This is a genomic window from Maritimibacter dapengensis (assembly GCF_019218265.1).
Taxonomy (GTDB): domain Bacteria; phylum Pseudomonadota; class Alphaproteobacteria; order Rhodobacterales; family Rhodobacteraceae; genus Maritimibacter; species Maritimibacter dapengensis.
The window spans coordinates 164,298-219,415 of record NZ_JAHUZE010000001.1 but is presented as its reverse complement, the minus strand read 5'-3'; the positions used below and the strand labels follow the sequence as shown (position 1 = coordinate 219,415).

The 55,118-nt window shown below is 63.3% G+C and carries 59 protein-coding genes and 1 riboswitch (2 of these 60 cut by a window edge); of the genes, 37 read left to right on the top strand and 22 right to left on the bottom strand.

The window, feature by feature from the left end; translation table 11 throughout:
• The 5 genes from KJP28_RS01175 to KJP28_RS01155 form a co-directional block, all read left to right on the top strand.
• Positions 1–426, top strand: partial view of a c-type cytochrome gene (locus KJP28_RS01175; protein WP_218390401.1) — the 3' portion only. The gene continues 126 nt to the left of window position 1, outside the view; the window shows 426 of its 552 coding nt (coding positions 127–552); its start codon lies beyond the left edge, outside the window; its stop codon occupies positions 424–426.
• A gap of 168 nt (positions 427–594) precedes the next feature.
• The gene (locus tag KJP28_RS01170) at positions 595–2,505 is read left to right on the top strand and encodes an extracellular solute-binding protein (protein ID WP_218390400.1); all 1,911 of its coding nucleotides are present in this window, start codon (positions 595–597) and stop codon (positions 2,503–2,505) included.
• A 15-nt stretch (positions 2,506–2,520) separates the two neighbouring features.
• Complete coding sequence (locus KJP28_RS01165) at positions 2,521–3,615, top strand: microcin C ABC transporter permease YejB (RefSeq protein WP_218390399.1); 1,095 nt, start codon at positions 2,521–2,523, stop codon at positions 3,613–3,615.
• Position 3,616: 1 nt separating this feature from the next.
• Positions 3,617–4,801 (top strand): ABC transporter permease, encoded by a 1,185-nt coding sequence (locus KJP28_RS01160; protein WP_255552141.1) that lies wholly within the window; start codon positions 3,617–3,619, stop codon positions 4,799–4,801.
• The gene (locus tag KJP28_RS01155; protein WP_218390398.1) at positions 4,798–6,405 is read left to right on the top strand and encodes an ABC transporter ATP-binding protein; all 1,608 of its coding nucleotides are present in this window, start codon (positions 4,798–4,800) and stop codon (positions 6,403–6,405) included. Before KJP28_RS01160 ends, KJP28_RS01155 begins: the two co-directional genes overlap by 4 nt.
• A 21-nt stretch (positions 6,406–6,426) precedes the next feature.
• On the opposite strand, the gene KJP28_RS01150 is transcribed toward KJP28_RS01155, so the two are convergent.
• Together KJP28_RS01150 and KJP28_RS01145 are read right to left on the bottom strand one after the other, a co-directional pair.
• Entirely contained in the window at positions 6,427–8,094 is a 1,668-nt protein-coding gene (locus KJP28_RS01150) for a D-alanyl-D-alanine carboxypeptidase family protein (RefSeq protein WP_255552140.1), read from the bottom strand.
• A gap of 193 nt (positions 8,095–8,287) precedes the next feature.
• Entirely contained in the window at positions 8,288–8,989 is a 702-nt protein-coding gene (locus tag KJP28_RS01145) for an HAD family hydrolase (protein ID WP_218390397.1), read from the bottom strand.
• A gap of 118 nt (positions 8,990–9,107) precedes the next feature.
• Between KJP28_RS01145 and clpS the strand changes: the two genes are divergently transcribed.
• The 7 genes from clpS to recR all read left to right on the top strand — a co-directional run bounded on the left by clpS (position 9,108) and on the right by recR (position 15,109).
• Positions 9,108–9,431: an ATP-dependent Clp protease adapter ClpS gene (clpS, locus tag KJP28_RS01140; protein WP_218391658.1), complete on the top strand. Its 324-nt coding sequence runs from the start codon at positions 9,108–9,110 to the stop codon at positions 9,429–9,431.
• A 6-nt stretch (positions 9,432–9,437) separates the two neighbouring features.
• Positions 9,438–10,406 (top strand): class I SAM-dependent methyltransferase, encoded by a 969-nt coding sequence (locus KJP28_RS01135; protein WP_218390396.1) that lies wholly within the window; start codon positions 9,438–9,440, stop codon positions 10,404–10,406.
• Between the two features lie 39 nt (positions 10,407–10,445).
• The gene (locus KJP28_RS01130; protein WP_218390395.1) at positions 10,446–11,294 is read left to right on the top strand and encodes an SDR family NAD(P)-dependent oxidoreductase; all 849 of its coding nucleotides are present in this window, start codon (positions 10,446–10,448) and stop codon (positions 11,292–11,294) included.
• Between the two features lie 103 nt (positions 11,295–11,397).
• On the top strand, positions 11,398–12,288 hold the full coding sequence (hemF, locus tag KJP28_RS01125; protein ID WP_218390394.1) for an oxygen-dependent coproporphyrinogen oxidase: 891 nt from the start codon (positions 11,398–11,400) through the stop codon (positions 12,286–12,288).
• 69 nt (positions 12,289–12,357) lie between these two features.
• The gene (locus tag KJP28_RS01120; RefSeq protein WP_218390393.1) at positions 12,358–14,094 is read left to right on the top strand and encodes a DNA polymerase III subunit gamma/tau; all 1,737 of its coding nucleotides are present in this window, start codon (positions 12,358–12,360) and stop codon (positions 14,092–14,094) included.
• A 63-nt stretch (positions 14,095–14,157) separates the two neighbouring features.
• The gene (locus tag KJP28_RS01115) at positions 14,158–14,505 is read left to right on the top strand and encodes a YbaB/EbfC family nucleoid-associated protein (RefSeq protein ID WP_218390392.1); all 348 of its coding nucleotides are present in this window, start codon (positions 14,158–14,160) and stop codon (positions 14,503–14,505) included.
• Positions 14,506–14,512: 7 nt separating this feature from the next.
• Positions 14,513–15,109 (top strand): recombination mediator RecR, encoded by a 597-nt coding sequence (gene recR / locus KJP28_RS01110; protein WP_218390391.1) that lies wholly within the window; start codon positions 14,513–14,515, stop codon positions 15,107–15,109.
• 3 nt (positions 15,110–15,112) lie between these two features.
• Here recR and dapB read toward each other — a convergent pair whose 3' ends face one another.
• Positions 15,113–15,922 carry a 4-hydroxy-tetrahydrodipicolinate reductase gene (gene dapB / locus KJP28_RS01105; RefSeq protein ID WP_218391657.1) on the bottom strand — a complete coding sequence of 270 codons (810 nt, stop codon included), beginning with the start codon at positions 15,920–15,922 and terminating at the stop codon, positions 15,113–15,115.
• Between the two features lie 72 nt (positions 15,923–15,994).
• Here dapB and rbfA point away from each other — a divergent pair, with 72 nt between their 5' ends.
• Positions 15,995–16,402, top strand: coding sequence for a 30S ribosome-binding factor RbfA (rbfA, locus tag KJP28_RS01100; RefSeq protein WP_218390390.1), 408 nt, complete (start codon positions 15,995–15,997; stop codon positions 16,400–16,402).
• Complete coding sequence (gene truB / locus KJP28_RS01095) at positions 16,402–17,307, top strand: tRNA pseudouridine(55) synthase TruB (protein WP_218390389.1); 906 nt, start codon at positions 16,402–16,404, stop codon at positions 17,305–17,307. The genes rbfA and truB overlap by 1 nt, the downstream gene beginning before the upstream one ends.
• Here the strand turns inward: truB and deoA are convergent.
• Positions 17,297–18,601: a thymidine phosphorylase gene (gene deoA / locus KJP28_RS01090; protein ID WP_218390388.1), complete on the bottom strand. Its 1,305-nt coding sequence runs from the start codon at positions 18,599–18,601 to the stop codon at positions 17,297–17,299. The two genes, truB and deoA, sit on opposite strands and share 11 nt — an antisense overlap.
• An 87-nt stretch (positions 18,602–18,688) precedes the next feature.
• Between deoA and KJP28_RS01085 the strand changes: the two genes are divergently transcribed.
• Entirely contained in the window at positions 18,689–19,195 is a 507-nt protein-coding gene (locus KJP28_RS01085; RefSeq protein WP_218390387.1) for a DUF1643 domain-containing protein, read from the top strand.
• Between the two features lie 154 nt (positions 19,196–19,349).
• Here KJP28_RS01085 and KJP28_RS01080 read toward each other — a convergent pair whose 3' ends face one another.
• Together KJP28_RS01080 and KJP28_RS19870 are read right to left on the bottom strand one after the other, a co-directional pair.
• A complete protein-coding gene (locus KJP28_RS01080; protein WP_218390386.1) occupies positions 19,350–19,586 on the bottom strand; it encodes a hypothetical protein in 237 nt (78 codons plus the stop codon).
• Between the two features lie 100 nt (positions 19,587–19,686).
• A complete protein-coding gene (locus KJP28_RS19870) occupies positions 19,687–19,821 on the bottom strand; it encodes a hypothetical protein (protein WP_255552139.1) in 135 nt (44 codons plus the stop codon).
• Positions 19,822–19,955: 134 nt separating this feature from the next.
• On the opposite strand from KJP28_RS19870, the gene KJP28_RS01075 reads away from it, so the two are divergent.
• The 3 genes from KJP28_RS01075 to KJP28_RS01065 all read left to right on the top strand — a co-directional run bounded on the left by KJP28_RS01075 (position 19,956) and on the right by KJP28_RS01065 (position 21,303).
• A complete protein-coding gene (locus KJP28_RS01075; RefSeq protein ID WP_218390385.1) occupies positions 19,956–20,405 on the top strand; it encodes a DUF5665 domain-containing protein in 450 nt (149 codons plus the stop codon).
• 138 nt (positions 20,406–20,543) lie between these two features.
• Complete coding sequence (rpsO, locus tag KJP28_RS01070) at positions 20,544–20,813, top strand: 30S ribosomal protein S15 (RefSeq protein ID WP_218390384.1); 270 nt, start codon at positions 20,544–20,546, stop codon at positions 20,811–20,813.
• 109 nt (positions 20,814–20,922) lie between these two features.
• Entirely contained in the window at positions 20,923–21,303 is a 381-nt protein-coding gene (locus KJP28_RS01065; RefSeq protein ID WP_218390383.1) for a hypothetical protein, read from the top strand.
• Here KJP28_RS01065 and KJP28_RS01060 read toward each other — a convergent pair.
• Positions 21,300–21,830 (bottom strand): cytochrome b, encoded by a 531-nt coding sequence (locus KJP28_RS01060; protein ID WP_218390382.1) that lies wholly within the window; start codon positions 21,828–21,830, stop codon positions 21,300–21,302. The two genes, KJP28_RS01065 and KJP28_RS01060, sit on opposite strands and share 4 nt — an antisense overlap.
• Positions 21,827–22,390, bottom strand: a complete 564-nt coding sequence (locus tag KJP28_RS01055; RefSeq protein ID WP_218390381.1) for a YceI family protein — start codon at positions 22,388–22,390, stop codon at positions 21,827–21,829. Before KJP28_RS01055 ends, KJP28_RS01060 begins: the two co-directional genes overlap by 4 nt.
• Before the next feature lie 254 nt (positions 22,391–22,644).
• On the opposite strand from KJP28_RS01055, the gene pnp reads away from it, so the two are divergent.
• Entirely contained in the window at positions 22,645–24,792 is a 2,148-nt protein-coding gene (gene pnp, locus KJP28_RS01050) for a polyribonucleotide nucleotidyltransferase (RefSeq protein WP_218390380.1), read from the top strand.
• A gap of 78 nt (positions 24,793–24,870) precedes the next feature.
• Here pnp and KJP28_RS01045 read toward each other — a convergent pair whose 3' ends face one another.
• The 3 genes from KJP28_RS01045 to KJP28_RS01035 are packed head-to-tail and all read right to left on the bottom strand — an operon-like array spanning position 24,871 to position 26,662.
• A complete protein-coding gene (locus KJP28_RS01045) occupies positions 24,871–25,608 on the bottom strand; it encodes a metallophosphoesterase (RefSeq protein ID WP_218390379.1) in 738 nt (245 codons plus the stop codon).
• An 8-nt stretch (positions 25,609–25,616) separates the two neighbouring features.
• Positions 25,617–25,952 (bottom strand): AzlD domain-containing protein, encoded by a 336-nt coding sequence (locus tag KJP28_RS01040; protein WP_218390378.1) that lies wholly within the window; start codon positions 25,950–25,952, stop codon positions 25,617–25,619.
• The gene (locus KJP28_RS01035; protein ID WP_218390377.1) at positions 25,949–26,662 is read right to left on the bottom strand and encodes an AzlC family ABC transporter permease; all 714 of its coding nucleotides are present in this window, start codon (positions 26,660–26,662) and stop codon (positions 25,949–25,951) included. The genes KJP28_RS01040 and KJP28_RS01035 overlap by 4 nt, the downstream gene beginning before the upstream one ends.
• A 106-nt stretch (positions 26,663–26,768) precedes the next feature.
• Here KJP28_RS01035 and mobA point away from each other — a divergent pair, with 106 nt between their 5' ends.
• The 3 genes from mobA (at position 26,769) to serA (ending at position 30,558) form a co-directional block, all read left to right on the top strand.
• Positions 26,769–27,374, top strand: coding sequence for a molybdenum cofactor guanylyltransferase MobA (gene mobA / locus KJP28_RS01030; RefSeq protein WP_218390376.1), 606 nt, complete (start codon positions 26,769–26,771; stop codon positions 27,372–27,374).
• A gap of 315 nt (positions 27,375–27,689) precedes the next feature.
• A complete protein-coding gene (locus KJP28_RS01025; protein WP_218390375.1) occupies positions 27,690–28,844 on the top strand; it encodes a phosphoserine transaminase in 1,155 nt (384 codons plus the stop codon).
• 121 nt (positions 28,845–28,965) lie between these two features.
• Positions 28,966–30,558: a phosphoglycerate dehydrogenase gene (serA, locus tag KJP28_RS01020; RefSeq protein WP_218390374.1), complete on the top strand. Its 1,593-nt coding sequence runs from the start codon at positions 28,966–28,968 to the stop codon at positions 30,556–30,558.
• A 65-nt stretch (positions 30,559–30,623) separates the two neighbouring features.
• Here the strand turns inward: serA and KJP28_RS01015 are convergent, their stop codons facing one another.
• The 3 genes from KJP28_RS01015 to KJP28_RS01005 are packed head-to-tail and all read right to left on the bottom strand — an operon-like array spanning position 30,624 to position 32,511.
• Positions 30,624–30,788: a hypothetical protein gene (locus tag KJP28_RS01015; RefSeq protein ID WP_218390373.1), complete on the bottom strand. Its 165-nt coding sequence runs from the start codon at positions 30,786–30,788 to the stop codon at positions 30,624–30,626.
• 60 nt (positions 30,789–30,848) lie between these two features.
• Positions 30,849–31,835: an NAD(P)H-quinone oxidoreductase gene (locus KJP28_RS01010; protein WP_218390372.1), complete on the bottom strand. Its 987-nt coding sequence runs from the start codon at positions 31,833–31,835 to the stop codon at positions 30,849–30,851.
• Between the two features lies 1 nt (position 31,836).
• Positions 31,837–32,511: a COQ9 family protein gene (locus KJP28_RS01005; protein ID WP_218390371.1), complete on the bottom strand. Its 675-nt coding sequence runs from the start codon at positions 32,509–32,511 to the stop codon at positions 31,837–31,839.
• Between the two features lie 124 nt (positions 32,512–32,635).
• Between KJP28_RS01005 and rpsU the strand changes: the two genes are divergently transcribed.
• Positions 32,636–32,842 (top strand): 30S ribosomal protein S21, encoded by a 207-nt coding sequence (rpsU, locus tag KJP28_RS01000; RefSeq protein WP_007818122.1) that lies wholly within the window; start codon positions 32,636–32,638, stop codon positions 32,840–32,842.
• 29 nt (positions 32,843–32,871) lie between these two features.
• Here rpsU and KJP28_RS00995 read toward each other — a convergent pair whose 3' ends face one another.
• On the bottom strand, positions 32,872–33,870 hold the full coding sequence (locus KJP28_RS00995) for an alpha/beta fold hydrolase (protein ID WP_218390370.1): 999 nt from the start codon (positions 33,868–33,870) through the stop codon (positions 32,872–32,874).
• Between the two features lie 137 nt (positions 33,871–34,007).
• Here KJP28_RS00995 and KJP28_RS00990 point away from each other — a divergent pair, with 137 nt between their 5' ends.
• Positions 34,008–34,364 carry an ArsR/SmtB family transcription factor gene (locus KJP28_RS00990; RefSeq protein ID WP_218390369.1) on the top strand — a complete coding sequence of 119 codons (357 nt, stop codon included), beginning with the start codon at positions 34,008–34,010 and terminating at the stop codon, positions 34,362–34,364.
• A 4-nt stretch (positions 34,365–34,368) separates the two neighbouring features.
• Complete coding sequence (locus KJP28_RS00985) at positions 34,369–34,842, top strand: SRPBCC domain-containing protein (RefSeq protein ID WP_218390368.1); 474 nt, start codon at positions 34,369–34,371, stop codon at positions 34,840–34,842.
• Positions 34,843–34,867: 25 nt separating this feature from the next.
• On the opposite strand, the gene KJP28_RS00980 is transcribed toward KJP28_RS00985, so the two are convergent.
• Genes KJP28_RS00980 through KJP28_RS00970 form a run of 3 tightly spaced genes read right to left on the bottom strand, consistent with a single transcriptional unit; the run spans position 34,868 to position 36,833 of the window.
• Positions 34,868–35,782, bottom strand: a complete 915-nt coding sequence (locus KJP28_RS00980; RefSeq protein WP_218390367.1) for an ornithine cyclodeaminase family protein — start codon at positions 35,780–35,782, stop codon at positions 34,868–34,870.
• The gene (locus KJP28_RS00975; protein WP_218390366.1) at positions 35,779–36,417 is read right to left on the bottom strand and encodes an HAD family hydrolase; all 639 of its coding nucleotides are present in this window, start codon (positions 36,415–36,417) and stop codon (positions 35,779–35,781) included. The genes KJP28_RS00980 and KJP28_RS00975 overlap by 4 nt, the downstream gene beginning before the upstream one ends.
• A gap of 35 nt (positions 36,418–36,452) precedes the next feature.
• A complete protein-coding gene (locus KJP28_RS00970) occupies positions 36,453–36,833 on the bottom strand; it encodes a response regulator (RefSeq protein ID WP_418887913.1) in 381 nt (126 codons plus the stop codon).
• Between the two features lie 168 nt (positions 36,834–37,001).
• Between KJP28_RS00970 and KJP28_RS00965 the strand changes: the two genes are divergently transcribed.
• Genes KJP28_RS00965 through KJP28_RS00950 form a run of 4 tightly spaced genes read left to right on the top strand, consistent with a single transcriptional unit; the run spans position 37,002 to position 40,466 of the window.
• The gene (locus KJP28_RS00965) at positions 37,002–37,376 is read left to right on the top strand and encodes a DUF1636 family protein (protein ID WP_218390364.1); all 375 of its coding nucleotides are present in this window, start codon (positions 37,002–37,004) and stop codon (positions 37,374–37,376) included.
• A complete protein-coding gene (locus tag KJP28_RS00960) occupies positions 37,373–38,326 on the top strand; it encodes a threonine-phosphate decarboxylase (RefSeq protein ID WP_218390363.1) in 954 nt (317 codons plus the stop codon). The genes KJP28_RS00965 and KJP28_RS00960 overlap by 4 nt, the downstream gene beginning before the upstream one ends.
• On the top strand, positions 38,323–39,234 hold the full coding sequence (gene cbiB / locus KJP28_RS00955) for an adenosylcobinamide-phosphate synthase CbiB (RefSeq protein WP_218390362.1): 912 nt from the start codon (positions 38,323–38,325) through the stop codon (positions 39,232–39,234). Before KJP28_RS00960 ends, cbiB begins: the two co-directional genes overlap by 4 nt.
• A gap of 44 nt (positions 39,235–39,278) precedes the next feature.
• Complete coding sequence (locus KJP28_RS00950) at positions 39,279–40,466, top strand: lytic murein transglycosylase (protein ID WP_218390361.1); 1,188 nt, start codon at positions 39,279–39,281, stop codon at positions 40,464–40,466.
• A gap of 23 nt (positions 40,467–40,489) precedes the next feature.
• Here the strand turns inward: KJP28_RS00950 and KJP28_RS00945 are convergent, their stop codons facing one another.
• Entirely contained in the window at positions 40,490–40,981 is a 492-nt protein-coding gene (locus tag KJP28_RS00945; RefSeq protein ID WP_218390360.1) for a YbjN domain-containing protein, read from the bottom strand.
• Positions 40,982–41,040: 59 nt separating this feature from the next.
• On the bottom strand, positions 41,041–44,496 hold the full coding sequence (smc, locus tag KJP28_RS00940) for a chromosome segregation protein SMC (protein ID WP_218390359.1): 3,456 nt from the start codon (positions 44,494–44,496) through the stop codon (positions 41,041–41,043).
• Between the two features lie 153 nt (positions 44,497–44,649).
• Here smc and KJP28_RS00935 point away from each other — a divergent pair, with 153 nt between their 5' ends.
• From KJP28_RS00935 to KJP28_RS20075, 6 genes are all read left to right on the top strand, one after another.
• On the top strand, positions 44,650–45,021 hold the full coding sequence (locus tag KJP28_RS00935; protein WP_218390358.1) for a YybH family protein: 372 nt from the start codon (positions 44,650–44,652) through the stop codon (positions 45,019–45,021).
• A gap of 46 nt (positions 45,022–45,067) precedes the next feature.
• Positions 45,068–45,284, top strand: a riboswitch (cobalamin riboswitch).
• A gap of 37 nt (positions 45,285–45,321) precedes the next feature.
• Positions 45,322–45,990 (top strand): energy-coupling factor ABC transporter permease, encoded by a 669-nt coding sequence (locus KJP28_RS00930; RefSeq protein ID WP_218390357.1) that lies wholly within the window; start codon positions 45,322–45,324, stop codon positions 45,988–45,990.
• Between the two features lie 69 nt (positions 45,991–46,059).
• Entirely contained in the window at positions 46,060–47,133 is a 1,074-nt protein-coding gene (gene cobW / locus KJP28_RS00925) for a cobalamin biosynthesis protein CobW (RefSeq protein WP_218390356.1), read from the top strand.
• Positions 47,130–47,582 (top strand): GNAT family N-acetyltransferase, encoded by a 453-nt coding sequence (locus tag KJP28_RS00920; protein WP_218390355.1) that lies wholly within the window; start codon positions 47,130–47,132, stop codon positions 47,580–47,582. Before cobW ends, KJP28_RS00920 begins: the two co-directional genes overlap by 4 nt.
• A complete protein-coding gene (gene cobN / locus KJP28_RS00915; RefSeq protein WP_218390354.1) occupies positions 47,582–51,289 on the top strand; it encodes a cobaltochelatase subunit CobN in 3,708 nt (1,235 codons plus the stop codon). The genes KJP28_RS00920 and cobN overlap by 1 nt, the downstream gene beginning before the upstream one ends.
• Positions 51,290–51,296: 7 nt before the next feature.
• A complete protein-coding gene (locus KJP28_RS20075) occupies positions 51,297–52,202 on the top strand; it encodes a GNAT family N-acetyltransferase (RefSeq protein WP_218390353.1) in 906 nt (301 codons plus the stop codon).
• Here KJP28_RS20075 and KJP28_RS00905 read toward each other — a convergent pair.
• Positions 52,199–52,495: a hypothetical protein gene (locus KJP28_RS00905; protein WP_218390352.1), complete on the bottom strand. Its 297-nt coding sequence runs from the start codon at positions 52,493–52,495 to the stop codon at positions 52,199–52,201. The two genes, KJP28_RS20075 and KJP28_RS00905, sit on opposite strands and share 4 nt — an antisense overlap.
• Positions 52,496–52,643: 148 nt before the next feature.
• On the opposite strand from KJP28_RS00905, the gene KJP28_RS00900 reads away from it, so the two are divergent.
• Together KJP28_RS00900 and cobO are read left to right on the top strand one after the other, a co-directional pair.
• A complete protein-coding gene (locus KJP28_RS00900) occupies positions 52,644–53,849 on the top strand; it encodes a TsoY family (seleno)protein (RefSeq protein WP_218390351.1) in 1,206 nt (401 codons plus the stop codon).
• Positions 53,850–53,949: 100 nt separating this feature from the next.
• On the top strand, positions 53,950–54,570 hold the full coding sequence (gene cobO, locus KJP28_RS00895; protein WP_218390350.1) for a cob(I)yrinic acid a,c-diamide adenosyltransferase: 621 nt from the start codon (positions 53,950–53,952) through the stop codon (positions 54,568–54,570).
• A gap of 348 nt (positions 54,571–54,918) precedes the next feature.
• On the opposite strand, the gene KJP28_RS00890 is transcribed toward cobO, so the two are convergent.
• Positions 54,919–55,118: the 3' portion of a thiamine pyrophosphate-binding protein gene (locus KJP28_RS00890; RefSeq protein ID WP_218390349.1), read on the bottom strand. Its footprint extends 1,438 nt past the window's final position; the window shows 200 of its 1,638 coding nt (coding positions 1,439–1,638); its start codon lies off the right edge, out of view; its stop codon occupies positions 54,919–54,921.

Genomic DNA, 55,118 nt, shown 5'->3' with positions numbered 1-55,118 from the left:
GATCACGGCGAAGAAGCCGATGCGCATGGCGCCTCGAAAGGCTACGTGATCGCTTCGCTCGAGGGCGACGCTGGTGGCGAAGAAGAGGAAGCGGTCGAAGTGAGCTTCGAAGAAGTCTTTGCCTCCGCCGATGCCGGTGCTGGCGAACGCGTCTTCAACAAGTGCAAGGCCTGCCACAAGCTGGACGGCTCCAACGGCACCGGCCCGCACCTTGACGGTGTTGTCGGACGCGCGGTCGCCGCAGTCGATGGCTTCGGATATTCCGACGCGATGGCGGCGCATGGCGGCGACTGGACGCCGGAAGAGCTGAACGCATTTCTTGAAAACCCGCGTTCCGACATCGAAGGCACCAAGATGTCCTTTGCCGGGCTCAAGGATGTCGAAGACCGGGCGAACCTGATCGCCTATCTCGCCGAAAATTCGTAACTCGGCACGACGACGACAAGATCGGGCCGCTTCGCATCCGCGAGGCGGCCTTTTTCGTGAGTTATGTATAGGTCCTGCAATCCACCTCACGAATTCTCGCCTTGAATGTGGGCGTGGCGCGGCCTTACGCTGTTCCAAACAGATAATTCAGCCGATGCAGGAGACCCCATGACGCCCCATCGCCCGCGTGCCCGCGCAGCAGCATTTCCACGCACTTCCCCGATGCCGCTCATGGCCCTCGCCCTCGCCGCTGCAGGCCTTGTCGCCGCCGCGCCCGCCGCCTTCGGTCAGGACGTGACCGAAAGCCATGCTTTCTCGAACTTCGGCGAAGTGAAGTATGGGCCGGACATGGAGCATCTGGATTACGTGAACCCGGATGCGCCGAAGGGTGGCGAAATCTCGATCTCGGCGCAGGGCACGTTCGACAGTTTCAACAATTACTCGCGCAAGGGCGTGTCGGCGGCGCTGGCGACGATCGGGTCGGAGAGCCTCCTGGTCTCGACGCTGGATGACCCCTATGGCCTGTACTGCTTCCTCTGCACGACGATGGAATATCCCGAAGACCTTAAGTGGGTGACGTTCAACCTGCGTGATGACGTGACCTTCGCGGACGGCACGCCGATGACGGCAGCCGATGTCGAATATTCCTTCAACCTGTTTCTCGAACAGGGGATCACCGAATACCGCGCCATCGTCGAAGGCTTCATCGAAGAGGTCGATGTGATCGACGATCACACGATCAAGTTCACCTTCACCGACCAGGCTCCGATCCGCGAACGGATCGGCTTCGCGGGGGGCACGCCGGTGTTCTCGCAGGCGTGGTTCGAAGAGACCGGCACCCGGCTCGACGACAGTTCCAACGAACCGTTCATGGCCACCGGCGCCTACGTGCTCGAAAGCAAGGACTTCAACCGGCAGATCATCTATGCCCGCAACCCGGACTATTGGGGATCGGACCACCCCATGAGCATCGGGCGCAACAATTTCGACCACATCCGGGTCGAATACTTCGCCGACAGCCAGGCCGGGTTCGAGGCGTTCAAGGCAGGCACGTTCACCTACCGGATAGAGAACTCGTCGCTGATCTGGGCGACCGGTTACGACTTCCCGGCGTTGAACGAGGGCAATGTCATCAAGGAAGAAATTCCCGACGGCACCGTGGGCACCGCCCAGAGCTTCGTCTTCAATCTCGACCGCGAGACATGGCAGGACAAACGGGTGCGCGATGCGGTCGGCATGATGTTCAACTTCGAATGGTCGAACGAGGCGCTGTTCTACGGGCTTTACGACCGGGTCGACAGCTTCTGGCCGGGCACCGACCTTGCCGCCACCGGGACACCGTCCGAGGGCGAGGTCGCGATCCTTCAGCCCTTGGTGGACGAAGGGCTGCTCGACGCTTCGATCCTCACCGACGAGGCGGTCATGCCGCCCGTGAACACGGCGGAGCAGAACCGCCCGCCGCGTAGCGTCTACCGCGAAGCCGGTCGGCTGCTCGAAGAGGCGGGTTGGACCGTCGGAAGCGATGGGTTGCGTCGCAACGAGAACGGCGACCTCCTGTCGCTGGAACTCCTGTCCTATGCGCCGACCTTCGACCGTATCCTGAACCCCTATATCGAGAACCTCCGGCTTCTGGGCGTGGATGCGGAACTCAACCGTGTCGATACCGCGCAATATGTCGAAAACCGGCGCGCCGGAGATTTCGACGTCACGAACCACTCCATTTCAATGGGGTTCGAGCCGGGGATCGGGCTGGAGCAATGGTTCGCGTCGAAGACCGCCGATGACAGCTCGCGCAACCTCATGCGTCTGCGCAACGACGCCGTGGACCGGATCATTCCGCAAATCGTCGCATCCGAAACGCTCGACGAGCTTAAGACGCGCACCCACGCGCTCGACCGGGTTCTGCGCTCCATCGGGTTCGCCGTGCCGCAATGGTACAAGCCGACGCATACGGTCGCTTATTGGGACATGTTCGGGCGCCCGGACGAAATTCCGCCGCTTGGCTTGGGCTATCTGGACTTCTGGTGGTATGACGCCGAGAAGCATCAGGCGCTCAAGGACTCGGGCGCGTTGCGTTAACGGCGAAAGGACCCCATGGGCGCCTATATACTTCGCAGGCTGCTGCTCATAATCCCGACGCTGTTCGGGATCATGGTCATCAACTTCACCCTGACCCAGTTCGTCCCCGGTGGACCGATCGAACAGATCATCGCCCAGATCGAGGGCGAGGGCGACGTGTTCGGTGCGATTTCGGGCACGCCGGGGGACTTCGCCAGTTCCGGCGGCGGCAATGATGCACAGGGCGGTGAATATGCCGGTGCGCGTGGGCTGCCACCCGAGTTCATCGAGGAGCTGGAGCGCGAGTTCGGCTTCGACAAGCCGCCGGTCGAGCGTTTCTTCACGATGATCTGGAATTACATGCGGCTCGACTTCGGTGAGAGTTATTTCCGCTCCATCGGGGTGTTCGAACTGGTGGCCGAGAAACTCCCGGTGTCGATCACGCTCGGCCTGTGGTCCACCCTGATCGCCTATATCGTCTCGATCCCCTTGGGCATCCGCAAGGCCGTGAAGGACGGGTCTCGTTTCGACACCTGGACATCCGGCCTCATCATCGTGGCTTACGCCATCCCCGGCTTCCTCGTCGCGATCCTCCTGCTCGTCCTGTTCGCGGGCGGCACGTATTGGCAGATCTTCCCGCTTCGGGGTCTGACCTCGGACAATTGGGAAGAGCTTTCGGTTATCGGCAAGGTGCTCGACTATTTCTGGCATATCGCGTTGCCGGTCTTCGCCTCGACCATCGCGAGCTTTGCGACGCTAACCCTGCTCACCAAGAACAGCTTTCTTGACGAGATCAAGAAGCAATACGTCATCACCGCGCGCGCGAAGGGCGTGAAGGAAAGCCGCGTGCTCTATGGCCACATCTTCCGCAACGCCATGCTGATCGTGATCGCGGGTTTTCCCGGTCTGTTCATCGCGGTGTTCTTCGGCGGGTCGCTTATCATCGAGACGATCTTTTCGCTCGATGGGTTGGGGCGGCTCGGGTTCGAGGCCGCCGTTGCGCGCGATTATCCGGTCATCTTCGGCACACTTTTCGTCTTCGGCCTCGTGGGCCTCGTCATCGGTATCCTGTCGGACCTGATGTATGTGCTGGTCGATCCACGCATCGACTTCGAGAAGCGGGAGGTGTGACATGACCGCCAACCCCGACACCTCGCCCAACACCCGCGAGCCGGCGCAGACCGCGCCGATCCCGACACCGCGCAAACGCCCGTTTCTGTCGCCGCTGAACCAGCGCCGCTGGCGCAATTTCAAACGCAACCGCCGGGCCTTCTGGTCGCTCATCATCTTCGGGTTCATCTTCGGGCTGACGCTGTTCGCCGAGTTCATCGCGAACGACAAGCCGATCCTCGTGAGCTACAACGGCAAACTCCACGTGCCGATCTTCCAATTCTATCCGGAAACGGCCTTTGGCGGCGATTTCCGAACGGAAGCGGTCTATGGCGAAATCGAGGTGCAATGTCTGATCGCGTCTCAGGGATCGGAGCTCTGCTGGGACGATCCCACCGGCATTTTAGAGGACGCGCAGGACGGCGAGGTAGCGGGAGAGCCTATCACAAAGGGGTGGATGCTTTGGCCGCCGATCCCCTACAGCTACGACACGATCAACGACATCGGGACGGCAGCGCCTTCGGCCCCGGATGCGGACCACTGGCTCGGCACCGACGATACGGCGCGCGACGTGCTTGCCCGTATCATCTATGGCTTCCGATTGTCGGTGCTGTTCACCATCATCGTGACTGTCGCCACCTCTCTCGTCGGGATCGCTGCGGGCGCGGTGCAGGGCTATTTCGGCGGCTGGCTCGACCTGATCTTTCAGCGTATACTGGAGATCTGGGCCTCCACCCCGTCGCTCTACGTCATCATCATCCTGTTCGCGATCCTGGGGCGAAGTTTCTGGCTTCTGGTGTTCGTAACGGTTCTGTTCGGCTGGCCCGCCCTTGTCGGCGTGGTGCGGGCCGAGTTTCTGCGGGCGCGCAATTTCGAATATGTCCGAGCCGCCAAGGCGCTTGGTGTGTCGAACCGGACCATCATGTTCCGTCACATGCTCCCGAACGCGATGGTCGCCACGCTGACGATGCTGCCCTTCATCATCACCGGAACCATCGGAACGCTCGCCGCGTTGGACTTCCTCGGCTACGGGCTTCCGTCCTCGTCGCCCTCGCTCGGCGAGTTGACGCGGCAGGCGAAGCAGAACCTTCAAGCCCCCTGGCTGGCGTTCACCTCGTTCGTGACCTTCACCGTGCTCCTGTCATTGCTCGTCTTCATCTTCGAAGGCGTGCGGGATGCCTTCGACCCCCGAAAGACCTTTGCATGAGCCTTCTGACGGTCAAGAACCTTGGCGTGACCTTTCGACAGGACGGGGCGGAAATTCCGGCCGTGAAAGGCGTTTCGTTCAAGGTTGGCAAGGGTGAGACCGTGGCGCTCGTCGGCGAGTCCGGGTCCGGCAAATCCGTCTCAGCACTGTCGACCGTGTCGCTGCTTCCGGAAAGCGCGACCATCACGGGGTCGGTCACTTATGACGACCAGCAGATGGTCGGCGCGTCGGATAAGCTTCTGCGCAAGGTCCGGGGCAACGACATCAGCTTCATTTTCCAGGAGCCGATGACCTCGCTCAACCCGCTGCACACGCTTGAAAAGCAGTTGCGCGAGTCGATCGAGCTGCATCAGGGGCTTGAGGGCGACGCGGTGCGCAAGCGGATCATCGAACTGCTCGAGCGTGTCGGCATCCCGGACCCTGAGACGCGGATCAAATCCTATCCGCACCAGCTTTCGGGCGGGCAGCGCCAGCGCGTGATGATCGCCATGGCGCTTGCCAATGATCCCGACCTCCTGATCGCCGACGAACCGACGACAGCGCTCGACGTCACCATTCAGGCGCAGATTCTAGACTTGCTGGCCGACCTAAAGGCAAGCGAGGGCATGTCGATGCTGTTCATCACCCACGACCTTGGGATCGTGCGCAAGATCGCGGACAGGGTCTATGTGATGAAGGACGGCGAAATCGTCGAAGAGGGTCGCACCGAAGAGCTTTTCGCCAATCCGCGGCATCCCTACACGAAAATGCTCCTGTCGGCACAGGCGAGCGGACATCCGGAGCCGGTCGCCCAGGATGCTCCCGAGATCGCGTCGACAGAAGATCTGCGCATCTGGTTTCCGATCCAGCGCGGGTTCCTGCGCAGGACGGTCGGCCATATCAAGGCCGTGAATGCCGCGACGCTTTCGGTGCGGGCGGGCGAAACGGTCGGGATCGTGGGGGAATCCGGTTCGGGCAAGACAACTTTGGCGCTTGCCGTCATGCGGCTGATCTCGTCCGACGGCCAGATCGTGTTTCTTGGCGACAATATCCAGGGCTGGAAGTCGCGCGAGTTGCGGCGTCTGCGCCGCGACATGCAGATCGTGTTCCAAGACCCTTACGGCTCGCTCTCGCCGCGCATGACATGCGCCGAGATCATCACCGAAGGGCTGGACGTGCACGGTATCCCGTCGGGCAAGAGCCGCGAGGAACTCGTCCGGGACATCATGATCGAAGTGGGCCTCGACCCCACGACCATGCACCGCTACCCGCACGAGTTTTCCGGTGGTCAGCGGCAGCGGATCGCGATTGCGAGGGCAATGATCCTGAGACCCAAACTGCTCGTTCTGGACGAGCCGACCTCGGCGCTGGACATGACCGTGCAACAGCAGATCGTGAAGCTCTTGCGCGACCTGCAAAAGAAATACGGGCTGGCGTATCTTTTCATCTCACACGACCTGCGCGTGGTGCGGGCGCTGGCGCATAAGGTGATGGTGATGAAGTCCGGCGACGTGGTCGAACAAGGCGACGTGGATCAGGTCTTCGACGCACCCGAAACGGATTACACGAAGGCGCTGATGGCCGCGGCGTTCGACATCGAAGTGGCGGACGGGGCGTCGATGTAACGCCCCTGCCCGGACGTGACCTCAGCCCTGACCGGCCTCGATCACCGCACAGGACGACGACCGCGCAGACAGCCGGCGGCAGGCGAGCTCGGCGCCCTCTTTGGTCATGCCGACGAAGTTCGCATTGAACCCCTGCCGCGATTTCGAAACCTTCCGAAGCGCCTCGCCCAGGGTCGACAACTCGGCCAAGGCAGTCTTCAACAGCACGCGATGCGCCTCGTAATGTGAACCATAGGTTCCGACGTTGATGCCCCAGTGACGACCGCCAGAAGTCGACATCCGAGTCACGACCTGCGGTTCACCGGCGGCGGGTTCGGGCGCGCGTTCGACCGAGGCGAGGATCACGCCGTCGGGCCGTTCGGGCGGTGGCGGGGCGGCCTTGGGCGCGGCCATTGATGCGGCGATGACCTGAGCGTTCCCCGACTCGACGCTGGCTTGTTCCGACTGCGCGGACGCGGCAGGCGGCTCAGGAGCCGGGAGTTCACCGGCTTCGGCCACCTGTATCGTTTCTACCTCCGCACTCGGGTCGGCGGACCCTTCTGCGACGACTGCCGGTTCATTGGTTGTCTCGGTCGAAGCGGTTTCGGTCTCGGTTTCTGCCGCCGCAGCTTCAGCGACTTCCGCGAGCACGGCATCGACGGCCTCGTCGACTTCGGCCGCCATCTGGGCGGTCAGGATCGGCTCGGGCTTCGGTCTCGGTTTCGGATGTATCGACTTGGTCGGCGCGACGACGATGCGAATCGTCTTGCCCACCCCGCCTTCGTCCAGCACGTCAGGGCCGTTCGCCACGAGTGCAGGCGCCCCGGCACCGATGCCGGAGTTTCCGAGATAGGGCGGCGGTGTCGGCCGGCGCACGGCGACACGTTCCGGCACGCTCTTGAAGCCCATGTTCATGAGTTCCGCGACTTTCGCGTTACGGGCCGCCGTGGATTGGCCGCCGAACACCGTGGTGATGATCCGTTTGTTGCCACGGTGGGCCGAGGCGACGAGGTTGAAGCCGGCGGCACGTGTATACCCGGTCTTGATGCCGTCGGCACCCTGATAGGACGCGAGGAAACGGCGGTTCGTATTGGGGACAGTCTTGCCCCCGACTTCGGTGCTCTGACGCGAGAACAGGTTGTAGTATTCCGGGTGGTCGAAAAACAGGTGGCGTCCGAGCGTGGTCATGTCACGTGCCGTGGACATATGCCCCGCCTCGGTCAGACCATGCATGTTCTTGAAATGCGTGCGGCTCATGCCGAGCGCCTTCGCGGTGCGGTTCATCCGGCGGGCGAAGGCCGCTTCGGACCCTGAGATCGCCTCACCCAATGCAGTGGCGGCGTCGTTGGCCGATTTCACCGCCGCAGCACGGATCAGGTAGCGCAGACGCACCTGGCTGCCTTCGCGGAACCCGATCTTGGAGGGCGGTTCGCTGGCCGCCTTGCGCGAAATGGTGACGAGCGAGTCGAGGTCGATCTCGCCATTCTTGACCGCCTCGAACACGATGTAGAGCGTCATCATCTTGGTCAGAGAGGCCGGGTGAAGCTGCGTATCCGCGTTGCGGGAGTGGATGACTTCGCCGGATCGGGCGTCGATCACCATTGCGGCATAAGGTGCCGCCATCGCGCCGATCGGGGCGCTCCATACCACGATGAATATCAAGAGAAGTCGGGCGATTTGCCCGATACGACCAGTCCCGCCGCGTGCCATCACTGCCTCAATCTCCGGGCGTTTGTTTTTTGTGCCCGGTTTTTCTGCTTTGCGATCAGCCTAGCACGACCTTGCGAGTCCGAAAATAGTTAATGAACAAAAGATATTGGGCTTTTTGTTACGCGGGATGCCATATCTAGCGTGTCCGAACTCGAACACAGCAATACGTTGATTGTGGCAGAAATGTGGCGAGTCAGCCGATGCTTTCGATCAACGTCGGTAGCGCGCCGAGCGAAGGCAATTCGCGAAACCGCGGGTGATCGACGGGAGGCTCCGCGTGTTCGAAGGACCAGGTCAACGCGTGCGGAACATGCACGCCCCAGCCGCCCGCTTCGATCGCCGGGATCACGTCGGACTTGAGCGAGTTGCCCACCATCATCGCCGCTTCGGGCGATACGCCGTGCCGCGCGAAAATGTTGGCATAGATCGGTGCTTTCTTGTCCGACACGATCTCGACGCCGTTGAAGAGATCGCCAAGTCCCGACTGCGCGAGCTTGCGCTCCTGGTCGAGAAGATCGCCCTTGGTAATCAGTAGAATGTGATGCGCGTCCGCGAGCGCCGTGATCGTTGCCTCCACGTCCGGCAAAAGCTCGATGGGATGAGACAGCATCTCCTGCCCGGCCGCGATGATTTGTGAGATCACCGACGCCGGCACTTTCTGTTCCGTCACCTCGATCGCGGTTTCGATCATCGACAGCATGAAGCCCTTGATCCCAAAGCCATAGTGACCGAGGTTGCGCCGCTCTGCCGCCATGAGCCGTTCGTCCAGGTGATCGCGTTCCGCATGGTCGGCCAGAAGCTCTGCGAATCGATCCTGGGTCAGCTGGAAGAACTGCTCGTTCTGCCACAGCGTGTCGTCCGCATCGAAAGCAATCGTCTCTAATTTCAAGGACATTTGCGTGATCCTGCCTTTCCGACCCCTTTATTTAGGCATATGTCTCGCTATATTAACGCCCTCAAGCTGACCAGACCCGGAAACACGGAGAGCCTTTTTGCGCTTGGACCCCATCCTGATGGCCGATGACGACGACAACCCGTTCAACGGGGATACGGAACTCGCGGTCAAAACGAAGCCCAAGACGAAGCGGCCACCGCTCTATAAGGTGCTGCTTCTGAACGACGACTTCACGCCGATGGAATTCGTCGTGATGGTGCTCGAGCGGTTCTTCGGCATGAACCATGCGCAAGCGTTCGAAATCATGCTCACGGTCCACAAGAAGGGTCTCGCCGTCGTCGGTGTCTTTTCCTACGAGATCGCCGAGACAAAGGTGCAGCAGGTCATGGAAATGGCCCGGCAGAACCAGCACCCCCTGCAGTGCACGATGGAGCGGGAATAGGCGGCCATGTCGGCCCGTCTCGCCTTCGCGCTGGAGACCGGCGCGCTTTCACTGCCCGAAGGTCGGATCTGCGTTTTCGCGCCGTCTCAGGAGTTCGATCTGACGCCACTTGAGGCTGACCGGGTCGAGATCGTCAGCCGGTTCTACCCGGACGTCGTTGCATGGCAGACGCGCGGATACCGGGTGCTTCAGGCACCCGAAGGCCATTACCAGACCGCCATCGTCACCCTGCCCCGCGCCAAGGATGCGGCGCGTGCGCTGTTGGCTCAGGCGGCCGGGTGCTGTGACCTCCTGATCGTGGACGGGGCCAAGACGGACGGGGTGGACTCGATCCTGAAAGCCATGAAGAAGATCGCGCCACCGCAGGGGACGTTGTCCAAGGCGCATGGCAAAATCTTCTGGCTCGGCGCGCCGGACCTGTCAGAGTGGGTCGGGTCCGAACGCGAATTGGATGGATTCATCACAATGCCCGGCGTCTTCTCGGCCGATGGGCCGGACAAAGGCAGCGTCGCCTTGGTCGAGACCCTGCCTCGCCTGTCCGGCCACGTCGTCGACCTCGGCGCAGGCTGGGGGTATCTCGACCGGTCCATCCTCGCATCCGACAAAGTCACGGCGCTCGACGTGGTCGAAGCGGACCTCACAGCGCTCGACTGCGCGCGGCGGAACATCAGCGATCCACGTGCGAGTTTTCACTGGGCCGACGCGACCCGGTTCAAACCCAAAAGCCTCGTAGATGCGGTCGTGACGAACCCGCCGTTTCATGTCGGTCGCGCCGGTGACCCCGGGCTGGGCCGCGCCTTCCTGGGCCAGGCCGCCGCAATCCTGAAACCCGGCGGGCAACTCTGGGTGGTCGCCAATCGACATCTGCCCTATGAGGACCACCTTCGCGAATTGTTCCGCGAGGTCGAGGAGGCCGGCGGAACCCCCGGCTTCAAGGTTCTGAAAGCCACCAAACCTCTTCGCGCCAAGGGCTGAACCCGCCTAGTCTGGCCGAAACGAATCAGGAGCGCGCATATGTCGTTTTCCATCGCGGGCAAGACCGCCATCGTGACCGGGGCCGCCAACGGGGTCGGGCTCGCCATCGCTCGCCAGTTCATCGACGCGGGCGCGAACGTGCTTTGTGCAGATATGGACGAGGTCAAGCTGGCCGAAGAATTCGGGGCCAACCCGGAGATGGACGTTCTTCCCGAAGCCGGGGAAGAAGAAGCGCCGGACAGCAATGTTCGCATCTTCGCGGGCGACCTGCGCGAGAAACTGACCATCGCGAACCTGCTGTCCGCCACGATCGACTCGTTCGACCGGATCGACATTCTCGTGAATGCTTCGCGCCAGGTCGCCGGGTCCGATCCACTCGATGCCGACGACAAGATGGTCGAGACGCTTCTGGATCAAAACCTCATGACAGCGCTGCGACTGTCACAGGCGGTCGCGAAGCGGATGATTCAACAGGCCAAGGGTCAGGACCTCGACGAAGTGCAATCCATCGGGGCGATCATCAACCTTACATCCATTGCCGCGATCAGGACACGACCGCAACTCATGGGATTCTCGATTTCATCCGCTGCGCTGGAACAGCTGACCCGGTCGCTGGCTGTCGCGCTTGCCCCGTCGAAAATCCGCGTGAATGCCGTTGGCTTCGGATCGGTGATGAGCGCGAGCCTGCGTGACGCCTGCGCCGCGGAACCCGCGCTGCGCAACGAGGTGATCGACGGCACGCCGCTTGGCCGGATCGCGGAAGCGAGCGAAGTGGCCGAGACCGCGCATTTCCTCGCCTCGGACGCGTCTCGGTTCATGACCGGTCAGGTCGTGATGGTCGATGGCGGTCGTTCGGTGATCGACGTGGTAGACACCTACCGCCATTAGGGATTTCGCGGCGGCTGACACCGCCACGACCGGTGGGGGGGAGGCCAGCCTCCCCCCGATCCCCCCTCCGAGGTATTTATGGAACGATGAAGGGATCACGGGCATGTCGGACTTGATGGACGATCAGAAGGCACGGGCAAGCGCCTGGTTTCGAGAACTTCGGGACCAGATCGTCGCGGCCTTCGAAGGCCTGGAAGACACGCAGGAGACCGGACCCTTCGCGAGCGGTTCGCCGGGACGGTTCGAAATGACCCGGACCACGCGCACCGCCGAGGACGGCTCGGATGCGGGCGGCGGATTGATGAGCGTCATGCGCGGGGGCCGGGTGTTCGAGAAGGTGGGCGTCAACGTCTCGACCGTGCACGGCACGCTGGGCGCGGCCGCTCAGCAATCCATGGCCGCGCGGGGCGTGCCGGGGATGGACACCGACCCACGGTTCTGGGCCTCGGGGATTTCGCTGGTCGCCCATATGCAGAACCCGCATACCCCCGCCGTTCATATGAACACGCGCATGTTCTGGACGCCGGGTGCGTGGTGGTTTGGGGGCGGTGCGGACCTCAACCCGTGCATCGAATACGACGAAGACACGGCACAGTTTCATGCCGCCATGAAAGCGGGCTGCGACCCGCATGGCGCGGAGTATTACGACCGGTTCAAGGCCTGGGCGGACGAGTATTTCTACATCCCCCACCGCAACCGCGCGCGCGGCGTCGGCGGGATTTTCTACGACGACCACAACACCGGCGACTGGGAGGCCGATTTCGCCTTTACGCAGGATGTGGGCAGAGCGTTTCTTCCCGCCTTCCTGCCGGTCACCGAGAAGCGGCGCGACACAGGCTGGACGGATGCCGACAAGGACCGGCAGCTTGTTCACCGTGGTCTTTATGCCGAATACAACCTTGTCTACGACCGGGGCACCAAGTTCGGGCTGGCCACCGGCCATGACGCGAACGCGGTGTTGATGAGCCTGCCGCCGATGGCGAAATGGGTGTGACCTCCGTCTGCCGGTGGACGCCACCTGGGTCTGCCACTAGATTTGACCAGACTCGCTTTCGGAGCTTCAATGTCTGACCAACCCGCCACCGAATACCAGGTGCTCGCCCGGAAATACCGGCCGGAGACCTTTGCCGACCTGATCGGTCAGGACGCGATGGTGCGCACCCTGAAAAACGCCTTCGAAGCGGACCGCATCGCGCAGGCGTTCATCATGACCGGCATTCGCGGTATCGGCAAAACCACCACCGCGCGGATCATCGCCAAGGGGATGAACTGCGTTGGGGAAGATGGACAGGGCGGGCCGACCACCTCCCCCTGTGGCAAATGCGAGCATTGCGTCGCCATCGCCGAGGGGCGGCATGTGGACGTGATGGAGATGGACGCGGCCTCGCGCACTGGCGTGGGTGACATTCGCGAGATCATCGACTCGGTCCATTACCGGGCGGCGAGCGCGCGCTACAAGATCTACATCATCGACGAGGTTCACATGCTGTCGACGAGCGCGTTCAACGCGCTTTTGAAGACGCTGGAAGAACCCCCCGCCCATGTGAAATTCATCTTCGCGACGACCGAGATCCGCAAGGTGCCCGTCACGGTCCTGTCGCGCTGTCAGCGGTTCGACCTGCGCCGGATCGAGCCCGAGGACATGATCGGGCTTTTGCGCAAGATCGCGGCGGCGGAGAACGCGGAGATCGCGGATGACGCGCTGGCGCTCATTACGCGGGCGGCAGAAGGCTCGGCGCGGGATGCGACCTCGCTTCTGGATCAGGCGATCAGCCACGGGGCCGGCGAGACCACCGCGGACCAGGTGCGCGCCATGCTGGGGCTGGCCGATCGGGGCCGGGTTCTGGACCTGATGGACATGATCCTGAAGGGCGACACGGCGGGTGCGCTTAACGAGCTAGGCGGGCAATATGCCGACGGGGCAGACCCGATGGCGGTGCTGCGCGATCTGGCCGAAGTCACGCATTGGGTCAGTGTCGTGAAGATCACGCCCGAGGCGATCGAGGACCCCACAGTGTCGCCGGACGAGCGCGCACGTGGTCAGGCCATGGCAAGCTCGCTCTCGGCGCGTATCCTGTCGCGGATGTGGCAGATGCTGCTGAAGGCGATCGAAGAGGTGGGCATGGCGCCAAATTCGATGATGGCGGCGGAAATGGCGATCATCCGCATCACCCATGTCGCCGACCTGCCCAGCCCGGAGGATCTGGTGCGCAAGTTGCAGGACACGCCCCCTCCACCGCCCCCGAGCGCGCCCGCAGGCGGGCCGGGAGCAAACGGATCGGCACCGAGCGCGCGCGGGCCTTCGGCGCCGAACGGGTCGGGCGGAGGCGGCGCGACCGCTCTTGCCCATGACGTCTCGCCCCTCGCCCGCTATGCCACCTTCGACGACGTGATCGCGCTCATCCGCGCCAACCGGGACGTGAAGCTTCTGGTCGACGTGGAGGGCGGGGTGCGGCTTGCCTCCTATCAGCCGGGCCGGATCGAGTTCACGCCGACCGAGAACGCGCCCCATGACCTTGCCGCGCGGCTGGCCGGGCGGCTTCAGGGCTGGACCGGGACCCGCTGGGGTGTCTCGGTCGTCAACGGGGCCGAGGCGCCGACCATCGCCGAGACCCGCGATGCCGAGGAAAACGCGCTTCGCGCAGAGGCGACGGATCACCCGCTGGTAAAGGCCGTGCTGACGGCGTTTCCAAACGCGAAGATCACCGACATCCGCACCGCAGCCGAGATCGAAGCCGAGGCCGAGGTCGAGGCGCTTCAGGAAGTCGAAGACGAATGGGACCCGTTCGACGACGATTGACGCGCTCTTGTGAAGCGCCGGCCGCGTTGCGATATAGGTCACAACTCTCATAAGGAGATCGACATGATGAAAGGTTTGGGCGGCCTTGGCGATATGGCCAAGATGATGAAAGCCGCGCAGGAAATGCAGGGCAAGATGGCCGAGATGCAGGAGAGCCTCGACAGTATCGAGGTGACCGGCGAGAGCGGCGCGGGACTCGTGAAAGCCACCGCCACTGCCAAGGGCGAATTGACCGGGCTGGACATCGACCCGACGATTTTCGACCCGAACGAGAAGGAAGTGGTCGAGGACCTGATCCTCGCCGCGATCAAGGACGCGCAGATCAAGGCTCAGGAACGTTCGACCCAGGAGATGCAGCGCATCACCGAGGAACTCGGATTGCCCGCGGGCATGGCGAACCCCTTCGGCTAACGCCCGCATGTCCGAGGCACCCCGCGACATCGAGAACCTGATCGAGCTCATGGCCAAGCTGCCGGGCCTTGGCCCCCGCTCGGCGCGACGCGCGGTGCTGCACCTGATCCGCAAACGCGGGCTGCTGCTTGCGCCACTGGCCGACGCGATGCACGCGGTTTCCGTCACGGCGCGGGAATGCATCACCTGCGGCAATGTCGGGACCACGGAAGTCTGCGACATCTGCGCCTCGGAAAAACGGGCGACCGGCGAATTGTGCGTGGTCGAGGACGTGGCCGACCTTTGGGCGATGGAAAGGGCCGCCGTGTTCAAGGGGCGCTATCACGTTCTGGGCGGCACGCTGTCGGCGCTGGACGCGGTCGGGCCGGAGGAGCTTCGTATTCCCAAGTTGATCGCGCGTGTGGCGGACGAGAACATCACGGAAGTGATCCTTGCGCTCAACGCCACGGTCGATGGGCAGACCACCGCGCACTACATCGCCGACGAGCTTGAAGGGCGGTGTTCCGTCACGTCGCTCGCTCAGGGTGTCCCCATCGGGGGCGAGTTGGATTACCTCGACGACGGGACCATTTCGGCCGCCCTGCGTGCGCGCAAATCGGTCTAGCCGTTACAGTCCCAGCACATCCATCATGTCGTAAGCACCGGGTTTCTGCCCGATGCCCCAGAGCGCGGCCTTGACCGCGCCGCGTGCGAAAATCGCCCGGTCGGTCGCGACATGACGCAGGATCAGCCGTTCGCCGGGACCTGCAAAAATCACGTCATGTTCGCCGACGATGTCGCCGCCCCGAACGGCGGAGAAACCGATATGGCCCTCTTCGCGCTCCCCCGTGATCCCGTCGCGCGCCCGGTCCTCGACATCCGACAGGCGCACACCACGGCCCTCGGCTGCGGCCTCGCCCAGCATGAGCGCGGTTCCCGAAGGTGCATCCACCTTGTGCTTGTGATGCGCCTCGACGATCTCGATGTCGAAATCCGTGTCCAGCGCCTCGGACACCATCCGGGTGATCCGTGTCAGGAGGTTCACGCCGAAGCTCATGTTGCCTGCCCGGATGATCGTCGCGTGGCGGGCGGCGGCGTCGAGTTTCGCAAGGTCGTCCTCGTTCAATCCTGTGGTGCCGATCACGTGCACCGCGCGGGCCTGCGCGGCGATCCCGGCAAGCGGCACGGTGGCGGCGGGCGCGGTGAAGTCGATCACGGCCTGCGCTTTCGACATGGCTTCGAGCGGATCGTCAGTCACGGTCACACCTAAGTCGGCCCCGCCCATCGCGGCACCAAGGTCAGCCCCGACCCATTCGTGGCCTTCGCGCTCCAGCGCGCCGACCAGCCGCGCGCCGGGATTTTCCCGAACGAGCTTTATCAGCATTTGACCCATCCGGCCCGATGCCCCGTTCACCACGATCCCCGGCAATTCGCTCATAACGACCTCCATCATTGGCCTACCGTCCTAGTCCCTGTTGCGCGGCCACGCAATCAGGCATAGATGGGCGCCATGGCAAAGAAGCGTTTCGATAACGACAAAGGCCCCTCGCAGCGGATGCTGAAAGTGGGCGAACTGATCCGGCGCACCCTTGCGGATGCGCTGATGCAGGGCACGGTGCATGACCCGGACCTGAACCGGATGAACATCACGGTTGGCGAGGTGCGGGTGTCCCCCGACCTGCGCATTGCAACCGCCTATGTCCTGCCGCTCGGCGGCAAGGATGCGGACGAGGCAATCAAGGCGCTTGCCCGCAACACCGGCGAGTTGCGCCGGCTCGTAGGCAAGGTGACGGGGCTCAAACATACGCCGGAGCTTCGGTTTCTCCCTGACGACACGTTCGACCGGATGGAGGAGACCCGTCGTCTCTTCGCGGACGAGAACGTCCGCCGCGATCTGGACAACGACGAGGAAGAGTAATGGGACGCCGCAAGAAGGGGCGCGACGTCCACGGCTGGCTGGTCGTGGACAAGCCAGCCGGTCTGACCTCCAACGCCGTCGTGAACAAGATACGCTGGGCCTTCGATGCGAAGAAGGCCGGGCATGCCGGCACGCTCGACCCCGAGGCGACAGGCGTGCTCGCCGTGGCTCTGGGCGAGGCGACAAAGACGGTGCCCTATATCACCGATGCGATGAAGGCCTACGTCTTCACCGTGCGGTTGGGTCAGGCAACCAACACCGACGATGCCGAGGGCGAGGTGATCGCGACCAGCGATGCGCGACCGACGGACGACGACATACGCGCCGCGCTGCCCGCCTTTTCCGGCAACATCCAGCAGATACCGCCGAAGTTCTCGGCGGTGAAAATCGACGGTCAGCGCGCCTACAAACTCGCCCGTGACGGCGAGGACGTGGAGATCGAGCCGCGCCCGCTGTTCGTCGAAAGCCTGGTGATGCTGGACCGCCCTGACGCGGATCACGTCACGCTCGAAATGGTCTGCGGCAAGGGCGGATATGTGCGCGCCATTGCCCGCGACCTTGGCGCGGCTTTGGGCTGTCACGGCCATGTGCGCGAATTGCGCCGGGTCTGGTCGGGGCCGTTCCTGGCCGAAGAAGGCGTCAGCATGGAGCGGATCGAGGAACTCGCGAAATCGCCCAAGATCGACGCCTTGCTCGCGCCCTTGTCCGAAGGCCTGACCTCGCTGCCGGAACTCAGATGCACTGCCGAGGGTGCCACGCGCCTGCGCCATGGCAACCCCGGCATGGTGATCGCGTCGGACGTGGAATACGGCGACGAGGCGTGGGCGTCCTTTGACGGAGAGCCGGTTGCGGTCGGTATCTACAAGGCGGGCGAGTTGCACCCGTCGCGCGTCTTCAATCTATGATCGACATCACCGGGTCGATGGCCTCCGGCGCATCCCCGAAACTGTAGGCATCGAGCACCTGTGCCTTGGCCGCTTCGAACCCAGCTTCGTCGCGGGCATGGATCGTGCAGATCGGCTCGCCCTTCTCCAGCATCATGCCGAGATCGACGAGGCCGGTCAGCCCCACCGCCGGGTCGACTTCGTCTTCCGACCGGCGACGACCGCCGCCAAGCTCCACCACGGCCAAGCCGATCTCACGTGTCTTAATGGCCGAGACGTGGCCAGCCTCTGGCGCGTCCACCGGAAGCTGAATGGGCGCTTCGTCGAGGTAACGTTTCGGTCCGTCCATGAAGTCTGCCGGACCACCGAGCGCCGTCACCATCCGGCCAAACACCTCTGCCGCTTCCCCGCCTTCGAGCGCAGCCTGCGCCCGCTGGAAACCCTGCTCCCGCGTATCCGCAAGCCCGGTGATCGACAGCATCTCGCCCGCCAGCGACAGGACGACGCGTTCCAACCGCACGTCGCGATGCAATCCGGCGAGGAAATCGGTGGCGTTCAGCACCTCAAGGGCATTACCGGCAGCAGAGGCGAGCGGCTGGTTCATGTCGGTGATGAGCGCATGGCACCTGAGCCCCGCCTCGCCCGCGACCTTGGTAATCGACGCGGCGAGCGCCGCGGCGTCTTCGTCGGTTTCCATGAAAGCCCCGTCGCCCGCTTTCACGTCCATGACCAGCGCGTCGAGACCGGCAGCGAGTTTCTTTGACAGGATCGAGGCCGTGATGAGCGGGATCGATTCCACGGTCGCGGTCACGTCGCGGATGCCGTAGAACCGCCCGTCCGCCGGAGCGAGTTTCATGGTCTGTCCGATGATCGCGCAACCGACCTCGGCCACCACCTTGCGAAAGGTGTCATTGTCGGGAACCGATATGTAGCCGGGGATCGAATCCATCTTGTCCAGCGTGCCGCCCGTGTGCCCCAACCCACGGCCCGAAATCATCGGAACGTAACCACCACAGGCCGCAACGATCGGGGCGAGCATGAGGCTGACATTGTCGCCAACGCCGCCGGTCGAGTGCTTGTCCACCACCGGCCCCGGCAGGTCCCAATGAAACACGTCACCGGAATCGCGCATCGACAGGGTCAGGACAGCCGCTTCCTCCGGCGTCATGCCCTGAAAAAACACGGCCATGCCGAAGGCCGCGACTTGGGCGTCCGAGGCGGAGCCATCGGAAATGGCCGTCACCATCGCCCCGATTTCGTCGGGCATCAGCGTCTCGCCATCGCGTTTTTTGCGGATGATCTCGGAAATCAGCATATCGGGCCTCCTGTCGCCACTTTGACCGAACGGACAAAAACCGCAACCGGCTTGCCATCCCTGCCCGCCCCGGCGAAAACCGCAGGCATGATCACGCGCACGTATACCAAGGCCGACGCACCGTCCGAAGCGGTCTATTCCGATTGCGAACGGTATCGCTACATGCTCACCCGTGTCTGGGACCCGAGTGGAAAACGCGCGCTCTTCATTATGCTGAACCCGTCGACGGCGACGGAAGTTCAAAATGACCCGACGGTAGAGCGCTGCGAACGTCGCGCCCGCGCGCTTGGTTTCGGTGCCTTCCGCGTGCTCAATATTTTCGCCTGGCGCGATACCGACCCGCGCAAGATGCGCAAGGCCGCCGACCCTGTCGGACCGGAAAACGACGCGGCGATCGTGGAGAGTTGCGATTGGGCGGATCAGATCATCTGCGCTTGGGGCACACATGGCGAGCACCTCGCGCGAGGGCACGCTGTGGAAGCCCTCCTGCGCGCGACCGGCAAACCGCTCTACCACCTCGGTCTGTCGAAAGCGGGGCATCCCAGGCATCCGCTCTACATTGGGTATGCCCAGCAACCGGAACGCTGGGTCTGACGCGTCCGTCGAGATCGCCGCGGTTCCTGTGCTGACGGACAAGGATACGTTCCTCAGGATAAGAAATTGGCGCTCCCGCTCAGGAGATGGACCGTGCCGCTGCCCACCTGCCGATCCTGTAACGGTTCTCGCAAAGCGCCTTCCGCGTGTTCGTCTACCGGTCCGGTTTTGTCCCAGAAGCGCTGGTCGATGCGGGCGCGAATTTCAGGTCCGCCAGCCAGCCGCTGTCGTTGTCCAGATGCGCGTCTTCACCGCCGATACCTGTGGCAGCAGTCCCCTCACCCTCGATCCGATTGACGCCGGTGTGCGTATTGACCGGAACATCCGGTTCTTCCGAAGCCTCGACGACAGGTTGAAGAATTGTATCCGGTTCGACCTCCTCACCCGGCACCAGAGCTTCGTCTTCGACAACCGGCGAAAGGATCGTCGTCGGTGACGGGTTTCAAGATCGCGTCCGGCGGCGGAATGATGGGGGCCACGGTTTCGAGGCCCTATTCCGACCCACCGACCAACTCTCGTGCGCCCGTGTCGTTTTCTGGTTCCTCCGCCTCCACCTCGCCCCCGAACCAAGGGGTTGAGAAGAACGGGAGCGGCATGAGCCCGACAAGCAGCAGACCAAATCCCATTATGCTGTCCTTGGTGGAGAGCGGGTCGAACGTATCATGAACGCAAAGACAAGCGGCGCGGAAACTACGGAACAATTTAACGAATGCCCTGTTCGGTGTTAAGCCGTGAATAACGATGGCTACCGAGGGACCGCATGAGCGACGAATCGCAATCGACCGATCTCGCGGACGAGGTGCGCGCTTTGCGCGCCGAAGTCGGCAAGCTCAACAATCACCGCTACATTCTGCTTCACGACTCGGTCGTGAAACTCGGGCTGTTCCAGCTGTATCGGGGGCTCGCATTCGGTCTCGGCTCCGTACTTGGCGCGACGATACTCGTGTCGATCGCCGCGTTTCTCCTCGCTCAGATCGACTTCATTCCGATTATCGGCGACTGGGCCGCCGACGTCGCGCGTGAGATCGACGCGGACAACGCCGAGAGCTACGGTATTTCGGAAGAAGCAGGCGATGGCGCAGCATCGGCGGACGAAACCGACGACGAGGCCGCGGCCAAGGAGAACCCCTCGCCCGGAGCCGGTCCGACGGACAGCGCACCGCTCGACCGTTCGGATTTCGGCCTGAACCCGACCGAGGACGCCGAATAAACAAAAAGGCTTTCCATTCAAACGGAATCCGCCTATACGCGCGGCTTCACTCGGGGCGTGACCGTCATGCCCTCTCCATGGGCCTTGCTGGACGACATCCCGGCTCGCGCCATAACCCTTTTGACCAAGGAGACCCCGATGTCGATCACTGCTGAAGAAAAGACCGGCCTCATCAAGGAGTTCGGCACGAAGAACGGCGACACCGGTTCGCCCGAAGTTCAGGTCGCGATCCTGACCAAGCGTATCGCCACGCTGACCGAGCACTTCAAGACCCACAAGAAGGACAACCACGGTCGTCGTGGGCTTCTGAAAATGGTCGCACGTCGTCGTAAGCTTCTGGACTACCTGAAAGCCAAAGACGAAGGCCGCTACCGCGAGCTCATCAAGAGCCTCGGCATCCGCCGCTGATCCGGCTCACATCGAATTCGAAACGCCCGCGCCATATGGCCGCGGGCGTTTTTCATTGGGTGGAGCGGTGATGCGGGTTAGCGTCCCGTCGGAATTGAAGGAGACCCCCATGCCGTTACGCGCACTCGCAACCAGCCTCGCCCTTTTGATGGTCCCGGCCACGGCCATCGCGCAGGGCTGCGACCGCACCGGGTATGACAAAGCGATGTCCGTAGTGGAAACCTATTTCCGTGACGACACAATCGCGCTTTTCAACATGCAGTTGCAGGTCAACGCGATCACCGGACGCGAGGTTCTAGAGCCGGACGGCCTGTGGGGGCCATCGACCGCACTCGTGGTCTGCGAACAATTGGAAACATACGAGGCGATCAACGGGATGCCGCCGGACGGGTTGATCGCGACGCGAGACGACGCCCTGCAATTCGCACGCTGGATGGGCGCAATGGCGCGGGTGTCGCTCAACCCCGGCAAGTTCGAGGCGCCCGACTAGGCCTGCCCCCGCACCATCCGCCGCAGCGTGCCGTCACGCCGTTTCACCGCGCCCGCGATATGCAGGACGATTGCGGCGAGCAGGAGCTTCGTCAGCACGCCATGCGCAGCGAAGAACGCGTCCTCCCAAGCTTCGGACGCGGGCGCAATCGACGGGAGCGTGACGCCCCAGAATACCACGTCGATGCCGGTGGCGGCACTTGCGATCCAACCGGTAAGGGGCACCGCGAGCAGGAGCAGGAAAAGACCGAAATGAACCACTCGCGCGAGAGCCTCCTGCCATTTCGGGGCGGGGAGAGACTTCGGAACCCGTGACCCGAGGTGCCAGACGATCCTGACAAGCGCCAGCAGAAGCAGGGTCAGACCGATGCTCTTGTGCCAGGCGTAGAGGTGGAAATTCGACATGTTCACCGTCATGTTGGCGATATAGGTGCCGAACCCCAGCATCCCGATCACGCCAAGCGCCATGACCCAGTGCAAGACGCGGGTCACGAGGCCGAAACGGTCCTCGGTGTTCCAAAGACTCATATCCGGTCCAGCCGCGCGACGATTTCGATGCGCACGGCATCCGCGACCATATCGGCCCACCCCGTTGCGCCGAAATCCGCGCGACTGACCGCGCCGGACATATGCACGGACATCTTGGAAAGGTCGCCCGCTTCGGTGCCCTGCTGTCGGTAGAGTTGCGCACTCAGGGTCACGGGCCGGGTCACGCCCCGGATCGTCACCTGCCCCGGCACCTGCGCCGTGGTGCGCCCGACACGAAACCCGTCGGCGACGAAGGTCATCTGCGGATAGCTCGCCGTCGCGAGGACTTTCGGCCCTTTCAGCGCCTGTTCTGCGAAGGGAAAGCTCGACGTCGCTCCGGCTGCATTCAAGGTGACCCGCACGCTTGACGGCCCGCCCGCGAAGTCGATCCGCACGTCCGCCGAGCTGATCGGGATTTGTCCCCTGATGATGTCCTTGTCGAAGGCGACCTCGTAGGCGACCTGACTGCGTGCCGCGTCCAGTCGATAGGCGATCTGTTCGGCCATCGCCCCCATCGGTGCGACGGCGACTGCGGCGCAGAGACACAGAAACGTCAGCATGCAAATGTCCTCTCTGTTCTCTCCACTCTACGCATGGCCCGGCCTTTCGGGCCAAAAATCCGGTGATCGACCACCGCGCGCCTCGGAAACACAGTGCTTTCCACGCGCTGGCTTTTCCTGTATGTGCGCCGCATCTGAGACGTGACGCTCTGATCCCGGCGCATGACATGGATAGAGGGATCGGTGGCAATGGGGCCACCATGAAATCGGGAGACCCGGCAGGGGCCGGGAGTGCTCCCAGAAGGATACGATATATGTTCAACGAAGTGAAAAAATCCATCCAGTGGGGCGAAGAAGAGCTCACGCTGGAAACGGGCAAGGTTGCGCGCCAGGCCGACGGCTCTGTCATCGCCACGCTGGGCGAAACCTCGGTCATGGCGAACGTGACCTTTGCCAAGGAACCCAAACCGGGACAGGACTTCTTCCCGCTTACGGTTCACTACCAGGAAAAATACTACGCCGCCGGTAAAGTGCCGGGTGGCTTCTTCAAGCGCGAGGCCCGTCCGACCGAGAAAGAAACGCTGACCGCGCGCCTGATCGACCGTCCGATCCGCCCGCTTTTCGTGTCGGGGTTCAAGAACGAAGTGCTCGTCATGTGCACGGTTCTGTCCCACGACCTCGTCAACGACCCCGACATCGTCGCGATGATCGCAGCTTCGGCCGCGCTCACCATTTCCGGCGCGCCCTTCATGGGCCCGATCGCCGGTGCCCGCGTCGGTTTCGAGGATGGCGAATACGTCCTGAACCCGACCTGCGACGACATGCACAAGCTGCGTGACAACCCCGAGCAGCGTCTCGACCTCGTCGTGGCCGGCACCAAGGACGCCGTGATGATGGTGGAATCGGAAGCCTACGAGCTGACCGAAGCCGAAATGCTGGGCGCCGTGACCTTTGCGCATGAGCAGATCCAGCCGGTCATCGACCTCATCATCGAACTGGCCGAAGACGCGGCGAAAGAACCGTTCGACTTCCAGCCGCCGAACTACGACGACCTCTACGACGTCGTGAAAAAGGCAGGCGAGGACAAGATCCGCGCGGCCTATGCGATCACCGACAAGCAGGAGCGCACCGCCGCTGTCGCCGCTGCGAAGACCGAGATCAAGGAAGGTCTGTCGGAAGAGCAGCTCGAAGATCCGAACCTCGGATCGGCCCTGAAGAAGCTGGAATCCGGCGTTCTGCGTGGTGCGGTCGTGAAGGACGGCAAGCGGATCGACGGTCGCGCGCTCGACGAAGTGCGCCCGATCGTGTCGCAAGTGGGCCTCCTGCCCCGGACCCACGGCTCGGCGCTTTTCACCCGTGGTGAAACGCAAGGCCTCGTGGTGACGACTCTCGGCACCGGCGACGACGAGCAGATGATCGACGCGCTCACCGGCACCTACAAGTCGAACTTCCTGCTGCACTATAACTTCCCGCCCTACTCGGTCGGTGAAGCCGGGCGCGTTGGCCCTCCGGGTCGTCGCGAAATCGGTCACGGCAAGCTCGCATGGCGCGCGCTTCAGGCGGTTCTGCCGTCCGCGACCGACTTCCCTTACACCATCCGCGTCGTGTCCGAGATCACCGAGTCGAACGGCTCGTCCTCGATGGCGTCGGTCTGTGGTGGTTCGCTGTCCATGATGGACGCAGCCGTGCCGCTCAAGGCTCCGGTCGCCGGTGTGGCCATGGGCCTCGTGCTCGAAGATGACGGCTCCTACGCCGTTCTCACCGACATCCTCGGTGACGAAGATCACCTTGGCGACATGGACTTCAAAGTCGCCGGCACGGAAAACGGCATCACCTCGCTCCAGATGGACATCAAGGTCGCCGGTATCACGCCCGAGATCATGGAGAAGGCCCTCGCTCAGGCGAAAGAAGGCCGGATGCACATCCTTGGCGAGATGAACAAGGCACTGGCCGAAGGCCGGACCGAGTTCTCGGCCCACGCCCCGCGCATCGAAACGATGACTGTTCCCACCGACAAGATCCGCGAAGTGATCGGCTCGGGCGGCAAGGTCATCCGCGAGATCGTGGAAGTGTCCGGTGCCAAGGTCGACATTAACGACGACGGTGTGATCAAGATCGCATCGCCCAACGGTGACGCCATTCAGAAGGCCTATGACATGATCCACGCGATCGTGGCCGAGCCGGAAGAAGGCGAGATCTACAAGGGCAAGGTCGTGAAGATCGTCGACTTCGGCGCCTTCGTGAACTTCTTCGGCAAGCGTGACGGTCTGGTCCACGTGTCCCAGATCGAAAACCGCCGCCTGAACCATCCTTCGGACGTGCTGAAGGAAGGTCAGGAAGTTTTCGTGAAACTCCTCGGGTTCGACGAACGCGGCAAGGTCCGCCTTGCGATGAAGATGGTCGACCAGGAGTCCGGCGAGGAAATCGCCCAAGAAAACAAAAAGAAAGAAGACGCCGAGTAAGGCGGGCCTTTTTCGAGGACACAGCCCCGGCGGAAACGCCGGGGTTTTTTTTATGCCGCAGCGCCCCGGGTCGTCACGTCAGGCCTGCGGAAGCGGCACCCGGCCGCGTTCGGTCAGAAGCCACGCCTCCCGCCCCTCGATCACGACGGCGCTGATCGGTCGCCCGTATCCGGCCCCACTGTCGAGGTTGATGCGGTTGCCATAATGCGTGGCGTCCTTCACTGGCGTATGGCCGTGCACGATCAACGGGCCGTGGTCAGCGTCGCTTTCGTGGAACTCGTCGCGTATCCACAAGAGATCCATCTCGGTTTGTTGGGTGAGCGGGACACCGGGTCGGATGCCTGCATGACAGAAAAAGAGCTGATCGCGCTCATAGGTTAGATGCAGCGACTTGAGAAAGTCGATATGCGCCTGCGGCACGGCCGCGCGCGCCTCATCGTGGACGCGGAACACGCGCTCCCTTTCAGGAAACGTCACGCCGTAGGAGGCAAGTGACTCCTGCCCGCCGATCCGTTCGTGAAGCCAGGTGTAGCCAACGAGAAGATAGGGGTCATGGCGGGGGAATGGTTCGAGAAACCACTCCATCAATCGGTCATGATTGCCCTTGAGCGTGATCCATGGCGCGCCCCGATCCCGTCCGGCGATGAGAAAATCGATGACCCCGCGCGTGTCCGGCCCGCGGTCACAGAGGTCGCCGATATGGACGACGGGTGCGGATACGTCTCCGCAAGCCTCCCGGTCCGCCGCAATCAGGTCATGGACGCGTTCGAGTTCGCCCAGTTGGCCATGAATATCTCCGATTGCGTAACTGCGCATATGCTGTCCTATCCCAGGAGCCAGAGCATGGAAAACAAGGTGACGGCACCCGCGACGATGGCGAGAAGCACGTTCTTCGTGACGCCGCCGACGACAAGCGTCACGATGGCCGCGATAAACCGCGCCGGGTCTGTCTGGCCATCTGTGGCAGGTGGCCAGAGCACAAGCGGCGCAACGAGGCCGGGGATCACCGCGACCGGCGTATAGCGCAGCATTCTGAGCACCCAACCGGGGAGCGCCTTTTGCCCGATGAAGCCGAGAAACGAAAAGCGGATCAGAAACGTCCCAAGACCAAGGAGACCAATCACGAGCCAGATCTGCGCTTCGGAATATGCCGTGATCATGCCGTCGCCCTCCGTTCCATTGCGACCTCGACCCCTGCCCCGACGATGAGCGCCATGACGGCCGCGACCAGAAGACCGGAGCCGAACGGCAAACCGGACAGGAGGAGCGCGAGGATGACCGACGTCACCGCGGCAGCCAGATGCGGCAGCGTTTTGATCATCGGCGCGATCATGGCGAGGAACGTGATCGGCATTGCGAAATCGAGCGCGAAGGCCTCAGGGATACGCCCGCCGACAAGCGCGCCGAACAGGGTGCCTGCGTACCAAAGCGGCGCGATTGGCAAAATGACTCCGAAAAAGTAACCAAGTTTCCATGCGAGGGACCGGGACGCCTCCCGCTCGAACGTATCCGCGCTCAGTACCGCGGATTGATCCACCAGGAAATAGGCAACAACCGCGCGCTTCCACCATGGCGCGGCACCGAGGTAAGGGACCATCGTCGCGGAATACATCGCCATCCGCAGGTTCACCGCCAACGACGTGGCAAGAACCATGAAGACCGGCGCGCCGTCCACCATCTGCTGAACCGCAGCAAATTGTGCGGCACCTGCGATCACCGCCACGGTCATGACCATCGTCTGCGCGAGGTCGAGCCCCGCCTCGGTCGCGACCACGCCGAAGAGAATGGCGAAGGGGACGATGACAAGGATGAAGGGCGCGCCATCTTTCGCGCCGCGTAGAAATGCGGATCGGTCTGCTGTTCGGGTCATGTGTTCGCTCCGTTTGGAAAAGGGCTATGCGCCCTGTTACCCGGGTGCAACCCGAAGCTTGCGCAATGCACCTTGCGCAGATGCACAGGCGGCGTAGCATATCGTGATGGAAAGAACAGATGGACCTCTGCCGGGAGTCATACTGGCCGGTGGACAGGGACGCCGCCTTGGGGGGCGCGACAAGGCATTCGTGTCGCTCGCCGGGCGCCCTTTGATCGAGCATGTCATCGAGCGTCTGGTCCCGCAGGTGAGCCAGATCGCTATAAACGCCAATGGCGACCCGGCGCGCTTCGGGTCGGAATGCCCTGTCCTGCCCGACGGCATCCCGGATCGCCCCGGGCCGCTCGCCGGAATCCTCGCAGCTATGGAGTGGGCGAAGTCCCTTCACGCCAATCGGGTCGTCACAGTCGCCACCGACACACCGTTCCTGCCGGCAACATTGGTCGAGACGTTCAGGGAAGCACAGCTTTCATCCGGCGCACAAATCGTCATGGCGGAAACCAGTGACGGACTGCACCCGGTCATCGGGCTTTGGCATACAGCGTTATCCGGGAGCCTCCGGCGCTCACTCAAGGAGGGCGTTCGGAAAGTGTCGGATTTCACGGACGCCAATGGTGCTGTCGGTGTCGCATTGCCTGACGACGCATTGTTCAACATCAACACGCAAGACGATCTTGCTCGCGCCGAGGAGCGGCTCGCATCTGGTGGTTGATCGACAGCCAAACTCCGCCAAATTAACGAAGAGATTAACGCCGGCTCGGAAAAACGCGCTTAGAAGATTGATTTTAAACGTTTCTGCGATTCCGGGATTCTAGAATTCTAGAATCCCGGAATCTCTGAGGTGGCAGGGATGGCCCCCGTACAAACGGCAAAAAGTTTCCGATCCGCTCCAGATCGCGCCGCCTCTGTGCCAAGATGCGTCGTTTTCGCACGATTTTCCCTCTTGCCGGTCGCCCCGCACCCGAATATCTGCGTCAGCGGGACACTCCGCCCCAACGCGGAGCATATATCTGGAAGGATACCACCAATGGTCACCGAGACTCCGGCAACGCGGCCGGCCAATCCGCGTTTTTCGTCCGGCCCCTGCGCCAAACCTCCCGTTTTCTCGCTCGATAAACTTTCCGATGCCGCGCTCGGCCGCTCGCATCGTGCTGCCGTGGGCAAGGCCAAGCTCAAGGATGCCATTGAAAGCACCCGTGAGGTTCTGGGCATTCCCGCCGACTACAAGATCGGCATCGTTCCTGCCTCCGACACCGGCGCCGTCGAAATGGCGATGTGGTCGATGCTCGGCGCGCGCGGCGTGACGATGCTCGCCTGGGAAAGTTTCGGCTCCGGCTGGGTCAGCGACGTGGCCAAGCAGCTCAAGCTCGACGCGACCATCATGGAGGCCGACTACGGCCAACTTCCCGATCTGTCCGCCGTGAATTTCGCCGATGACGTGGTGTTCACGTGGAACGGCACGACCTCGGGCGTGCGCGTGCCCAATGGCGACTGGATCGCGGACGACCGCGAAGGTCTGACCATCTGTGACGCAACCTCGGCGGCCTTCGCGATGGACCTGCCCTGGGACAAGCTCGATGTGACGACCTTCTCCTGGCAGAAGGTGTTGGGCGGCGAAGCCGCGCATGGGATGATCGTTCTCTCCCCGCGCGCGGTCGAACGTCTGGAAAATTACACCCCGGCTTGGCCATTACCGAAGATCTTCCGCATGACCAAGGGCGGCAAGCTGATCGAGGGCATCTTCGAAGGTGCGACGATCAACACGCCGTCGATGCTGGCGGTCGAAGATTACCTCGTGGCGCTCGATTGGGCGCGCTCGGTCGGTGGGCTCAAGGGTCTGATGGCCCGTGCCGATGCAAACGCGAAAGTCATTTTCGACTTCTGCGACACGCACGACTGGATCGCGAACCTCGCCGATGACGATGCGACCCGGTCGAACACCTCCGTGTGTCTCAAGTTCACGGACGACCGCATCAAAGATGGTGCGGCCTTTGCCAAAGCGGTCGCCAAGCGGCTCGAAACCGAAGGCGTCGCGCTGGATGTCGGTGCCTATCGTGATGCACCCGCCGGTCTGCGCATCTGGTGCGGCGGTACGGTCGAGACCTCGGACGTCGAGGCTCTGATGCCTTGGCTCGATTGGGCATTCAACGCCGAGATCGAGGCGCAGACCGAAGCGGCCTGAACGCATGCCCCGTCCCGGAAATCATCCGGGACCTCAATGACACAGAGGCCCCGGGTCGAGCCCGGGGCGCGTTTCCCAAAATCCCAGCTGGAACACCCGGCCCCGATAAAGGACCAAACACATGGCCCCCAAAGTACTCGTCTCCGATAAACTCTCGGAAACCGCCGTTCAGATTTTCCGTGATCGCGGCATAGACGTCGATTTCGAACCGACCCTCGGCAAGGACAAGGAAAAGCTGCTCGAAGTCATCGGCCAGTACGACGGCCTCGCCATCCGCTCGGCCACGAAAGTGACCGCAGACGTGCTCGAGAAAGCCACCAACCTGAAGGTCATCGGCCGTGCCGGGATCGGGGTGGACAACGTCGACATCCCCGCCGCATCGCAAAAAGGCGCGATCGTGATGAACACGCCCTTCGGCAACTCCATCACCACCGCCGAGCACGCCATCGCCATGATGTTCGCGGTCGCCCGTCAGATCCCCGAGGCCGATGCGTCCACGCAGGCCGGCAAGTGGGAGAAATCCAAGTTCATGGGCGTCGAATTGACCGCCAAAACGCTGGGCGTCATCGGCTGCGGCAACATCGGCTCCATCGCCGCCGAGCGTGGCAAGGGCCTCAAGATGAAGGTCATCGCTTTCGACCCGTTCCTGAGCCAGGAACGCGCCGACAAGCTGGGCGTCGAAAAGGTTGAATTGGACGAACTTCTGTCCCGCGCCGATTTCATCACCCTGCACGTGCCGCTGACCGACAAGACCAAAGGCATCCTGAACGCCGAAAACATCGCCAAGACTAAGAAAGGCGTGCGCATCATCAACTGTGCCCGTGGCGGCCTCGTCGATGAAGCTGCGCTCGCCGAAGCGATCAAATCCGGCCATGTCGCTGGCGCTGCCTTCGACGTGTTCGAGGTCGAGCCTGCCACCGAAAGCCCGCTCTTTGGCCTGCCCAATGTGGTCTGCACCCCGCACCTCGGTGCCTCGACCACCGAAGCGCAGGAAAACGTGGCGCTTCAGGTGGCCGAGCAGATCTCGGACTACCTGCTGACCGGTGCCGTGACCAACGCGCTCAACATGCCTTCGGTGACCGCCGAAGAAGCCAAAGTCATGGGTCCGTGGATCAAGCTCGCCGAACACCTTGGGGCCTTCGTCGGACAGATGACGGAAGAGCCGATCAAGGAACTCAACGTCATCCTCGACGGTGTCGCCTCGCAGATGAACGTGAAGGCGCTGGATTGCGCGGTGCTCGCCGGTCTGCTCAAGCCGACCAATGCCGAGATCAACATGGTCTCGGCCCCGGTCATCGCGAAAGATCGCGGCATCAAGACCGCGACCACGACGCAGGACAAATCGGGCGTGTTCGACGGTTACATCAAGATCGTGGTCAAGACGGCCAACCGCGAGCGCTCCATCGCGGGCACCGTTTTCTCGGACGGCAAGCCGCGTTTCATCCAGATCAAAGGCATCAACATCGACGCCGAGATCGGGGCGCACATGCTCTACACCACGAACCGCGACGAGCCGGGCATCATCGGCGCGTTGGGCGAAACCATGGGCAAGCATGGCGTCAACATCGCCAACTTCACGCTGGGCCGGAAAGACGCCGGTGGCGACGCCATTGCGCTTCTTTACGTGGATGCACCGGTTGAGGATTCGGTTCAGAACGCGCTGAAATCCACGGGCAAGTTTCAGAACGTTTCCAGCCTCAGCTTCGCCATCTGATCGGTCCTACACCGACAAACGAAAGGCCCCGGTGCGCACCGGGGCCTTTTTTCGTGCGCATCGCGTCAGGGTGCCAAACCGGCCACCGTATCGCCGATGTAATAGGGCCAAAGCAGCAGCGCGAGCAGTCCCTTGAAGAACCCCAACTTCAGGAACCCGAGCGTGAAGAGCCACCCGATGAACCAGATCATGCCAAGCGACGATTGAACGTTAACCTTCGTATCTGCCATGACGTCCTCCTTTCAGGAGCACATCATAGCGCATCTCATCCGTCCGCGCCTTGCACGGCATCAAATCTCGAGAACGATCTTTCCGATATGCTGACTGGATTCCATGCGGGCATGCGCATCGGATGCCTTTTCGAGCGGGAAGGTGCTGTCCATGATCGGCTTTACCCGGCCGGCATCGAGCAGCGGCCAGACCTTGTCGCGCAGTTCATCGGCGATCCTCGCCTTCGCCGCATCTGATTGCGGACGCAGGGTCGACCCTGTCACCGTGAGCCGCCGCGCCATGATCTGCGCGAAGTTCAACTCGGCTTTCGGGCCCGACAGGAACGCGATGTGAACCATCCGGCCTTCGTCCGCCAACGCCTGAATGTTGCGCGGTATGTAGTCGCCACCGACCATGTCGAGGATCAGGTTCGCACCGCCTTCACCTTTCACCACCTCAACGAAGTCCGCGTCGCGATAATTGATCGCCACGTCCGCCCCGAGATCACGGCAGACTTTGCACTTCTCCTCGGACCCGGCCGTCGTGAAAACGCGTGCGCCCAGAGTGTGAGCCAATTGGATCGCTGTCGTGCCGATGCCGGACGATCCCCCGTGAACGAGAAATCGCTCACCGGCCTGAAGGCCCCCGCGCATGAAGACGTTGGACCAGACCGTGTAATAGGTTTCCGGCAGACAGGCCGCCTGCTTCAGGTCCATGCCTTCGGGAATGCGCAGCGCATGCGCGGCTGGCGTCGTGACATATTCGGCATATCCGCCGCCCGGAAGCAGCGCGCAAACCTGATCGCCGACCGACCATTGGTCGACGCCCGGTCCGACCGCGACAACCTCGCCCGACCCTTCGAGCCCCGGAAGATCGCTCGCGGTCGGCGGCGGCGCATAGGCACCGGCACGTTGCAAGGCGTCAGGACGGTTCACACCGGCATAGGCGAGCTTGATCAAGATTTCACCTTGGCCCGGCGTCGGCACCGGCCGCTCCGTCAGCGTCAGCACTTCTGGCCCGCCGGGTTTCGAGATTTCGACGGCCCGCATCATGTCTGCAAGTGTCATGTCATTCTCCGGGGTTGTGCTGTCCGGGATATCCGTCGCGGGGCGCTCCCGGCGCGCGGATCATATCGAGGAAGCGACCGGGGCCGGCCATGAAAAGCTCATGCGCTTTCGTGCCGCGCACTTTGCCTTTCACTTCTTCGAATTTCATCACGTCGCCGATCCGGCGGTCGAGGAATGCCCATGTCGCCTCATCTCCGGGGCTTTCGTCTCCAAGCCAGAACAGCACGGTCGACGAATAGACCGCCGACAGGGTCGCGCGCTTGGTGTACCAGTTCACGTCTTGTGAGCTGTCGCCCAGCGTCTCCCAGATCAGACCCGCGGTCTCCCACAAGGCGCGGCTTCCATCTGCGGCGTTGAGAGGCAGCGCGAACAGCGCCATGCCACGCCGGACGAGTTCCTTGTCCGAAACCTCCAGACGGACCCGCACCGCGTGGGCGATCCGGTCACGGAACCGCATCTGGCTCAGGTCTTCGGCGTTGAGCCGCGCGACCATCTGCGCGTCGCCGCGCTTGTGATACGCGAACGCCATATCGACCGCGCCACGCGGGAAATAGGACCGCGCTTCGTCTTCTGGCATCCCGATGTCTTCGCAAGCCGCGCGCAATGCGGCGTCGCTCCATCCATCGAAGGGGACATGGGTTTGAACGGCGTCGAGAAGTGCGTCACTCTGTGTCATGTGGGGACAATGCCCCCGGCCCCGGATTGTTTCAAGCGAAACTGGACAAGCGGAACTATGCCCGTTATAAGGCCGCTTCCTGCAACTTTTTGCAACTCAAACCTAGAAAGGTGGTGACAACCACATGCAGGTATCGGTTCGCGATAACAACGTCGACCAGGCGCTCCGGGCACTGAAGAAAAAGCTTCAGCGCGAAGGTGTGTTCCGTGAGATGAAGCTTCGCCAGCACTTCGAGAAGCCCTCTGAAAAGAAGGCACGCGAGAAGGCTGAAGCCATCCGCCGCGCGCGCAAGCTCGCCCGCAAGAAAGCGCAACGTGAGGGTCTTCTCTAAGACCTGACCAATGCCGAAGAGTTCGCTCTTCACGTAGGCCCCCGATGCTCACGCTCGGGGGTTTGTCGTTTCCGGGCTTCGCTGTCCCGCATGAACGCCGAAATTGCCGATATGACCTCGTTCGGAGCGGTATGGGGCAGTCCATGGCCTGCATTACGCGCGACGTGATGGCGCGCATGGCGCGTCCAGAGCGTGAGCCGCCCGATCGCGGCCGGGGGGATCACCGCGTCGTTCTCTCCCCAGACCGCCAGAACCGGGACATCCGTCTTGCCCAGTTCGCGGTAAACGTCTTCGAAATCACGCAGCAGCGTCTTGCGATGCGAGGACAACACCGCACGCAGATAGCCGCGCCGCGCCGTCTCGGCACGCATCCTGCTATCTATATCGACGATCACGGTCGGACCGGCCGCATCGTTTCGCGCGGCACGCCGCAAGGCCCCAGCACCCAGCAAGCTCCAAAGCCAATTGCCGGGCAGCCAGGCGTTTCCGGCGGTTCGCAGCGGTTCTGGTGCCGTGTAGGCGAGACCGGCCGGCGCGAGAAGGATCACGCGATCCGTGCGGTCCGGGTGCTTGGTGGCGAACATCGACACGATCACGCCGCCCATCGAATACCCGAGCAGCGTCACGGGACCTTCGATGCCAAAATGATCGAGCACGTCGGTCAGTTGCCTCAAATGGAATTGCGGAGTCTGTGCGCCGGACACCGTGTCGGATCGCCCGCGCCCGTAGAGATCGTAGGACAGGACCTGGAAGCCCATCATTATGAGACCCCGGATCAGTCCTGCAAAAACCCACGAGGGTGTTGTCAGGCCGTGCACCAGAACGATGATGCTATCCGATGTCTTGCCGTGCCATTGGCACCAGGTCTCGCCGCCGGACAGCTTCACCAGCCCCGCCGAGATCACGCCCGGGTCGGGCATCGCATCGTGCCGCGCACGCATTTTCGAGACCGGATCACGGGTTTTTTCGCGCAGCCAGGGAAACAGAAGCAAAACCACGAGCAATACGACGGGAATGGTCCAGTTCATGATGGCCTGCCCTCGACTGTATTGGTTGCCCTTCTCCTGAGGTTAGCTCTGCCGTTTCGATCGCTCAAGAACCAAGCTATCCCGGGCATCAAATATATAACTATTGCTTTATATAACAAGTTTGATACATTTCTGATATGACCATCGATTCCAAAGACCTCGACCATGATGCCGCCTTTGCCGCCCTTGCCGATCCGACACGTCGGGCGATCCTGTCACGGCTGGCGGACGGCGAAGCGACGGTGAATGAGTTGGCCGAACCGTTCGACATAAGCCAGCCGGCGATCTCGCGGCATCTGAAGGTGCTCGAAGGCGCGGGGCTTATCACTCGGAGAGTGGACGGACAGCGCCGCCCCTGTCGGTTGGCGGGCGGCACGTTGGAGGAACTCGAGGCGTGGCTCGACATGCTGCGCCGCGCGTTGACGGCGAATTACAACCGGCTGGACGCGGTTCTGGCCGACGAAATGGCGAAACAGGATTTGAAGAAGGATTGAAAAGATGCCCAAGCCCCTGACATTCGAACTGGTCGGCGACACGCAAATTGTCGTCACCCGCGAATTCGACGCCCCGCCCGCACTGGTCTGGCGCGCGCATACCGAGCCGGAGCTGGTCGCGAAATGGCAAGCCGGCTTCGACGGCTGGGACCTCAAGGTAACTGAATTCGACTTTTCCGTCGGGGGTCGCTACCGTCTGGACTATTCAGGCCCGGACGATGCCACCATGAGCATTACCGGCACGTTTCTCGAAGTCGACGCGCCGTATCGGATCGTCCAGGAAGAAATCATGCTGATGCCGGACCCGACACCCGCAAACCACGTCGAGACCCGGTTCTCGGAGCAGGGCGCGGGGACCCGCATGGTGATGACGATGACGCTGCCCGACGCTGAAACGCGCAAGGCGATGATGGATACGGGTATGCTGGACGGGATGGAGTTCTCGTATCAAGCGCTCGACGCGCTGGAACTCGCATGACGAAGACCGCGGCGTGTGCGCCCGATCAGCGCCCCCGCCACGCGTCGAGGATGTATCGCGCGGTCATAAGGTCCAGATGCGCGCCGCCGCCGTTCTTGAAGAGCGTGATGTCCTCGCGCCGCCGCTCCGGCGGCGCGACCGCAATATCATAGAAATCGCCCTCGATATCGTCGGGAGCGATCACGCCGGCCTCGAGCGGGATTTTCAACTCTCCGATGTGGCCCATCGTGGTGTCTCGGCTGTCGACAAATACGCGCGACCGGGTCAACGCGGTGTCGTCGGCCTCGCGCATGTCGGGCCGAAATGCGCCGATCAGGTCGAGATGCTGACCCGGTTGCAGCCAATCCCCCTTCACGACCGGCACCCCACCCGAGGTCGCACAGGTCACGATATCGGCCCGTGCGATTGCCGCCGCGAGGTCCGGCACCGCCTGCGTATCTGGAAAATCGGCGGCGAGCGCTTCGGCCTTTTCCCCTGTCCGATTCCAAACAAGGAACCGGGCGTTCGGAAATCCCGCACCGTAGGCCTCGCGCAGCGAGCGGGCAACGGCACCCGACCCCACGATAAGGATGGTTTCGCTGTCGGGCCGGGCAAGCAACCGCGCACCCAGAAGACTATCGCCCGCTGTCTTCCACTTGGTCACGAGGTGAAAATCGACCAGCGCTTCGAGCGCGCCTGTGGCATCATCGAACAGACTGACGCCGCCATTCACCTGCGCGCGCCCTTGCGCGGGATTGCCCGGATAGATCGTGGCGGATTTCACGGCGAGCCCCATTCCGTCGATCCACGCCGCGCGTGAGAGAAGCGTGTCGTCGCCGCGGTAAAGGAACGTGTCTTCGACCTTCGCCCTGGGTGCCGCGTGTCCGGCGATCAGCGCATCCGTCAGGGCGATCCAATCCAATTGCGCCTCCGCTTCGGCCGGAACGATTTCAATGCTCATTGCGCCTCCTCCCGGGTCAGAAGCCCCGCTTCGACAAGCCGGTCTGCCCATCCCTGCGGCCCTTGGAACAGATGCGTCTGCCAGCCGCGCGCCTTGGCGGCGTCGATATTTTCCTGCCTGTCATCGGTGAAAAGCAGCGTCTCGGGTGCCAGACCACAATCGGCCTCGACCAATTCGTAGATACGCGCGTCAGGCTTGGTCACACCCATATGTCCTGAGATATAGCGCCTGTCGAACTCGGTCAGAAACCTGTCGCGGGTCTCGGAAAGCGCAAAGCTGTCGACGCCAAAATTTGACAGGGCAAAGACCGGAACACCCCGCGCCTTCAACGCCCGCAGAAGCCGCACCGAGTGGTCGATCACCGGCGACGCGAGGTCGAGCCAACGATCGTGCCACAGCATGATGGTATCGGCGAGGTCCGGATGCGCGGCCGCGGTCTCCTCCACCACGGCGCGGAAATCCTCGCCCCGGTCGAACCTTTCGGTCATCGCGTGCATGTCGACCGCATCGAAAAGCAAACGCCGGCGTGTCTCGCCAACCATCTCGTCGAGCCGGTCTTCCGGCTGCCAGGTGATCAGCACGTTGCCGATGTCGAAAAGCACAGCTTCGGGTCGGGGATGGCGTGTCGCTTCCATGAGCGGACCCTAGGGCGTCATGACGGCGAAAGAAACTAGCTCTTTGCCGTACGCGCACCGTGGTAGGTCACGATCGCCGCGATGTCTTCGGGAGCGGTTCGCTTGGGCAGGACCGCGCAGGCGTTCGCGCTGTCAGCGAAGACGGAGCCATCCGAAAAGAACGAGCTTGCCGTGACGAACACGACCAGCGCATCGGGATGGCGATAGGCCGCGTAATCCGCGACCGCCATGGCACCCGTGCCGGGCAGGTCGAGATCCGCAACGATCATGTCCACCGGCGAGGTCTCCAGAGCAGCGATGGCGGCACGATCGTCACAGGCCAATCTCACGTTTGCGCCGGCACGTTCGAGATGCCGCGCCCAGAGCGCTCCCAGTTCGGGGCTGGCCTCGACGATCAATACGTCCAAGGGAATCACTTGCTCCACGTCTTTCCACCACACGCCACGTTAGCTGCTCGCACGAAACATGTCTCTGCGCGCGATCAAGGTCCCGGCGCGACAATCGCCCGCAACACGCCCGATTGACCGGCCCATCGTTGCGCTTGCGCTCGATTTGCGGTTCAAGCGTGCCGAGAAGGAGCTGAAATGACCACTTGGATTACCGTCTGCGACACCTGCAAGTGCGACGACTGGGCCGCGCGCGAAGTCGACGAGACCGATGGCGCCATGCTCGCCGAGCGCGTCGAAGCTGCGGCACGCGGCACCAACCTGCGCGTGCGACGGACATCCTGCCTGATGGGGTGCGACCACAGCTGCAATGTCGCGGTGCAGGCAGCAGGCAAGCTCTGCTACACGCTGGGACGCTTTCAGCCGACGGAAGAAGCCGCGAACGGTATCGTCGAGTGGGCCGGTTACCACGCGGCGAGCGAGACCGGGCAAGTCCCCTACCGAACATGGCCGGTCGCGGTCAAAGGTCACTTCGTCACCCGCCATCCGCCCTTGCCCGGCGAGGACGAATGAACCCGCCCCGCGATCACGGTGGCGGGCTCGACGCTGCTCTGGCCCGCTTCGGCGGCACGCGTGGCCAATGGGTGGATCTGTCGACCGGAATCAACCCGATACCATTCGAGTTCCCGCCCCTGTCCCGCGACGCTTGGACATCGCTCCCGGATGCAATCGCAACCGAAGCACTCGTAGAAGCCGCGCGAGACTTCTGGACCGTGCCCGCCGGTGCCGCCGTCCTCGCGGCCCCCGGCGCATCCGCCCTGATCGCGAACATCCCGTCTCTCGTGCCACCCGGCCGTTTGCGGATCGCCGAACGGACCTACAACGAACATGAAGCCGCCTTTCGCACACAGGGCTGGACCGTGACGCATGGCGAAGAGGCGTCCGACGCGCGAGTCGTGGTCCACCCCAACAACCCGACCGGGTTGCCGTGGTCCGGCGCAGATGAGCCACCCGGTCGTGCGCTCATGGTTATCGACGAAAGCTTCTGCGACATCGCCCTCGGGGCGAGTCATGTCCGCTCCCGCGCGACCGAACCCGGCACTCTGATATTGAAGTCGCTGGGAAAATTCTGGGGATTGGCGGGGCTTCGCCTGGGCTTCGCGATCGGCGACCCGGAACTCGTCGAAAAACTCCGCGACGCCCTCGGCCCATGGCCCGTATCAGGCCCTGCACTCGAGATCGGGCACGCAGCGCTGTCGGACATGGAATGGGCCAACCGAACGAGACAGCGCCTTCACGTCGATGCAGCGCGCTTGGACGCGCTGATGCAGTCGAAAGGCGCCGAGGTCGCGGGCGGCACCGCCCTCTTTCGCCTCTACCGCGTCGATGACGCGCGGGTCTGGCAAGACAGGCTCGCGCGTGGCCATGTCTGGTCCCGGATCTTCCCGTATGAGAAAACCTGGCTGCGGTTGGGCCTCCCCCCCGATCATGGCTGGGAGAAACTCGAAGCGGCTCTGGCATGACCTTCGCGGCGATCCTCTGCATCGCAATGATCCTCGACGCGCTTCTGGGAGAACCTGAAACCCTCTGGGCCCGCGTGCCGCATCCCGCCGTCCTGATGGGACGCGCCGTCGGCTGGGTGGACGACAAGATGAACCACGGCAAAGGACGGGTCGTGACCGGCGCGCTTGCCCTGGTCGGGCTGATCGTTCTCGTGGCGGCTCTCGCCTTCGCTCTCGCGTCGCTGGGCTGGCTCGTCGAGACGATCTGCGCCGCAATTCTCCTCGCCCATCGCTCGCTCGTCGATCACGTCACGGACGTATCGGAAGAATTGGCCAATTCCACCGAAGCAGGTCGACGCGCAGTTGCCCGGATCGTGGGCCGCGACACCGCGGAGATGGATGACGGCGAGGTCGCGCGGGCCGCGATCGAAAGCGCCGCCGAGAATTTCTCGGACGGCGTGATCGCGCCCGCGTTCTGGTTCATCCTCTTCGGCCTCCCGGGTATGGCGGTCTACAAGCTCGTCAACACGGCCGACAGCATGATCGGTTATCGCACGCCTCGTCACGAGGCATTCGGCAAAGCCGCCGCAAGGCTCGACGACCTCATGAACTGGATCCCCGCGCGCATCACCGCCGTCCTGATTTTTCTCATCAACCACAGGCCGGGCGGCTGGACGTCGATCCGGCAGGATGCCCCTCGCCATCGCTCACCCAACGCCGGCTGGCCCGAAGCGGCGATGGCCGTGAGCCTCGATGTCGCGCTCGCAGGCCCACGCAGTTACGACGGCGCGATGCGCGACTTTCCTTTCGTGAACGAGACCGGCGAGCGGGAGTTGGGACCGAGCGATATCGAGCGGGCAATTTCCGTGCTCTGGCGAGCGTGGATCGCCGCTTTGGTCGCCGTATTCATCATCGCGGTTGTCTGGTGACGCGAGACTGCTAGGCTCTCGCCGACAATGTCCCGGAGGATCATATGAAGTCCAGTTTCGCCGCGTTCGCACTCATGCTCGCTGCCTCGCCGCTGTCGGCGCAGAACATCCCCGCCCCGCTCGTGGAATGCGGCGGTTCGTTTTCGAGTTTCGTTGGCCGCATGAAGGATCTCGCGGTCTCACGAGGCCATGACGCGGGCACGGTCAACCAGTTCTTCGCCTCGGCCCGGCAGGACGGGGCGACGCTGAATGCCGACCGTGGTCAGGGGATTTTCCAAAAGCCATTCATCGAGTTTTCGCGCGCCCTCATCTCATCGGGCCGCCTCCAGAATGGCCGTGCGAACCTTCAGAAATATTCCAGCACTTTCGACCGGATGGAACGCGACTATGGCGTAAGCCGCGGTGTCCTGGCGGCGTTCTGGGCGTTCGAAACCGATTACGGAGCCTTTCAGGGCGACTTCAACACCCTCAACTCTCTCATGACCCTCGGCCACGATTGTCGCCGTCCGGGCCTGTTCCAGCCGCAAATCCTCGCCGCTCTCGAGCTTTTCGAAGACGGTGATTTTTCGCCCACGGGAACGACGGGCGCATGGGCCGGTGAGATCGGGATGGTCCAGATGTTGCCGGAAGATATCATCACGAACGGCGTCGATGGCGACGGAGACGGGCATGTCCGGCTCAAGACATCGGCCCCCGATGCGCTCCTGTCCGGCGCAAACATGCTCAGATCCCTCGGGTGGCGTGCCAACGAGCCGTGGCTACAGGAAGTCGTGGTGCCGGATCAGATGGATTGGTCAAAATCCGGGATCGACGAGCAATATTCGTCCGCGGATTGGCAAGCGATGGGCGTGCGCGCACGTTCCGGGTCGCTCGCCAATCTCCCCGCGTCGCTTGTCCTGCCGCAGGGGCGCAAGGGCCCGGCGTTCCTCGCCTACCCGAACTTCAACGTCTATTTCGAGTGGAACCAAAGCTTCACCTATGTTCTGACCGCGGCCTACTTCGCCACCCGACTGGAGGGCGCAGATGTCTACGACGCAGGCAACCCGGAGCCGGGACTGTCAGGCGGCCAGATGAAACAGCTTCAGCAGAAATTGCAGAACCGGGGCTACAATGTCGGCGCGATCGACGGCATTCTGGGCGCAGGCACACGCGCGGCGGTTCAGGCCGTCCAGTCCGAACTGGGCCTACCGGCCGACGCCTGGCCGACCCCTGCACTTCTGAACGCGCTCTAGCCCGCCTTTCAACGACCCCCGGATCACCAGTTGATGTGGTCTTCGAACAGCACGATGCTGTCTGTCCACAATTCGACGAGCGCGTCGAAATCCCGGTGCGTGAGCCCGTCAATCGAGGTCGCAATGTCCATTTCGATCCGGGCCACATCGTCTTCGGTGAGGTAAGCGCGGATGAAACGGCGGTCGGAATTCCAAGCATTCAGCAATTCGAGATCGACAGATCCTTCGGTCCGATACCCGGAATAGAACTGCACCGCCTGACAATCCGCATTGTCGGTGCAATCATAAAAAAACAGGCTGAGCTTCTCGCCATCTACGCGATACTCGACCAGCGGATCACCCACGCTGTCCTCGGTCAGCCGGGCCGGATACCCACTCTCCTCGAAGTAATCCACGAAGCTTTGAGGATCGGAAGCGATCACCTTCGCCGCAGTCAAAGCGGTTTTTTGCGACTGCGCCAGTGCCGGCCCGACAAATATGACCAGCATGGTAACGAGGATTGAGCGAATGAACATTGCGATCTCCCTGACTGTTAACAGCAGCTTACGGAAAATCGCAGCGACGGCAAACCCGATCAGGCGACCATCTGTTCGGCTTTTTTAAGATCGACGCTGACCAGCTGGCTGACGCCCTGTTCCTGCATCGTGACCCCGAACAGCCGATCCATCCGCGACATGGTGACGGCGTGGTGCGTGATGATAAGGAAGCGCGTGTCGGTGCGGCGCGTCATCTCGTCCAGCAGATCGCAGAACCGGGTCACGTTCGCGTCGTCAAGCGGCGCGTCGACCTCGTCGAGCACACAGATCGGGGCCGGGTTGGCAAGGAACACTGCAAAGATCAAAGCGAGCGCGGTAAGGGTCTGTTCGCCCCCCGACAGAAGCGACAGGGTCGACAGCTTCTTGCCCGGTGGCTGACACATGATCTCCAGCCCGGCCTCGAGCGGGTCGTCGCTCTCGACCAGAACCAGATTGGCCTCGCCGCCGCCGAACAGGTGCGTGAACAGGGTGCCGAAATTCTCGTTCACCTGCTCGAACGCGGTCAGAAGCCGCTCGCGCCCCTCGCGGTTCAACGCGTTGATCCCGTGGCGCAGTTTGCCGATGGCTTCTTCAAGGTCGGACTTTTCGGCCACGAGCGTGTCGTGCTCTTCCTGCACCTCTTTCGCGTCCTCTTCCGCCCGCAGGTTCACAGCGCCCAGCGCGTCGCGCTGACGTTTGAGCCGGTTCACATCGTGTTCGATCGTTTCCGATGCCGGCATCTGGTCGGGCGTCACGTCAAGGTTTTCGAGCAGCGTTTCCGGGGTGGTTTCCATGTCATCGCGAATCCGTTCCGCTGCCAGCGTCACCGTTTCCTTCGCCGCATCCAGCCGCGCTTCGGCGCGTGCCCGCGCTTCACGCGCTTCACCGGCAAGGCGCTCACCTTCGCGTTCAGCGATCTGGGTTTCGCGCAACGTCGCCTCGGCGCTCGACAGCGCGTCCTGCGCCTTGGCCCGGCGCGCCTCGGATTCGCTGATCTGCCGCGCAAGCTCGTCGCGTTTCGCGGCAAGCTCTTCCGGCGCAGCCTTGGCGTCTTTGAGTTCGACTTCGGTCGCCTCCCGACGCTCGCCCAATTCCGCGATCCGCTTACCTGCGGTTTCCAGCCGGTGTTTCCAACCCGAGATTTCCTTGGTCACTTCCTGCGACCGTTTCACCCGCGCCTCGCCCTCGCGCCGCAACTCGTCATGGGCCGACCGTTTGGCCATCATCGTCATGCGGGCGGCTTCGACGGTGAGCTTGGTGTCCTCCACTTCGCCCCGCGCCTCGGCGAGATCCGGGAGGTCGGCGACCGCTTTCTCGGCTTCCTTCAGCCGCCCACGCGCATCGCGCGCCTCGTCTTCGTGCCGGGTCACAGCAAGCCCGAGGTTTTCGAGCTTGCCTTCCGAAATGTTGCGATCGGCCTCGGAGCGGGAAAGAGCGCGGTTCGCTTCGGCCACGGCGCGGTCGGCATCGCGGCGCTTTTCACGCGCGGCCTTGTCTTCCTCGGTCAGACGGACGAGTTCCGCGCGGAGCGCTTCATGCGCCTGCATGGCACCGTCGGCCCGCGCCTGAGCCCGCTCGAAATCGTGTTTTAGTTCCTCAAGTCGGTTGAGCTGCTGCAGGCGAAGGGCTGCGGCAGAAGGCGCATCCTCGGCCGCCACCCGGTACCCATCCCAGCGCCACAGGTCTCCCTCGGTGGTGACGAGCCGCTGACCGGGCTTGAGGAGCGGCTGCATCAAGCGCGCATCGCTCGCATCGACCAGCCCGACCTGGCTCATGCGACGGGCCAGCACATCGGGCACCTTGACCACGTCGGTCAGGGGCCGCGCCCCACCCGGAAGGGCCTGCGCCTCATCATAGGCCGGTAGCGACCGCCAGCCCGACACGCCCTCGGAATCGCTTGCAGGGGCGCGAAGATCGTCGGCGAGCGCGGCACCCAACGCGGCCTCGTACCCCTTTTCGACCTTCACGAGGTCGAGCACCTGCCCGCCCTCGGCCGTGTCTCGTTCGAGCAGCTTGGCGAGCGCCATGACCTCGGCCCGGAGCGCATTGACCTCGCCCTCGGCTTCCGACCGCTCGGCCCGCGCGTCGGCCTCGCGGCCCTGTGCCGTGCCGCGCGCTTCATCGGCGGCGACAAGCGCAGCCTCGGCCGCTTCTGCCGCTTCAGAAGCTTGTTTCTGCGCGTAATCCGCTTCCGAAAACGCGAGTTTCGCGGCATCCAGCGCCGCCTTGGCGGTCGTCACCGCCTCCCGCGCACGTACGGCCTCGCCCTCAGACTTGTCGAGCGTCGTCTTGCTGTCGTCCAATAGCCGGTGCGCCGACTGGTGCCGGGCGGCAAGCCGCGCCACGTCTTCGGTCAACTGGCTCAAAGCGTCCTCGCGCTCGCCCAAAACCCGTTTCGCATCCCGCGCAGCTTCGGACGCTTCCTCAAGCCGTTCGTCCTGCCCCTCCGATGCCTTGGCGAGTTCGGTGCGCTCCCATTCGAGCCGTTCGATCGTCTCGCCCGCATCCCGGTTCAGCGCCTCTTCGCGCTCGGCGTCATTGGTGAGTTGTTCGATCCGGCGCGTCAGGGTTTCGATCCGCTGAACCGCCTGCGTTTCCTGCTCTTCCAACTGGTCCCGCGACACCTGAAGCCGTTGCAGAACCGCCGCCGCAATTGCCTCTTCCTCACGAAGGGGCGGAAGCTTGTCCTCGGCCTCGCCGCGCGCCTTCGTGGCCGCGCGCGCGGCACCCTCGGCCTGCGCCGCCGCCTTGACCCTCTCGGTCAGCGTCTCGGAGGCCGCGAGCCGCGCCTCGTCCGCCTCTTTCCAACGGCGATAGAGCAACATGCCCTCAGACTTGCGAAGCTGCTCACCGATGTCGCGGTATCGCTGCGCCTGTTTGGCTTGGCGTGCAAGCTGGCTCAACTGGCTGGCTAGTTGCTCGATCACGTCATCGACGCGCTCAAGGTTCGTCTCGGTCGCCCTGAGCTTCAACTCCGCTTCGTGACGACGTTGGTAGAGACCGGAAATCCCCGCCGCCTCTTCAAGGATGCGACGCCGGTTCTTGGGCTTGGCGTTGATGAGTTCCGCGATCTGGCCCTGACGGACGAGCGCGGGCGAGTGTGCCCCGGTCGAGGCATCCGCGAACAGCATCTGCACGTCACGTGCCCGCACGTCCTTGCCGTTGACCTTGTAGGCGCTCCCGGCATCCCGCGTGATCCGGCGGACGATCTCAAGGATATCGCTGTCGTTGAACCCGGACGGGGCGAGGCGTTCGGAATTGTCGATCTGGATGATGACTTCTGCAAAATTGCGCGCGCCCCGGCCGGATGTGCCCGCGAAGATCACGTCCTCCATCCCGGCGCCGCGCATCGCCTTGGCGCGATTCTCGCCCATCACCCAGCGCAGCGCTTCGAGCAGGTTCGACTTGCCACACCCGTTTGGCCCCACGACCCCCGTCAGCCCGTCCGCGATCACCAGATCGGTCGGGTCCACGAAGCTCTTAAAGCCGTTCAGCTTGAGGCGATTGAAACGCAATGTCTGTCTGCTCGGATTGATTCCAATTCCCGCGATGATCCGGCTCCGCCCCGCATGAGTCAATCATCGGAAACACGATATGGCGGGTCCCCGCGACTTATCCACAAGATATTGTCGCAATCCTGACACAGGCTATCGTGATACGCTCGCAAGATGGACGTAGAATCAACCGTCAGAGCCTTCAACGATGCGATCACGCGTGCCGATATCGAGCGGTTATCGGGCCTCATCGCGCCGGAGCACAGGTTCATCGACCCGGCGGGGCAGATCGTCGACGGGCGCGAAGCGGTCGTCGCGGCCTGGCGCGGGTTCTTCCGCGACTTTCCCGGCTACAGAAACGTGTTCGAGGAGTTCCGTGTGAGCGGCAGCCATGCCGTGATGCGCGGCTATTCGGTTTCGGACGACTCGCGGCTCGACGGACCGGCACTCTGGCGCGCCGAGGTCATGGACCACCACCTGACGCTCTGGGCCGTTCATGAGGACACCCCCGAAAACAGGAAGAATCTGGGTTTCGCGTCGGGCTGAGCGTTCGGAATGTCGCAATCCATCTTGACCCGCCCGCCTCGACCGCGCGAAAGATGGTGGGCATGGTTCCCGCACCAGCGCCAAGCGCTGAGGGAGAATAGGGAATGCGGAGAGGTGATCCAAACCGGAGCCTTCAGCCGCAGCCGCCCCCGCGACTGTGACGCGGCGAGCGCCCGCCGGATACCACTGGGGCAACCCCCGGGAAGGTGGTCGGGCGCGTCGAGCCGCAGAGCCAGGAGACCTGCCATGTGAACGACACACCCACCCGTCGGGGAGACGGGCAACAAAGGGACAAGACACATGCATATCGAACCGGGCATCATGGATGCTGCTAAAATCACCCTGTCCTACGGCACGGGTGCCGCCGCTGCGGGCTACGCCGCGAAAACCGCTTGGGACATGGTGAAGACCTCGGGCATCGCCACGCTCGCACTGCGCTCCGGCATCGCGACCGCCGGTGCTTTCGTCTTCTTTCAAGTGCTGCCGCATTTCTCGGTCGGCGTGTCTGAAGTGCATTTCATCCTCGGCTCGACGCTGTTTCTGATGCTGGGCGCCGCCCCTGCCGCCATCGGTCTCGCCCTTGCACTTCTGGCACAAGGCATGCTGTTCGCCCCCACCGATCTTCCGCAGTACGGCGCGAACCTGACCACGCTCCTAGTCCCGCTCTTCGCGATGATGGCGCTGGCAAAAACGATCATCGCCCCCAAGACCGCTTATGTCGATCTGACCTATGGCCAGACGCTCAAGCTTTCCACCGCCTATCAGGGCGGCGTGGTCGCCTGGGTCGCGTTCTGGGCAATCTACGGCCAGGGCTTCGGCGCCGCGTCATCGGTCATGGCGTTCGGCTCGGCCTATATGCTGGTCGTCCTGATCGAACCGCTGGTGGATCTGGCTTGTCTCGCCGCCGCGAAATCGCTGCGTGACGCGAAGGCCGCTGGCATCTTCACCCCGCGCCTCTTCAACGCCTGATCCGGCTGACATCGCTATTTCGAAGCCGGGGGGCGATCCCCGGCTTCTCTGCGTTTTAGGAGAATTCCCATGCGTTCCAAAATTCCGGCCACGGTCGTCACCGGCTTCCTCGGAGCCGGCAAGACCACGCTCATCCGCCACATGCTCGACAACGCGAACGGCAAGCGCATCGCGCTCATCATCAACGAGTTCGGCGATCTCGGGGTGGACGGCGACATCCTCAAGGGCTGCGGGGACGAAACCTGCTCCGAAGACGACATCATGGAACTGTCGAACGGTTGCATCTGCTGCACCGTGGCCGAAGATTTCGTTCCGACGTTGGAAGCCTTGCTCGACCGCGAAACACCGCCGGACCACATCGTCATCGAAACCTCGGGCCTCGCGCTTCCGCAACCGCTGGTGCGCGCGTTCCAATGGCCGGAAATCTCGACCCGCGTGACGGTGGACGGCGTGGTCACGGTGGTGGACGGCAAGGCGGTGTCCGACGGCGTCTTCGCCTCGAACCTCGAAGCGATCGATGCCCAGCGCAAGGCGGACGAAAACCTCGACCACGAAACCCCGCTCTCCGAGCTTTTCGCCGACCAGGTCGCCTGTGCCGACATGATCGTGGTGAACAAGACCGATCTTCTCGGTCCGGCTGAGGCCGAGGCGCTGACTGCGAAACTCACCTCCGACAGCCGCCCCGGCGTGCATGTGGTCAAGACCAGCATGGGCGCGCTCCCGGTCGAAGTACTGCTTGGGCAGGGTGCCGAATCCGAGGCCAACATGGCCGGGCGCGACGAGGCGCACCACCATCATCACGACCACGATGACGACGGCCATGACGATCACGATCATCACCATCATCACGACCACGATCACGACGATTTCGAGACATTCGTGGTCGAGCGCGGCGAGATCAAGGACGCCAAGGCGTTCGCCGAACAGGTCGCCGACGTGATCCGGGAACACGACATCCTGCGGCTCAAGGGCTTTGCGGCCGTCGAAGGCAAACCCATGCGTCTGACGCTTCAGGCGGTCGGTCCGCGCGTCGACACCTATTTCGACCAGCCGTTCGGTGCCAACCCGCGCGCCACCCGGCTTGTCGTCATCGGTCAGGCCGGACTGGACCACAAGGCCATCGAAGCCGCGTTAAAGGCATGATCCTCGTCGAACCTGCGAACCCGCTGGAGCCCCAGCCGTCCGCGCTTCTTGCCGAAGCGCAGGCGTTGCAGGCCGCAACCTACCCGCCCGAGCACAACCATGCACTCCCGACCAAGGCGCTCGCCGCGCCCGACATCCGGTTTTTTGCCGCGCGCGAAGGCGACAGGGTGCTGGGCGTCGGGGCATTAGCGATCAGGGACGGTTACGGCGAAGTAAAGGCGATGTTCACGACGGACGAAGCCCGCGGCAAGGGCGTGGGCGCGGCACTCCTGCGCATGATCGAGGACACGGCGCGCGACGAAAAGCTCCCGCGCCTCTGCCTCGAAACCGGCGACGAACTCGCCGCAGCCGTCCGACTTTACGAACGCCACGGGTTCACCCGCTCCGGCGCGTTCGGCGATTATGTCGAGGACGGCAGCTCCGTCTTCATGGTCAAGGACCTCACCTGATGCACCTGCTGGCCGCGACACCCGGCACGATCGACGATGGAAAGGACGCGGTCGATCTGGCACAGACGCCCGCCGACGTCGTGTTCATCTCGGCCGCGGACACCGAACTGGCCGCACTCTCCGAAGCCCGCGCCGAGATGGACGCGCCCCCCGGATTGCGGCTCGCCAATCTCACGCACCTCACGCATCCAATGTCGGTGGACCTGCATCTCGACAATTGCGCGACGCGGTCACGGCTTGTGGTCGCCCGCGTTCTGGGCGGGGTCGGCTACTGGCGCTACGGCGTGGAACAATACGCCGCCCGCTGCGCAGAGGCTGGAGTCCCGCTCGCGCTCCTGCCCGGTGACGACAAACCGGACCCCGACCTCGCAGGCTTCTCCACTGTATCCGATGAGGATTATGCAGCCCTCTGGGCCTACCTCGTTGAAGGCGGGCCGGAAAACGCGACAAATTTCCTCGCCTACACTCGCGCCATGCTGGACGGCGGCGACACGCCTGAACCGGCCAGACCGCTGCTTCGCGCTGGCGTCTACTGGCCCGGCGCAGGCGTCTCCGACCTTGCCACGGCGCGCGAAATGTGGACCGAGGACGCGCCAGTCGTGCCCCTGATTTTCTACCGTGCCTTGGTGCAGGGCGCGGGTCTGAACCCGATCAACCGCATGGTCCGCGCGCTTCTGCGCCACGGGTTGAACCCGCTCCCCATATTCGTCGCCTCGCTCAAGGACCCGGTGTCGACCGCCACGCTCGAGGCGCTGTTCTCCGACGCCGCCCCGGACGTGATCCTGAATTGCACCTCCTTCGCCGTCGGCAGCCCGCACACGGGCGACGACAACCCGGACAATCCGCTGACCATGCCGGCCGCGAATGCCGCGCCGGTGTTTCAGGTGGTGCTTTCCGCATCCAGCGAAGAAGTCTGGTCCGAAGGGCTCACAGGCCTCTCCGCCCGAGACATAGCGATGAACGTCGCCCTGCCCGAAGTGGACGGTCGCGTCCTCACCCGTGCCGTGAGCTTCAAGGGCGAGGCCTTTTACGACGACGCCACGCAATGCCCCATCGCCACCTACCGTGCGCAGGGCAACCGGATCGACTTCGTGGCGAAGCTCGCCGCGAACTGGGCGGCCTTGCGCCGGACCCCCACGCCCGAGCGCAAGGTCGCGCTGGTGCTCGCCAACTACCCGAACAAAGACGGACGGCTGGCCAATGGCGTCGGCCTCGATACACCCGCCGCCACAGTTCACGCGCTCAACCTGCTATGGGGCGAAGGCTACAGCGTCGAAGACATCCCCGCCGACAGCGATGCGCTAATGCAGGCCATCATGGCGGGGCCGACGAACTGGCTCACCGACCGGGCCGAGCGCGCGGGCGGCGTCACATTGCCCCTCTCCACCTACCGCAAGCACTTCGACGCGCTGCCGTGGGAGGTGAAAGAACGGATCACCTCCCGCTGGGGTCAACCCGAAGACGACCCCTTCCTTTCCGGTCCTCAAATACCCACGCCGCAGGCAGACGCCGAAGGCGGCTTCAAGCTCTCGATCCTGACGCATGGCAACGTGGTCGTCGGGCTGCAACCTGCACGCGGCTACAACATCGACCCGACCGAGACCTACCATTCGCCCGACCTCGTCCCGCCGCACAATTACCTCGCCTTTTACATCTGGCTTCGTGAACATTTCGGTGCACAGGCAATCGTGCACATGGGTAAGCACGGCAACCTCGAATGGCTCCCCGGCAAGGCGCTGGCGCTCTCAGACACCTGCCTGCCCGAGGCCGTGCTCGGCCCCATGCCGCACATCTATCCCTTCATCGTGAACGACCCGGGCGAGGGAACGCAGGCCAAGCGGCGCACGCAGGCGGTCATCATCGACCACCTCACGCCGCCGCTCACGCGGGCCGAGACCTACGGGCCGCTCAAGGATCTCGAAGCGCTGGTAGACGAGTATTACGAGGCCGCGGGTGTCGACCCACGCCGGATCGCACACCTGAGGCGTGAGATCCTCACGCTGTCTTCCTCAACCGGGCTGGATGCCGATGTCGGCATGAAGGGCGAGGACGAGGAAACCGACCTTGCCAAGCTCGACGCCTATCTCTGTGAACTCAAGGAAGCGCAGATCCGCGACGGGCTTCATGTCTTCGGCCAATCGCCCGAAGGGCGGCTGGAGCGCGATCTCGTGCAGGCGCTCGTCCGCGTTCCGCGCGGTCAGGGGAAAGCCGGTGACGCCTCATTGATCCGGGCGCTCGCTGCCGATTTCGGCATGCCCTTCGACCCGCTCGACTGCGACATGGCGGCCCCGTGGGACGGCCCCAGGCCCGCGTCCCTGACGGGAGGCACATGGCGCACGGCGGGCGACACGATCGAACGCCTCGAAGATTTCGCCGCGCGCCTCATAGACGGCGAAGAGGTCCCTCCGGGACCGATGAGCGCCGCCGTGATGGACGAGGTCGAAACCACAATCCGCCCCACCGTCGCCGCTTGCGGACCGGACGAGGGCACGGGGCTCCTGACCGCCTTGTCGGGGCAGTTCGTCGCCCCCGCACCGTCCGGCGCGCCGACGCGCGGGCGGCTCGACACGCTCCCGACCGGGCGCAATTTCTTTTCGGTCGACAGCCGCGCGGTTCCGACCCCGACCGCCTGGGCGCTGGGGTGGAAGTCCGCCACGCTGATGATCGACCGGCACTTACAGACCCATGGCGACTGGCCCCGCACCATGCTCGTCACCGCATGGGGCACCGCCAACATGCGCACGGGCGGAGACGACATCGCACAGGCGCTCGCCCTTATGGGCGTCAAGCCGACGTGGGACGCCGCGAACCGCCGCGTCACCGGGTTCGAGATCATCCCCGCCACCGCACTCGGCCGCCCTCGCGTGGACGTGACCCTGCGCGTCTCCGGCTTCTTCCGTGACGCTTTCCCATCGCTCATCGCGCTCGTCGATTCCGCCGCCCGCGCGGTGCAGGCGCTCGACGAACCCGAAGCCGACAATCCCGCCGCCGCCCGCGCCCGCGCCGGCGAAGCAACCGCTCGGGTCTATGGCTCGAAACCCGGCGCCTATGGCGCAGGGTTGCAGGCCATGATCGACGAAAGGTTGTGGGAGGCGCGCGACGACCTCGGCGACGCCTATCTCGAATGGGGCAGCTACGCCTACGGCGCGGGACAAGAAGGCGCGCGCGACCGCGAAGGTCTGGAGCAACGTCTGAGCCAGACCGAAGCCATTGTCCAGAACCAGGACAACCGCGAACACGATCTGCTCGACAGCGACGATTACTACCAGTTCGAGGGCGGCGCCGCTGCAGCGGTCTCGAAACTTCAAGGCCGCGACGCCACGATCTACCACAACGACCACTCGCGCCCGGAACGCCCCTTGATCCGCACGCTGGATGACGAGATCGGGCGCGTGATCCGGTCCCGGGTCGTAAATCCGAAGTGGATCGAGGGCGTGAAACGCCACGGCTATAAAGGCGCATTCGAGATGGCCGCGACGCTCGACTACCTCTTCGCCTTCGCCGCCACGACCCATGCGGTCAAGCACCATCATTTCGATCTCGTCTACGCCGCCTTCCTCGAAGACGACGACACCCGTGCCTTCGTCGAAGAACACAACGCCCCCGCGCTCGCCGAAATGGAAGCGCGGTTCCGCGAGGCGATCGAACGCGGGCTCTGGGTGCCGAAGTCGAACTCGGCGCGCGCGCGGCTGGCGGCCGGAGCGTGAGACGATGATGTGGCGGCTGACCCCGGACGACGCACGGCTCGACGCCGTTCTCCGGGTCATCCACGCCGCCTACCGCGACGCGCCCGAGTCGCCCTCGGCCACTATGCTGCCAGAGCGGCTTCAGAACATCGCGCGTCAGGGCGAAGTGCTCGTCATTTCCGAAGAGGATACGCCCGTCGCCTGTGTCATCACACGCCCGTCGCGCGACTTCCCCGGCACGCTCTACCTTGGCACGCTCGCCGTTGCGCCCGAGGCACGAGGACAGGGCCTCGCCCGCCGTCTCATGGCGGCCGTCATGAGGATCGCGCACAGCCGTGGCGAATGGGGCGTGTCGCTCGACACCTGGGCCGAAGAGACCCGCCTTATCGCGTTTTATGGGAGCTTCGGATTCGAGGCCGTCGGAGAGGCGGAAGGGATCGTGGCGATGACCCACACCTTCCCGGACCGCGTCAAGCATAGCATGTCCGCCGAAGACCCGACCGAACCGCTCATCGCCCTGATCCGGGAAAGCTTTGCCTACATGGACGGCCGCGTCGATCCGCCCAGTTCGATGCACCGGCTGAACGCCGCCGCAATCGCGCAACAGATATCGGACGGCGAAATCTGGATCATCGGCGCGCCGGACGCACCGGAAGCCTGCGTCTTCTTCACGCCGCATCCCGCGGCGCTCTATATTGGAAAGCTCGCAGTCGCGCCCAAGTCACGCCGTCGCGGTCTGGCGAGGACGCTCATGAAACTCGCCGAAACTCGCGCCAGGGCGCTCGGGTTCGATTGCCTCACGCTTCAATCACGCATCGAGTTGTCCGAGAACCACAAAACCTTCCGCAGGCTCGGCTTCACCAAGACCGCCGTGACCGCGCACGAAGGATACAATCGCCCGACCTCGATCACGTTCGAGAAACGGCTGGGCTAGTCGCAGTCGAGCCTCGCCTTGATCACCGATTGATCGCCGACGAGCGACCCGTCCTCGACCGGGCACCCCGTCGCCCGCCTGATCGCAACCTCGGCATTCGCCCGGATCACCGACAGACGCGGCATGGCGTGGGATGACGTGCGGATCACCTCGACTTCGTCCCCCACGCGCCACACGCCGAAGGTCATTCCCCCGGCTTCGACGGTCGAACTGTCCCCGCCCATGAATTGCGGAGAAGGCGAATTGCAGCCGACGAGTGCGACGAGCGCGGCGAGGACGAGTGATCGGGTCATGGCCCGACCCTAGCGAAAGCTTGGTTAACAAGACGTTAAGCTCGACGCAGCGACGCCGGGCCGGATGCATCACCTTGTCGCAGTCGCATATCCACACCCGGCTGCTAAATACATTCACAATATTGAATACGAACCAAGGGGACTCGCAATGCAACTCTCTCGCCCGGCGGACAAATACTCGCCGCTCTACTTCCTCGCCTCGGTCGGTGCCGGTGGCCTGTCCGTAACCTTCTTCATGTACCTGATGTTCTGGGTGAACCACCCGGGCCGCCCCGTCCCGATCTTCGAGGACATCACCGCCGCCCTGTCGACCGGCGGAATCGCACAGCAGATTGCCATCGTCACGGCGTTGGCCGGGATCGCGTTTTTCGCCGCGATGAACCTGCAAAAACTGTTCTGGAATATCTCGGCCTACAACCGTTTCAAGAAAACCGAAGCCTATGAGACGCTGCGCAACTCGAACGCCGAAACGACCCTGCTCGCCTACCCTCTGGCGCTCGCCATGTCGGTGAACGGGCTTTTCATCGTCGGCCTCGTCTTCGTGCCCGGCCTGTGGACCGTAGTGGAATACCTCTTCCCCTTCGCGATGGCGGCGTTTCTCGCCATCGGTATCTTTGCGCTCACGATCATTGGCGACTTCCTTGGTCGCGTTCTGACCAAAGGTGGCCTCTTCGACGTCACAGCGCACAACAGCTTCGCCCAGATGCTCCCGGCCTTTGCACTGTCGATGGTGGCCGTCGGCCTCGCCGCGCCCGCCGCCATGTCGACCAACAGCCTCGTCGTGGGCGTTTCACTGATCGGCTCGACCTTCTTCGCGACGGTGGCGATCGTCTACGGCGCAGTGGCGCTCTTCACCGCGTTCAACTCGATGCTCCACTACGGCACCGCGAAGGAAAGCTCACCGACACTGATGATCATGATCCCGCTGATGACCATCCTCGGCATCATGTTCCTGCGTCAGGATCACGGCCTTCACGTCACCTACGAAGTGCACGGAACGGCCGCCGAAACCATGGTCTTCCTCGCACGCCTCGTGTCGGTCCAGGTCATGTTCCTCCTGCTCGGCCTCGTGGTGCTGAAACGCGAAGACTACTTCTCGGACTTCGTGTTCGGGTCCAAGACGTCGCCCGGCTCCTACGCGCTGGTATGCCCCGGTGTCGCGCTCTCGGTGCTCCTGCAATTCTTCGTCCACAAGGGCCTCGTCGCCGCAGGCGTGCTGGACAAGTTCTCGGTCGCCTACTGGGTTGTCATCGCGCTCGCGATCGCGTTCCAGTTTGCCATGATCGCACTGGTCCTGCGCCTCAACCGCCAGCACTTCGCCAAGTCCGAGGCCGCCGCGGTCCCTGCGGAATAAGACCCGCCAAACGCGATACGAGAGGGCGTGCCACGAGCGCGCCCTCTTGCCTTCCCGCCCCCCGCGCTCCACTGTCCCCGCGCGCCACAGGGAGAGACCCATGACCGACGACCCCAGGAACGACCCGGACCGCCACGCCCAGAAGATGGCCAAGAAGAAGGCCGCGCGGGACAAGATCATGGCCACGAAGACCGAGGAAAAGGGCCTCATCATCGTGCACACCGGCAAGGGCAAAGGCAAAAGCTCCGCCGCATTCGGCATGATCTTTCGCACCATCGCCCACGGTATGCCCTGCGCGGTCGTGCAATTCATCAAAGGCGGGATGAAAACCGGTGAACGCGACCTGATCGAAACGCGGTTCTCGGACCTGTGTCAGTTCCACACGATGGGCGAGGGCTTCACCTGGGAAACCCAGGACAAATCGCGCGACATCGAGATGGCGAAAGCCGCTTGGGAGAAATCGAAAGAGCTGATCCGTGACCCGAAGAACCGCATGGTCCTTCTGGATGAAATCAACATCGCCCTGCGCTACGACTACATCGACGTCGCCGATGTCGTGGCGTTTCTCGAGGCTGAAAAGCCCGAGATGACCCACGTCGTTCTGACCGGCCGCAACGCGAAGGACGAACTGATCGAGATCGCGGACCTCGTGACGGAAATGGAGCTGGTCAAGCACCCGTTCCGCTCCGGCATCAAGGCGCAGATCGGCGTCGAATTCTGAGGTTTCGCCGCAAGCAAGCTCGCGGCGACCAACCGGGGGAGGCCAGCCTCCCCCGGACCCCCACCGAAGTATTTTTGAAACGATGAAAAGGATCGGCTGGACGCGATTCCGGTTCACACAGCGTTAAGGTTAATGCGGTAGTGTGAAAGGGCGGAACAGGCTGAAGAGCCGATGACCGTAAACGGTGAAGCCCCCTGCATCATCGCAGGGGGTGGATCGTTTTTCCCGATCCTCTTCATCGTTTCGGAAATACTTTGGGGGGAACGGCGCACCCGCGCCGTGGGGGGCTAGCCCCCCTGCCGCGCCAATGCACGGCCCTGCGCGACGGGCCCTGCCCGGCGCAAACCTTCATTCATGTCGCAGATCGCTCAGGCTCTGAGTGGTGGTCAGTGCCTCAGGGTCGAGGATCAGATCGATCACCGCCAGACCGCTACTCGCCAATGCCCGCTCGAAGGCCGGCGCGAATTCCGCCTGTGTCCGCACCGTCTCGCCATGCCCGCCATAAGCCTGCGCGAGCGCCGCGAAATCCGGGTTGGCGAGGTCCGTGC

Coding starts and splice junctions, on each gene's coding strand:
- KJP28_RS01170 (WP_218390400.1), top strand. CDS start 595: ATGACGCCCCATCGCCCGCGTGCCCGCGCAGCAGCATTTCCACGCACT.
- KJP28_RS01165 (WP_218390399.1), top strand. CDS start 2,521: ATGGGCGCCTATATACTTCGCAGGCTGCTGCTCATAATCCCGACGCTG.
- KJP28_RS01160 (WP_255552141.1), top strand. CDS start 3,617: ATGACCGCCAACCCCGACACCTCGCCCAACACCCGCGAGCCGGCGCAG.
- KJP28_RS01155 (WP_218390398.1), top strand. CDS start 4,798: ATGAGCCTTCTGACGGTCAAGAACCTTGGCGTGACCTTTCGACAGGAC.
- KJP28_RS01150 (WP_255552140.1), bottom strand. CDS start 8,094: ATGGCACGCGGCGGGACTGGTCGTATCGGGCAAATCGCCCGACTTCTC.
- KJP28_RS01145 (WP_218390397.1), bottom strand. CDS start 8,989: ATGTCCTTGAAATTAGAGACGATTGCTTTCGATGCGGACGACACGCTG.
- clpS (WP_218391658.1), top strand. CDS start 9,108: ATGGCCGATGACGACGACAACCCGTTCAACGGGGATACGGAACTCGCG.
- KJP28_RS01135 (WP_218390396.1), top strand. CDS start 9,438: ATGTCGGCCCGTCTCGCCTTCGCGCTGGAGACCGGCGCGCTTTCACTG.
- KJP28_RS01130 (WP_218390395.1), top strand. CDS start 10,446: ATGTCGTTTTCCATCGCGGGCAAGACCGCCATCGTGACCGGGGCCGCC.
- hemF (WP_218390394.1), top strand. CDS start 11,398: ATGTCGGACTTGATGGACGATCAGAAGGCACGGGCAAGCGCCTGGTTT.
- KJP28_RS01120 (WP_218390393.1), top strand. CDS start 12,358: ATGTCTGACCAACCCGCCACCGAATACCAGGTGCTCGCCCGGAAATAC.
- KJP28_RS01115 (WP_218390392.1), top strand. CDS start 14,158: ATGATGAAAGGTTTGGGCGGCCTTGGCGATATGGCCAAGATGATGAAA.
- recR (WP_218390391.1), top strand. CDS start 14,513: ATGTCCGAGGCACCCCGCGACATCGAGAACCTGATCGAGCTCATGGCC.
- dapB (WP_218391657.1), bottom strand. CDS start 15,922: ATGAGCGAATTGCCGGGGATCGTGGTGAACGGGGCATCGGGCCGGATG.
- rbfA (WP_218390390.1), top strand. CDS start 15,995: ATGGCAAAGAAGCGTTTCGATAACGACAAAGGCCCCTCGCAGCGGATG.
- truB (WP_218390389.1), top strand. CDS start 16,402: ATGGGACGCCGCAAGAAGGGGCGCGACGTCCACGGCTGGCTGGTCGTG.
- deoA (WP_218390388.1), bottom strand. CDS start 18,601: ATGCTGATTTCCGAGATCATCCGCAAAAAACGCGATGGCGAGACGCTG.
- KJP28_RS01085 (WP_218390387.1), top strand. CDS start 18,689: ATGATCACGCGCACGTATACCAAGGCCGACGCACCGTCCGAAGCGGTC.
- KJP28_RS19870 (WP_255552139.1), bottom strand. CDS start 19,821: ATGGGATTTGGTCTGCTGCTTGTCGGGCTCATGCCGCTCCCGTTCTTC.
- KJP28_RS01075 (WP_218390385.1), top strand. CDS start 19,956: ATGAGCGACGAATCGCAATCGACCGATCTCGCGGACGAGGTGCGCGCT.
- rpsO (WP_218390384.1), top strand. CDS start 20,544: ATGTCGATCACTGCTGAAGAAAAGACCGGCCTCATCAAGGAGTTCGGC.
- KJP28_RS01065 (WP_218390383.1), top strand. CDS start 20,923: ATGCCGTTACGCGCACTCGCAACCAGCCTCGCCCTTTTGATGGTCCCG.
- KJP28_RS01060 (WP_218390382.1), bottom strand. CDS start 21,830: ATGAGTCTTTGGAACACCGAGGACCGTTTCGGCCTCGTGACCCGCGTC.
- KJP28_RS01055 (WP_218390381.1), bottom strand. CDS start 22,390: ATGCTGACGTTTCTGTGTCTCTGCGCCGCAGTCGCCGTCGCACCGATG.
- pnp (WP_218390380.1), top strand. CDS start 22,645: ATGTTCAACGAAGTGAAAAAATCCATCCAGTGGGGCGAAGAAGAGCTC.
- KJP28_RS01045 (WP_218390379.1), bottom strand. CDS start 25,608: ATGCGCAGTTACGCAATCGGAGATATTCATGGCCAACTGGGCGAACTC.
- KJP28_RS01040 (WP_218390378.1), bottom strand. CDS start 25,952: ATGATCACGGCATATTCCGAAGCGCAGATCTGGCTCGTGATTGGTCTC.
- KJP28_RS01035 (WP_218390377.1), bottom strand. CDS start 26,662: ATGACCCGAACAGCAGACCGATCCGCATTTCTACGCGGCGCGAAAGAT.
- mobA (WP_218390376.1), top strand. CDS start 26,769: ATGGAAAGAACAGATGGACCTCTGCCGGGAGTCATACTGGCCGGTGGA.
- KJP28_RS01025 (WP_218390375.1), top strand. CDS start 27,690: ATGGTCACCGAGACTCCGGCAACGCGGCCGGCCAATCCGCGTTTTTCG.
- serA (WP_218390374.1), top strand. CDS start 28,966: ATGGCCCCCAAAGTACTCGTCTCCGATAAACTCTCGGAAACCGCCGTT.
- KJP28_RS01015 (WP_218390373.1), bottom strand. CDS start 30,788: ATGGCAGATACGAAGGTTAACGTTCAATCGTCGCTTGGCATGATCTGG.
- KJP28_RS01010 (WP_218390372.1), bottom strand. CDS start 31,835: ATGACACTTGCAGACATGATGCGGGCCGTCGAAATCTCGAAACCCGGC.
- KJP28_RS01005 (WP_218390371.1), bottom strand. CDS start 32,511: ATGACACAGAGTGACGCACTTCTCGACGCCGTTCAAACCCATGTCCCC.
- rpsU (WP_007818122.1), top strand. CDS start 32,636: ATGCAGGTATCGGTTCGCGATAACAACGTCGACCAGGCGCTCCGGGCA.
- KJP28_RS00995 (WP_218390370.1), bottom strand. CDS start 33,870: ATGAACTGGACCATTCCCGTCGTATTGCTCGTGGTTTTGCTTCTGTTT.
- KJP28_RS00990 (WP_218390369.1), top strand. CDS start 34,008: ATGACCATCGATTCCAAAGACCTCGACCATGATGCCGCCTTTGCCGCC.
- KJP28_RS00985 (WP_218390368.1), top strand. CDS start 34,369: ATGCCCAAGCCCCTGACATTCGAACTGGTCGGCGACACGCAAATTGTC.
- KJP28_RS00980 (WP_218390367.1), bottom strand. CDS start 35,782: ATGAGCATTGAAATCGTTCCGGCCGAAGCGGAGGCGCAATTGGATTGG.
- KJP28_RS00975 (WP_218390366.1), bottom strand. CDS start 36,417: ATGGAAGCGACACGCCATCCCCGACCCGAAGCTGTGCTTTTCGACATC.
- KJP28_RS00965 (WP_218390364.1), top strand. CDS start 37,002: ATGACCACTTGGATTACCGTCTGCGACACCTGCAAGTGCGACGACTGG.
- KJP28_RS00960 (WP_218390363.1), top strand. CDS start 37,373: ATGAACCCGCCCCGCGATCACGGTGGCGGGCTCGACGCTGCTCTGGCC.
- cbiB (WP_218390362.1), top strand. CDS start 38,323: ATGACCTTCGCGGCGATCCTCTGCATCGCAATGATCCTCGACGCGCTT.
- KJP28_RS00950 (WP_218390361.1), top strand. CDS start 39,279: ATGAAGTCCAGTTTCGCCGCGTTCGCACTCATGCTCGCTGCCTCGCCG.
- KJP28_RS00945 (WP_218390360.1), bottom strand. CDS start 40,981: ATGTTCATTCGCTCAATCCTCGTTACCATGCTGGTCATATTTGTCGGG.
- KJP28_RS00935 (WP_218390358.1), top strand. CDS start 44,650: ATGGACGTAGAATCAACCGTCAGAGCCTTCAACGATGCGATCACGCGT.
- KJP28_RS00930 (WP_218390357.1), top strand. CDS start 45,322: ATGCATATCGAACCGGGCATCATGGATGCTGCTAAAATCACCCTGTCC.
- cobW (WP_218390356.1), top strand. CDS start 46,060: ATGCGTTCCAAAATTCCGGCCACGGTCGTCACCGGCTTCCTCGGAGCC.
- KJP28_RS00920 (WP_218390355.1), top strand. CDS start 47,130: ATGATCCTCGTCGAACCTGCGAACCCGCTGGAGCCCCAGCCGTCCGCG.
- cobN (WP_218390354.1), top strand. CDS start 47,582: ATGCACCTGCTGGCCGCGACACCCGGCACGATCGACGATGGAAAGGAC.
- KJP28_RS20075 (WP_218390353.1), top strand. CDS start 51,297: ATGTGGCGGCTGACCCCGGACGACGCACGGCTCGACGCCGTTCTCCGG.
- KJP28_RS00905 (WP_218390352.1), bottom strand. CDS start 52,495: ATGACCCGATCACTCGTCCTCGCCGCGCTCGTCGCACTCGTCGGCTGC.
- KJP28_RS00900 (WP_218390351.1), top strand. CDS start 52,644: ATGCAACTCTCTCGCCCGGCGGACAAATACTCGCCGCTCTACTTCCTC.
- cobO (WP_218390350.1), top strand. CDS start 53,950: ATGACCGACGACCCCAGGAACGACCCGGACCGCCACGCCCAGAAGATG.